Annotated in this window: 47 protein-coding genes and 5 pseudogenes (1 of these 52 running past the window's edge); 13 read left to right on the top strand and 39 right to left on the bottom strand. The window is 61.7% G+C overall.

The features are described 5' to 3' along the window. Positions 1–207: pseudogene (locus BGRAMDRAFT_RS35685) on the top strand (hypothetical protein); the annotation flags it as partial. Positions 208–331: 124 nt separating this feature from the next. On the opposite strand, the gene BGRAMDRAFT_RS27290 reads toward BGRAMDRAFT_RS35685, so the two are convergent. From BGRAMDRAFT_RS27290 to BGRAMDRAFT_RS35690, 12 genes are all read right to left on the bottom strand, one after another. Then, a complete protein-coding gene (locus BGRAMDRAFT_RS27290) occupies positions 332–1,039 on the bottom strand; it encodes a transcriptional regulator NanR (RefSeq protein WP_006052125.1) in 708 nt (235 codons plus the stop codon). 147 nt (positions 1,040–1,186) lie between these two features. After that, positions 1,187–2,599: a 3-oxo-isoapionate kinase OiaK gene (gene oiaK / locus BGRAMDRAFT_RS27295; protein WP_006052126.1), complete on the bottom strand. Its 1,413-nt coding sequence runs from the start codon at positions 2,597–2,599 to the stop codon at positions 1,187–1,189. Beyond that, positions 2,596–3,840 carry a ribulose-bisphosphate carboxylase large subunit family protein gene (locus BGRAMDRAFT_RS27300; protein WP_044021908.1) on the bottom strand — a complete coding sequence of 415 codons (1,245 nt, stop codon included), beginning with the start codon at positions 3,838–3,840 and terminating at the stop codon, positions 2,596–2,598. The genes oiaK and BGRAMDRAFT_RS27300 overlap by 4 nt, the downstream gene beginning before the upstream one ends. Positions 3,841–3,888: 48 nt before the next feature. After that, on the bottom strand, positions 3,889–4,719 hold the full coding sequence (locus tag BGRAMDRAFT_RS27305) for a phosphogluconate dehydrogenase C-terminal domain-containing protein (protein ID WP_006052128.1): 831 nt from the start codon (positions 4,717–4,719) through the stop codon (positions 3,889–3,891). A 41-nt stretch (positions 4,720–4,760) separates the two neighbouring features. After that, a complete protein-coding gene (locus BGRAMDRAFT_RS27310; protein WP_006052129.1) occupies positions 4,761–6,131 on the bottom strand; it encodes an MFS transporter in 1,371 nt (456 codons plus the stop codon). Positions 6,132–6,240: 109 nt separating this feature from the next. Next, the gene (apnL, locus tag BGRAMDRAFT_RS27315; protein WP_006052130.1) at positions 6,241–8,253 is read right to left on the bottom strand and encodes a D-apionate lactonase; all 2,013 of its coding nucleotides are present in this window, start codon (positions 8,251–8,253) and stop codon (positions 6,241–6,243) included. Next, positions 8,250–9,377 (bottom strand): Gfo/Idh/MocA family protein, encoded by a 1,128-nt coding sequence (locus tag BGRAMDRAFT_RS27320; protein ID WP_006052131.1) that lies wholly within the window; start codon positions 9,375–9,377, stop codon positions 8,250–8,252. The genes apnL and BGRAMDRAFT_RS27320 overlap by 4 nt, the downstream gene beginning before the upstream one ends. A 3-nt stretch (positions 9,378–9,380) precedes the next feature. Beyond that, positions 9,381–10,448, bottom strand: coding sequence for an ABC transporter permease (locus BGRAMDRAFT_RS27325; protein ID WP_006052132.1), 1,068 nt, complete (start codon positions 10,446–10,448; stop codon positions 9,381–9,383). Between the two features lie 68 nt (positions 10,449–10,516). Beyond that, positions 10,517–12,079 carry a sugar ABC transporter ATP-binding protein gene (locus BGRAMDRAFT_RS27330; protein ID WP_006052133.1) on the bottom strand — a complete coding sequence of 521 codons (1,563 nt, stop codon included), beginning with the start codon at positions 12,077–12,079 and terminating at the stop codon, positions 10,517–10,519. After that, positions 12,076–12,732: a DUF2291 family protein gene (locus BGRAMDRAFT_RS27335; RefSeq protein ID WP_006052134.1), complete on the bottom strand. Its 657-nt coding sequence runs from the start codon at positions 12,730–12,732 to the stop codon at positions 12,076–12,078. Before BGRAMDRAFT_RS27335 ends, BGRAMDRAFT_RS27330 begins: the two co-directional genes overlap by 4 nt. A gap of 64 nt (positions 12,733–12,796) precedes the next feature. Beyond that, positions 12,797–13,735 carry a D-ribose ABC transporter substrate-binding protein gene (locus tag BGRAMDRAFT_RS27340; RefSeq protein WP_006052135.1) on the bottom strand — a complete coding sequence of 313 codons (939 nt, stop codon included), beginning with the start codon at positions 13,733–13,735 and terminating at the stop codon, positions 12,797–12,799. 578 nt (positions 13,736–14,313) lie between these two features. Beyond that, positions 14,314–14,565, bottom strand: coding sequence for an ABC transporter permease subunit (locus BGRAMDRAFT_RS35690; RefSeq protein ID WP_409372907.1), 252 nt, complete (start codon positions 14,563–14,565; stop codon positions 14,314–14,316). A 4-nt stretch (positions 14,566–14,569) separates the two neighbouring features. Between BGRAMDRAFT_RS35690 and BGRAMDRAFT_RS35100 the strand changes: the two genes are divergently transcribed. Then, positions 14,570–14,893, top strand: coding sequence for a hypothetical protein (locus BGRAMDRAFT_RS35100; RefSeq protein ID WP_175130969.1), 324 nt, complete (start codon positions 14,570–14,572; stop codon positions 14,891–14,893). 61 nt (positions 14,894–14,954) lie between these two features. Here the strand turns inward: BGRAMDRAFT_RS35100 and BGRAMDRAFT_RS27355 are convergent, their stop codons facing one another. From BGRAMDRAFT_RS27355 to BGRAMDRAFT_RS35695, 3 genes are all read right to left on the bottom strand, one after another. Beyond that, positions 14,955–16,184, bottom strand: coding sequence for a YncE family protein (locus BGRAMDRAFT_RS27355; protein WP_006052137.1), 1,230 nt, complete (start codon positions 16,182–16,184; stop codon positions 14,955–14,957). Positions 16,185–16,501: 317 nt separating this feature from the next. After that, a complete protein-coding gene (locus BGRAMDRAFT_RS27360; protein ID WP_044021911.1) occupies positions 16,502–16,939 on the bottom strand; it encodes an SET domain-containing protein in 438 nt (145 codons plus the stop codon). 188 nt (positions 16,940–17,127) lie between these two features. Continuing rightward, positions 17,128–17,331: a hypothetical protein gene (locus tag BGRAMDRAFT_RS35695; RefSeq protein ID WP_006052139.1), complete on the bottom strand. Its 204-nt coding sequence runs from the start codon at positions 17,329–17,331 to the stop codon at positions 17,128–17,130. Here BGRAMDRAFT_RS35695 and BGRAMDRAFT_RS27370 point away from each other — a divergent pair. The 5 genes and pseudogenes from BGRAMDRAFT_RS27370 to BGRAMDRAFT_RS27390 all read left to right on the top strand — a co-directional run bounded on the left by BGRAMDRAFT_RS27370 (position 17,299) and on the right by BGRAMDRAFT_RS27390 (position 22,341). Further along, a pseudogene (locus BGRAMDRAFT_RS27370) lies at positions 17,299–17,789 on the top strand (SDR family oxidoreductase). The gene BGRAMDRAFT_RS35695 and the pseudogene BGRAMDRAFT_RS27370 overlap by 33 nt on opposite strands. A 231-nt stretch (positions 17,790–18,020) precedes the next feature. Beyond that, complete coding sequence (locus BGRAMDRAFT_RS27375) at positions 18,021–18,923, top strand: LysR family transcriptional regulator (RefSeq protein ID WP_006052142.1); 903 nt, start codon at positions 18,021–18,023, stop codon at positions 18,921–18,923. 172 nt (positions 18,924–19,095) lie between these two features. Further along, positions 19,096–20,145, top strand: coding sequence for an Ldh family oxidoreductase (locus BGRAMDRAFT_RS27380; protein WP_006052143.1), 1,050 nt, complete (start codon positions 19,096–19,098; stop codon positions 20,143–20,145). A 138-nt stretch (positions 20,146–20,283) separates the two neighbouring features. After that, positions 20,284–21,564, top strand: a complete 1,281-nt coding sequence (locus tag BGRAMDRAFT_RS27385; protein ID WP_006052144.1) for an MFS transporter — start codon at positions 20,284–20,286, stop codon at positions 21,562–21,564. A 45-nt stretch (positions 21,565–21,609) separates the two neighbouring features. Continuing rightward, the gene (locus tag BGRAMDRAFT_RS27390; RefSeq protein ID WP_044021913.1) at positions 21,610–22,341 is read left to right on the top strand and encodes an ABC transporter substrate-binding protein; all 732 of its coding nucleotides are present in this window, start codon (positions 21,610–21,612) and stop codon (positions 22,339–22,341) included. Positions 22,342–22,463: 122 nt separating this feature from the next. On the opposite strand, the gene BGRAMDRAFT_RS27395 is transcribed toward BGRAMDRAFT_RS27390, so the two are convergent. Continuing rightward, positions 22,464–22,880, bottom strand: coding sequence for a nuclear transport factor 2 family protein (locus BGRAMDRAFT_RS27395; protein ID WP_006052146.1), 417 nt, complete (start codon positions 22,878–22,880; stop codon positions 22,464–22,466). A gap of 1,284 nt (positions 22,881–24,164) precedes the next feature. Beyond that, positions 24,165–26,900, bottom strand: coding sequence for an MGH1-like glycoside hydrolase domain-containing protein (locus tag BGRAMDRAFT_RS27405; RefSeq protein WP_006052148.1), 2,736 nt, complete (start codon positions 26,898–26,900; stop codon positions 24,165–24,167). A 480-nt stretch (positions 26,901–27,380) separates the two neighbouring features. Here BGRAMDRAFT_RS27405 and BGRAMDRAFT_RS27410 point away from each other — a divergent pair, with 480 nt between their 5' ends. After that, positions 27,381–27,941 (top strand): acyltransferase, encoded by a 561-nt coding sequence (locus tag BGRAMDRAFT_RS27410; protein ID WP_006052149.1) that lies wholly within the window; start codon positions 27,381–27,383, stop codon positions 27,939–27,941. A 38-nt stretch (positions 27,942–27,979) separates the two neighbouring features. Here the strand turns inward: BGRAMDRAFT_RS27410 and BGRAMDRAFT_RS27415 are convergent, their stop codons facing one another. Together BGRAMDRAFT_RS27415 and BGRAMDRAFT_RS27420 are read right to left on the bottom strand one after the other, a co-directional pair. Continuing rightward, entirely contained in the window at positions 27,980–28,921 is a 942-nt protein-coding gene (locus tag BGRAMDRAFT_RS27415; protein WP_006052150.1) for a quinone oxidoreductase family protein, read from the bottom strand. Between the two features lie 44 nt (positions 28,922–28,965). Beyond that, the gene (locus BGRAMDRAFT_RS27420) at positions 28,966–29,889 is read right to left on the bottom strand and encodes a LysR family transcriptional regulator (RefSeq protein WP_006052151.1); all 924 of its coding nucleotides are present in this window, start codon (positions 29,887–29,889) and stop codon (positions 28,966–28,968) included. A 254-nt stretch (positions 29,890–30,143) separates the two neighbouring features. On the opposite strand from BGRAMDRAFT_RS27420, the gene BGRAMDRAFT_RS27425 reads away from it, so the two are divergent. Beyond that, on the top strand, positions 30,144–30,803 hold the full coding sequence (locus tag BGRAMDRAFT_RS27425; protein ID WP_006052152.1) for a response regulator: 660 nt from the start codon (positions 30,144–30,146) through the stop codon (positions 30,801–30,803). Then, positions 30,804–32,240, top strand: coding sequence for an ATP-binding protein (locus BGRAMDRAFT_RS27430; protein ID WP_006052153.1), 1,437 nt, complete (start codon positions 30,804–30,806; stop codon positions 32,238–32,240). It abuts the gene before it with no gap. A gap of 67 nt (positions 32,241–32,307) precedes the next feature. Here the strand turns inward: BGRAMDRAFT_RS27430 and BGRAMDRAFT_RS27435 are convergent, their stop codons facing one another. The 7 genes and pseudogenes from BGRAMDRAFT_RS27435 to betC all read right to left on the bottom strand — a co-directional run bounded on the left by BGRAMDRAFT_RS27435 (position 32,308) and on the right by betC (position 39,343). After that, positions 32,308–32,997: a CBS domain-containing protein gene (locus BGRAMDRAFT_RS27435; protein ID WP_006052154.1), complete on the bottom strand. Its 690-nt coding sequence runs from the start codon at positions 32,995–32,997 to the stop codon at positions 32,308–32,310. Positions 32,998–33,144: 147 nt separating this feature from the next. Then, positions 33,145–34,185, bottom strand: a complete 1,041-nt coding sequence (locus BGRAMDRAFT_RS27440; RefSeq protein WP_006052155.1) for a zinc-dependent alcohol dehydrogenase family protein — start codon at positions 34,183–34,185, stop codon at positions 33,145–33,147. Positions 34,186–34,227: 42 nt separating this feature from the next. Then, a pseudogene (locus BGRAMDRAFT_RS34065) lies at positions 34,228–34,610 on the bottom strand (universal stress protein). A 376-nt stretch (positions 34,611–34,986) separates the two neighbouring features. Continuing rightward, positions 34,987–35,283: a DUF2964 family protein gene (locus tag BGRAMDRAFT_RS36025; RefSeq protein ID WP_322789610.1), complete on the bottom strand. Its 297-nt coding sequence runs from the start codon at positions 35,281–35,283 to the stop codon at positions 34,987–34,989. A 78-nt stretch (positions 35,284–35,361) separates the two neighbouring features. Next, complete coding sequence (locus BGRAMDRAFT_RS27460; RefSeq protein ID WP_006052158.1) at positions 35,362–36,510, bottom strand: porin; 1,149 nt, start codon at positions 36,508–36,510, stop codon at positions 35,362–35,364. A gap of 267 nt (positions 36,511–36,777) precedes the next feature. Continuing rightward, on the bottom strand, positions 36,778–37,731 hold the full coding sequence (locus tag BGRAMDRAFT_RS27465; protein WP_006052159.1) for a choline ABC transporter substrate-binding protein: 954 nt from the start codon (positions 37,729–37,731) through the stop codon (positions 36,778–36,780). A 73-nt stretch (positions 37,732–37,804) separates the two neighbouring features. Next, on the bottom strand, positions 37,805–39,343 hold the full coding sequence (gene betC / locus BGRAMDRAFT_RS27470) for a choline-sulfatase (protein WP_006052160.1): 1,539 nt from the start codon (positions 39,341–39,343) through the stop codon (positions 37,805–37,807). Positions 39,344–39,520: 177 nt separating this feature from the next. Here betC and BGRAMDRAFT_RS27475 point away from each other — a divergent pair, with 177 nt between their 5' ends. Continuing rightward, the gene (locus BGRAMDRAFT_RS27475) at positions 39,521–40,435 is read left to right on the top strand and encodes a choline sulfate utilization transcriptional regulator (protein WP_006052161.1); all 915 of its coding nucleotides are present in this window, start codon (positions 39,521–39,523) and stop codon (positions 40,433–40,435) included. A gap of 133 nt (positions 40,436–40,568) precedes the next feature. Further along, a complete protein-coding gene (gene purU / locus BGRAMDRAFT_RS27480) occupies positions 40,569–41,444 on the top strand; it encodes a formyltetrahydrofolate deformylase (RefSeq protein ID WP_006052162.1) in 876 nt (291 codons plus the stop codon). Positions 41,445–41,523: 79 nt separating this feature from the next. Here purU and BGRAMDRAFT_RS27485 read toward each other — a convergent pair whose 3' ends face one another. The 10 genes and pseudogenes from BGRAMDRAFT_RS27485 to BGRAMDRAFT_RS27530 all read right to left on the bottom strand — a co-directional run bounded on the left by BGRAMDRAFT_RS27485 (position 41,524) and on the right by BGRAMDRAFT_RS27530 (position 54,074). After that, positions 41,524–42,381 (bottom strand): glycine betaine ABC transporter substrate-binding protein, encoded by an 858-nt coding sequence (locus tag BGRAMDRAFT_RS27485; RefSeq protein WP_006052163.1) that lies wholly within the window; start codon positions 42,379–42,381, stop codon positions 41,524–41,526. A gap of 166 nt (positions 42,382–42,547) precedes the next feature. After that, a complete protein-coding gene (locus BGRAMDRAFT_RS27490) occupies positions 42,548–43,816 on the bottom strand; it encodes an FAD-binding oxidoreductase (RefSeq protein WP_044021915.1) in 1,269 nt (422 codons plus the stop codon). Positions 43,817–43,848: 32 nt separating this feature from the next. After that, entirely contained in the window at positions 43,849–45,153 is a 1,305-nt protein-coding gene (locus BGRAMDRAFT_RS27495; RefSeq protein WP_006052165.1) for an aromatic ring-hydroxylating oxygenase subunit alpha, read from the bottom strand. 73 nt (positions 45,154–45,226) lie between these two features. After that, complete coding sequence (locus tag BGRAMDRAFT_RS27500) at positions 45,227–46,024, bottom strand: drug:proton antiporter (RefSeq protein WP_006052166.1); 798 nt, start codon at positions 46,022–46,024, stop codon at positions 45,227–45,229. Next, positions 46,021–47,190, bottom strand: a complete 1,170-nt coding sequence (locus BGRAMDRAFT_RS27505; protein ID WP_006052167.1) for an electron transfer flavoprotein subunit alpha/FixB family protein — start codon at positions 47,188–47,190, stop codon at positions 46,021–46,023. Before BGRAMDRAFT_RS27505 ends, BGRAMDRAFT_RS27500 begins: the two co-directional genes overlap by 4 nt. 4 nt (positions 47,191–47,194) lie before the next feature. After that, positions 47,195–49,107, bottom strand: a pseudogene (locus tag BGRAMDRAFT_RS27510) ((Fe-S)-binding protein). A gap of 2 nt (positions 49,108–49,109) precedes the next feature. Beyond that, entirely contained in the window at positions 49,110–51,173 is a 2,064-nt protein-coding gene (locus tag BGRAMDRAFT_RS27515; RefSeq protein WP_006052169.1) for an NADH:flavin oxidoreductase, read from the bottom strand. Positions 51,174–51,221: 48 nt separating this feature from the next. Beyond that, positions 51,222–51,758: a DUF5943 domain-containing protein gene (locus tag BGRAMDRAFT_RS27520; protein WP_006052170.1), complete on the bottom strand. Its 537-nt coding sequence runs from the start codon at positions 51,756–51,758 to the stop codon at positions 51,222–51,224. A 51-nt stretch (positions 51,759–51,809) separates the two neighbouring features. Further along, positions 51,810–52,781 carry a dipeptidase gene (locus tag BGRAMDRAFT_RS27525; protein WP_006052171.1) on the bottom strand — a complete coding sequence of 324 codons (972 nt, stop codon included), beginning with the start codon at positions 52,779–52,781 and terminating at the stop codon, positions 51,810–51,812. Positions 52,782–52,799: 18 nt separating this feature from the next. Then, complete coding sequence (locus tag BGRAMDRAFT_RS27530) at positions 52,800–54,074, bottom strand: serine hydroxymethyltransferase (protein ID WP_006052172.1); 1,275 nt, start codon at positions 54,072–54,074, stop codon at positions 52,800–52,802. A 468-nt stretch (positions 54,075–54,542) separates the two neighbouring features. Between BGRAMDRAFT_RS27530 and BGRAMDRAFT_RS27535 the strand changes: the two genes are divergently transcribed. After that, a complete protein-coding gene (locus tag BGRAMDRAFT_RS27535) occupies positions 54,543–55,538 on the top strand; it encodes a GlxA family transcriptional regulator (RefSeq protein ID WP_006052173.1) in 996 nt (331 codons plus the stop codon). Between the two features lie 54 nt (positions 55,539–55,592). Here the strand turns inward: BGRAMDRAFT_RS27535 and BGRAMDRAFT_RS27540 are convergent, their stop codons facing one another. The 3 genes and pseudogenes from BGRAMDRAFT_RS27540 to BGRAMDRAFT_RS27550 form a co-directional block, all read right to left on the bottom strand. Beyond that, positions 55,593–56,864 (bottom strand): c-type cytochrome, encoded by a 1,272-nt coding sequence (locus tag BGRAMDRAFT_RS27540; RefSeq protein ID WP_006052174.1) that lies wholly within the window; start codon positions 56,862–56,864, stop codon positions 55,593–55,595. Positions 56,865–56,866: 2 nt separating this feature from the next. Beyond that, the gene (locus BGRAMDRAFT_RS27545) at positions 56,867–57,484 is read right to left on the bottom strand and encodes a (2Fe-2S)-binding protein (RefSeq protein ID WP_006052175.1); all 618 of its coding nucleotides are present in this window, start codon (positions 57,482–57,484) and stop codon (positions 56,867–56,869) included. Further along, a pseudogene (locus BGRAMDRAFT_RS27550) lies at positions 57,481–57,671 on the bottom strand (xanthine dehydrogenase family protein molybdopterin-binding subunit) (its annotated part continues 1,876 nt past the right edge of the window); the annotation flags it as partial. The pseudogene BGRAMDRAFT_RS27550 and the gene BGRAMDRAFT_RS27545, both read right to left, overlap by 4 nt.

A 57,671-nucleotide genomic window follows, 5' to 3' on the forward strand; every position in this document is an offset into this window, starting at 1 on the left:
ATCGCGTACTACGTCGTTGTCCCCCATGGTCGGTCAATGGCGCCGATGGTGGCCTTTCCGATCGACCTCTTCGCTCACTGTTCGGACTCGCAATCGACAAAGCACGCCATTGATCTCCACTCTCAAGGTGAATGGGATATCGCGTCGCCACCGCTCTTCCGGCTGTCCCTGTCTGGCGCGTCCGAAGAGTGCAGGTCCAGAAGCTGATGAATCGCCCCAGTCAGCCAACCTGCTGGGCTGCGTTCAACAAAGATAGGCATTGCAGTACGCGTCGTGACAGATTCGCCGCATCCTGGACCGTAGCGCAGACGTGACCTGGTAGAGCCCTCGATTACGTCCGGCTAAGCGTTCGATACAGTTCGTTTGCACGATTCAGATGCGCGCGCATTGCTTCAGCCGCACCGTCGCCATCATGTTTCGCGATTGCATCGACGATTCGCTGGTGTTCCGACAACGTCAACTCTTCTGCGCCCGGCGCGCGCACGAGCGGCCGGTAGTATTCGCCCGCCCAGCGAAACAGCGATTCGACAATCGACGGGAAAATCGGATTGCCACTGATCAGCGCAATCTCGCGATGAAACGCCATATCGCGCTCGATAAACTCCTCGAGATTGACCATGGAAGCGCGGTGCCGCGCCACGCTGAGTTGCAGGCGAGCCACGTCCTCTTCGGTCGCGCGCTCCGCCGCCATGCGCGCGGTGCCCGTCTCGAGAAAGACCCGCGCCTCTTTCAGGTGAGCCAGCATGTCGGGATGACTGCGCAGCAGGTGCATCGCGCCGCCGGCGATCTGCGCAATCAGCCGATCGGCCGTGGGAACAACGACCCTCGCACGCTCGCCGTGCACGATCTCGACGATGCCGGAGCGCTCCAGCGTTTGCAGCGCCTCGCGAATGGCGGGCCGGCCCACGCCGTAGATTTCCATCAACTCCCGCTCAGACGGAAGCTGCGCGCCGGGCGCGATTTCGCCCGAACGGATTCGCTCCATAAGCCGGTCGACAACTTCCTGATACAGCTTTCGGCGCTGAATGATCTCAGCCATGACATGTCCGCGTAAAACCAAGTGGTGTAATGACCTTACCACGGACACGCCGCCGGATGGAAGGGCGCGGGGGCCGTCGCCACCTATGACCTGACAAGACCGGTGGCGTGCGGCGCGACCGCTCGCTGGTTCAACGCGCGCCGCACGTTACGCCCCCGCCAGCCGCCCTTCCCGGACCATGCCGAAGAACGTTGCATCGCCGATCTGGCCGCCTTTCAGCACGATTTGCAGACCATCGCGCCGCGGCTCTGCGGACCATGCGCGGCACAGCGGCGCGCCAGGCACGAGCCCCGCCATGACGCTCAGCGCATCGATGCCGAGCACGCTCGCCACTTCGCCCGAGCTGTCGCCACCGGCGACGACCACGCGCGTCAGCTCGACGCTATCGAGCAGCCGCCGCATCACCTCGGCCAATGCGCGCCCGACTTTGCGCGCCGCATCGTGCCGCGCAAATCCCGCAGCGGACGCAATGGCGTCGAAGCCGGTTACCGCCGGGTCGTCCGGCCCTTCGGCGCTATGCACGATCACGCTGATGCCGCGAGTCAACGCCTGCGTGGCTGCCGTCACGACGCGTTCGATCTCGGCGGCTCCGTCGCGCGAATCGAGCGCCCGAGGCAGATCGAGGCGCTCGGTGTGAAAACCGTGTGCGCGCGCCCAGCCGATTTGCGCGGCCGTCACCGGCGAGCAACTGCCGCTGACGGCCGCGATCGCCTGGACGGGATCGGCGGCCGGTAGCGAGGGCGTCGGCGGCAACAACCCACGCGCGCGCCAGTGCGCCGCCAGCGCGTATTGCAGACCCGACGACGACGCCGTGAAAATCCCTTCGCCACGCTGTTCCCAAACCAGACGGCCCGCCTCGGCCAGGGTCTCTTCGTCGAGCACGTCGATCAGGACGACCGGCATGTCGGGCGCGCACAGCGCTCGCACTCGCGTCGCGACATCGGCGCCGCGCAGTTCAAGCATGTCGATCAGCTCGATGCGCCGCGCCGTTTGCCTCGCGAGATGCAGGCGAAGATCGGCCTCGTTCATCGGCGTGACGGGATGCCGCGACATGGTCGGATGCCGGTCGAGCCGGTAGCCGACACCATCCACGGCGGCGAACAGGTTGCCGAACATCTGATAACGCTTCAGGCGCGGCGCGCCGATCACCATCGGCGACCAGTTGCCGGGCATATGCCTGACGCCGATGTCGATTGCGCGGCCGATCGATCCGACCTCGGGAGACGAATCGAACGTCGAGCAGACCTTGTATTGCAGGATCGGTGCGCCGAGCGCGGCAAGGCTCGCGAGAACATCCGGAAGCTCGTCGTCCATCCATGCGCTGGAGCGTCCACGCGAAGAACCCGCCATGCCCACGCAGCGCACTTCTGGAAAACGCGCCAGCAACTCGGGCGTCGGCTTTTGCAGACACAGCACGGTTGGCACGCCGGCGGCTTGCATGGCTTCCATCGCGTCCGTCGAGCCCGTGAAGTCGTCGCCGTAATAGGCGAGCAGCAGCCCGGCAGGCCACGCTGTCGCGTTCGTCCCGTTCGTCGGCTCCGCCGGCTCCGTCCCGTTCATTTCCAGAACTCCAGCGCGGCGTTCAATGCCGGATGTCTTGCGGCATGCTGCTTGAGCGGCACGCCTTCGACGGCGGCGACCCACGCCTCGCGTAACGCCTCGACGCCCGCTGCCACGCCGCCCGGATGACCGAAGATACCGCCTCCGGCCGTGTGAATCAGATCCGCACAGCCGATCGCGGCGTACGTGTCCGCGGCCTGCAAGCCGGTCTGCCCTGAACTGAACACCGGCATCGCGGACATCGGCGCTTCGCGCATCACCGGCGCGAGCACCGCGCGCGCGGCGGCGATCACGCTGTCGTCGGGCTCGCTGAACTTGTTGCGCAGTCCGTTCACGTGCAGATGGTCGGCACCCGCGAGACGCCAGATCATTTGCCACGGCGCGTAGTCCCAGCCAAGCTCGGGGCAGCGCGACAGATAACCCCAGCCGGCGCGATGCGCGTGAATCGGCAACTGCGCGTGCCGCCGCAATTCATGCATGCCGACCAGACCGATCGAGTTGAGCACGGCCATCACGCACGTGCCGCCCTCGGCCAGCACGAGATCATGACGACGACGCATCTGATCCAGGTCGCCCGTCAGGTTGAACGCGACCATCGCCTTCTTGCCGGTGCGATCCGCTTCCGCATTGACCACACGCATCACGGCCCGCACCCGTTCGTCGAACGGACAGTGCGGACCGTCGGCCTGCAATTCATCGTCCTTGATGAAGTCGATGCCGCCCGCGACGAGTTCGCGCACCTGCTGCGCCGTCTCCACGGGCGACAACCCGACGCTCGGTTTGATGATCGTGCCGATCAACGGACCGTGCGCCACACCGCTCAGCCGCCGCGTGCCTTCGATACCGAACGCGGGCCCCGGATACGCCGAAGCGAACGACGGCGGCAACGTCAGCCCGGTTAGACGCAAACCCGACACCTGCCGCAGCTCGAAAAGATTGCCTGCGATGGTCGACATCAGATTCGGCAGGGACGCACCGAGATTTTCGATCGGCCACGACAGTTCGAGCGTGCAGCGGCTATACCGCTCCGACACGATTCCGCCAGCCAGACTCGGCCTGCCGACCGTTTCCAGCACCGTGAGATGCTCGACGCGCGCGCCCGAGCGAGCCTTCAATTCCGGCGTTTCGTTCGGCAGCGCGACAAAGGTGCCGCTCGATTGCTCGCCGGCAATCACGTCGGCAGCACGTTGTGGATCGTCGCCGGTTTCGAGCCAGTAAGTCGCGTGAATACGTTCGCTCACGATATCAATCCCTGTTTGGAAATCGGAAAGAAGGCGCACATCGCCCTATCACGTGATCCGGCGGATGCTCTCGGCGATTTCCGCGCGATCGAACACGTTCTTCCAGTCGTCGCGCATCAGCCGCGGCTTGCCGAATTCGATCGCCTTGTTGCACGCATCGGAGAACGCGCCGGGAATTTCGTTGAAGATCACCGCGCTCAGGATGTTCATGTGCCCGAGCAGAAAGTCGCGCGCGGCCTCTTTCGGCACGCCCCGCTTCACGGTCTCGTCCATCGCTTCGCGCATCACGTAGAGCAGCGTCGCGCAAATCGTTTCCGACAGGCCGGGTTCGAGCAGCGCCATCTGGTCGACGCTCAAACGATACGAGCGAAGAATCGGCGCGTAGATCACTTTGGCCACGTCTTCACCGAGGTCGAACGCTTCTTCCGGTCCTTGCATCAGCGCGCTGGTGATCGACTGCTTCGCGTACGCGCCACCGAAGAAATCGCGCCGCGCTTTCGGATCGTCATCGTTATTGAAAATGATTGGATGACACGGGTGCGCGACGAAATATGTCAGATCGGGCCGCTCAGGCAGATGGCCTGCGAACGGCGCCGCGGCGTCGAGCGTCATCACCATCGTGCCCGCCGGCAGCTTCGGCGCGATCTCGTGACTGAGCTTGCCGATCAGTGTGTCGGGCACGGCGAGGATCACCACCTGTGCGCCGTCGAGCGCGGCATCGGTCGACACGCAGTCGACGTTCAGTTCTTCCCTGAGACGCTTTTGCCCCGCCTCGCTCACCTCGACATGCGCGACGCGATAGTCGGACTTCAGCAGATTGCTGGTGAGGCGAAAGCCCATCTTTCCGCCGGCGCCGAACAGTGCGATTTTCTCTTTCATGGTGTGAGCTCCTTGCATGGATTCATTGAAATTCGTGGCGATCAGCTCGAATGCGATTGCGGCTCGAGCGTGACGGGCGCGATGCCGTCACCGGGTTTTGGCAGGCGCGCGCTGCTGCAGAACGCGAAGGCCAGTCCCGCGCTCATCAGCATCAGCACACCGACGACGAACATCGGCGCGTGATATGAGCCCGTCGCATCCTTCACGGCGCCCGTGACGTACGGCGCCATGAAGCCGGCGAGATTGCCAATGGTGTTGATCAGCGCGATGCCCGCCGCAGCCGCGGCGCCGGAGAGAAAGCGCGCGGGCAGCGCCCAGAAGTTCGGCAGCGCGGAAAAGATCGCGCAGGCGGTGACGGTAATCACGGCGACGGTCGCCGCAGGCGATTGCATGTACAGCGCGAGGGGAATGCTCGCCGCGCCGATCAGTGCCGGCACGCCGATGTGCCATGCACGCACGCCATGCTTCGTCGCGTTGCGGCTCCACAGATACAGCGCGAGCGCGGCGGGCAGATACGGGATCGCGGTGATCAAGCCCTTCTGGAACACGTTGAAGTGCGTGCCGAACTGGCCTTCAAAGCCGCCGATGATCGTCGGCAGAAAGAAAGCGAGCGCATAGAGTCCGTAGATCAGGCCGAAGTACATCAACGCGAACATCCATACGCGGCCGCTTCTGAGCGCGGCTCGCGCATGCATCGAGTGCTGTGTCGACGCATTGGCGCGGGCGAGTTCTTCCGCTTCGAGTTCGGCGGTGAGCCAGGCTTTCTCGGCCGCGGTTAGCCAGCGCGCCTGCGACGGCCGGTCGGCGAGATAGAACCATGCCACCACGCCGATCACGATCGCGGGCACCGCGACACCGAAGAACATCACGCGCCAGCCGGCAAGTCCGAAGAGGCCATGCGCTTCGATCAGCAACGCGGCAACGGGTGCGCCGATTACGATCGTCAGCGGCTGCGCGAGATAGAACAGCGCGAGGATGTGGCTGCGATAGCGCGACGGCACCCACATGCTGAGGAACAGAATCGCGCCCGGGAAAAAGCCCGCCTCCGTCACGCCGAGCAGGAAACGCAGCGTGTACAGGCCGGGAATACTGCTGACCCACGTGAACAGCAACGCGACGACGCCCCACGACACCATGATGCGAGCGAGCCAACGGCGCGCGCCGAACTTATGCAACGCGAGATTGCTCGGAATCTCCAGCACGATGTAACCGATGAAAAACACGCCAGCCGCAAGACCGAACTGCGCGGCGCTCAGGCCGAGGTCCTTCGTCATGCCGTTCGGACCGGCAAACGAGATCGCCGTGCGGTCGAGAAAATTGATGAAGAACATCAGCGCCACGAACGGCACAAGGCGAATCGATACCTTGCGTATGGCCGATCGCTCGACCTGATTCACGGGTACGGTTTGCATCTCACATCCTCCAATCAGGTCGCCTCGACACATCACTCATGTGATGTACTGGTGTGATGAGTAGACCATGATGCTTAAAGTGCGGACAGTGGGGTATTCACGGAGCGGTTTATCGGTGGCGGGCGGCGGACATGGGCCGTCCGAAAGGCGTCAGCCCGACAGCTATCTGCACGCAGGCAAAGGGCTTGAGGGACACGGTGCCGTGCCCGGGGCTCAGACAGTCCACCGGGATTTGCCCGCCTCGAGCCGCTTCGAACGACGATTCATCGAGCGTCGAAACGCTCATGTCGCCCACCACCTCGCCGCCGGCGAACCTCAGGCGGACCGCGCATGGATCTGGCGTGAGGTTGGCGACGACCAGGCGCATGCGTCCCTTCGCGTCGCGCGCGCCAAAACACGCCACCTCGCGAGGATTCGCCGCGCCGCACTGCAACCGGTCCATACCGGTCATCCGCGCCATCGCCGCCGCGACGTGAAACATCGGATAGCGCGCCGGACTGGACGCGGGGTCGATCAGGCCGCGCGGCCCCGTTAGCGCGCCGAGCGTCAGGCATTCGAGCGCCGCGCCTTCGAGCGCCATTGCATAACCGGCCAGCCACGCCGCGCCAAACAGACCGCGCTGACGCGGGTCGTCGCCGGCCATCGCCACACGCTCGCCTTGCGGATTCGGCATCACGCGCGAACCATACGGGTTCTGCCGCATGCCGATCGATACCGGCCCGATCGCATACGGCCGCGCGCCAATCAACGCGCGACAGGAACGCGTGATGTGGGGAATCGCCTCGAGCGTTTGCATCACGCTGCGGTCGTCGGCTGCGTGAACGATGGGACAGGTTGCGTGCGTGACCCAATCGACCAACTCGAGCGGCGGCCGCTTTCGATTGAGTTCCGTGAAGTAACTCAGCATGCCGCCGCCCAGACGCAGGCCGGGAAACGCGCGGCGTGCGGCGCGGTAGACCTCGTCGAGTGGCGGGCATGGCGGGCTGATGCTCCCCGGCGGGTTCGACTGCCGGTGCACGGACGGACTGACAACGATGCCGGTCAACTCGAGGCCGGCTTCCCGAATCCGCGCCGCGATCCGTTGCAATTCGTGTTCGGGCGCGGCCACGCCAGGCAGCGCGCATTCGAGCACGGCCGGGATCGCGGCGCGCCGCTGCAACTGCGCGAACCGCACGAGTTCCGCCGCACCATGACCGGCGACGGGATCGAAGTGCAGCGTCAGGCGCTGCGGCGCAAGTTCGGCCAGCAATGACAGATTGACAAGCGTCGCTTCGATCTCGTCGGGCGCGATCGCCACGCCGAGATCGGGCATCGGCTCGTCCATGCCGCGCAAGTCGATCAGTATTTCGCTATACCGACTTTCGCCATGCTGCCGCGGCAGTGCCGCTACCTCGTTCAATTGGCGCGGCGCACCGTCGACTTCGATACATACTGACTGCTCGCCCGTCCAGCCCGTTTCGATCGTATACGGCCACGGCAGTTCGAGCGGACGCGAGTAAGTCTTGAATGATGCGTCCGACCAGTTGCGCTGGTCTTCCATCTCGAACACATCGCCCGTGAACGCGCAGCGCACCGTTTCGCCGGATGCAAGCGCATGCTCGATCGTGCGGATACGCGTGAACGGTTGCCACGGATCGATCAGCGCAGGAAACGACGATACTTCGATCGTGCCGTCATCGTGCTCCACGCGCGCCGCCGCACCGGCGACGCCCTCGATCGGATGGAGAACCACGAAGCCGCAGCGCGCCGCGACGAAATCCGTTTGCGCCGTCGCCTGAGCGCTGCATTCGAACGCACCGTCCGCATCGCATTCGATCAGGACCGTGTAGCTCAGCACATGACCGTCCGGATTCGCGCAGCGCGCGGCGTATGAGACGCGAAAGCCTCGCGCATGCGAGTCGACTTCGAGGTCGCGAATGTCCGGCCGGCAAGTGCCCCAATCCCGGTCGCGCACCAGCCAGCTCATCGCGCGAATCACTTCGGTGCCGCCGTAGCGAATATCGCGCAACGCACCGTCGATGAAAAGCGCCGACCACGGGCCGGCCGTCAGCGTCTGCCCCCGTGGCTCGATCTGCGAGGTGCCGTAGTAAATGTTGGCGGGCGAGGCGTCACGGCTATTCATCGCCGCACCGCACCGGAAGAAGTGGACGTGACCGCAGGCGCTTCCGCCTCGAGCGATTTCAACTCGACCGTCCGGCCTTCACGCGCGGAGAGATACGTTGCTTCGACGAGCGCAAGCGTCTTCAGGTTGTCGCGGCCGCTCGTCTGCGGCTCGCCTCCATTGCGAAGGCACGCGATCCAGTGGCGCTGGATATTCACCACGCTGGCCTGGATCGCCTCCCACGGCACGCTTGCCCACGCCAACGGCGGCGGCGCCGCTGTTGCGGTGCGCGTGCCGTCGCGGTTGTGAATCTCCAGCCGGTAGTCCGCCGACAGCCGCAGCGTGCCCTCAGCGCCGTCCACTTCGACCAGCGTCTGCGGAAACAGCTCGCGTGCCTGACGCGACGCGTAGCTGCAATCCACCACGCTCGTCACGCCGCTTTCGTGTGTGAGCAGAATGGTGGCAACGTCTTCACCGGCAATCGCGGAATTCACGCGCGAGGTCGCCGCGGCAAGACGCGTCACGTCGCCAAACAGAAAGCGCGCGATGTCGAGAATATGAATACCGAGGTCTTCCACAATGAAACGTTCGTTTCGCGCGAGATACGGCTGCCCGCTGAATACGTCGAACGCTGAACGAAACGACACGCGGCCCCAGAACGGCGTGCCGATCGCACCGTCACGCAGCGCGCGTCCCACGGCCTGAATCGCCGGCTGCCAGCGAAAGTTCTCATGGACCATCAGCGGCACGCCGGCCCGCTCGCAAGCGGCGACCATTGCGCGCGCATCGGCGAGCGTCAGTGCGAACGGCTTCTGGCAGATCGCCGCGACGCCCGCTTGCGCGGCCAGCTCGACAAGCGAACGATGACTCGGCGCAGTCGTGGCGATGTCGACGAAATCCAGTTGCTCGGCGCTTAGCATCGCCGCTGCATCCCTGTACAGACGCTCGATACCGAACGCCTGCCCTGCCGCCCTCAACCGCTCGCTATCGGCATCGCACAGCGCGACGATCTCCGCGCCGTCGATGTCCCGCCATGCGTGCAGATGATTGCGCGAGAAGAAGCCGCATCCGATCAACGCACCTTTGAAGCGTTTCACCGTTGTGGTCGTTGCGCTGATTACCTGCGTTGCGTCCGTTGCACTCATCGCTCACGCTCCTGTCGCCGCCTGTTTCTGCAACGCGAAGCGCTGCTGAACCCGCCGCTGGATCTGATCGACCACCACCGCCGCGACGATCACGACACCCTTGATAACGGTCTGCCAGAAGGAACTGACGCCCATCATCACGAGCCCGTCGGACAGAATGCCGATCACGAACGCGCCGATAATCGTGCCGCCGATCTTGCCGCGTCCGCCCGACATCGATGTTCCGCCCAGTACGGCCGCGGCGATCGCGTTGAGTTCGAAGGTCTCGCCGCTCAACGGATGCGACGCGACCAGTTCCGACGAAATGATCAGCCCGACAATCGCCGCGCAAAACCCCGAAAACATATAGACGAACATCTTCACGCGATTCACGCGCACGCCGGAGAGCTGCGCCGCGCGCTCGTTGCTGCCGATCGCATAGATCTGCCGCCCCAGCGGCGTGCGGGCCGCGAGATAGGCCGCGAATGCACCGACCACGACGAGCAGCCAGATCGTGAGAGGAATGCCGAGAATGGACGAACTGCCGAGAATCGGAAAGCCTGTGGTGCCGAAATCCGGATTGCCGGTCAGGTTGGGAAACGTCTCGCCGCCCGACGACAACAGCGCCGCGCCCCGCGCGATATACAGCGTGCCCAGCGTGGCGATGAACGGCGCGACGTTGAGCCGCGTGATCAGCAGGCCGTTCACCGCGCCGACCGCGACGCCCGAGAGCAGCGCGACGCCGATCACCTCGGGCACGCTCAGATAGAGCGTGTAGCTGCTGCCAAGTGGAATCCCGTTGAGAATCAGCCCGCCCGCGATCATCCCTGACAGTCCGACGATCGAGCCAACCGACAGATCGATGCCGCCCGCCACGATGACGAAGGTCATGCCGATCGCGAGAAACGCGTTGAGCGCAACGTGACGCGACATGATCAGCAGGTTCTCGATGCTCAGAAAGTTGTGCGCCGCGAACGAAAAGAAAATGACGACGGCAAAGAGCGCGATGAACGTGCGCAGCTTGAGCAGGAGTAAAAGCGGCGCTTCACCGAGGTTTGCGCCGGGCGCGGCGCTTTTGATCGCTACGGTCATGAAAAGGTCTCCAATCGTCCAGTCAGGCCTGCGTCTTTGGGTTACATCCCTGGTTGCATCGATTCTTGTCAGGCAGCGGCGCGTTGTCCGGTTCCGTGCGCGTCGACCCGGTGTCCGATCGCCGATGCGGCAACGAGCGCGTCCTGCGTGGCTTCGTTTGCACCGAATTCCGCCGTGATACGCCCGTTCGACATCACCAGAATGCGATCGGACAGCGCCATCACTTCTTCGAGGTCGGACGTGACGAACAGAATGCCGAGTCCCTTGACGGCGAGATCGCGCATCACCTTGAAGATGTCCGCCTTCGCACCGACGTCGATGCCGCGGCTCGGCTCGTCCATCAGCAACACCTTCGGCGCCGTCATCAACGCCCGCGCGATGACGACCTTCTGCTGATTGCCGCCGGAGAGCGAACTCACAGGCAGATGCGAGTCGGCCACCTTGATCGCCAGATCGCGGATGAAACGCGTGACGGCGTTCTGCTCGCGCTGCCGCTCGATATGAAAGCCCCGCGCGAAATCGGCGAGGCTCGACAGCGTCATGTTGCTGCCGATCGACAGGATCGGCAGCAACGCATCGGCCTTGCGGTCTTCGGGGATCAGCGCGAGGCCCTGCGCCACACGCTTTGCAACCGGCTTGCCGTTCAACGGCTTGCCGTCGAGCACGACGTCGCCCGTTGCATGCGGATGACAGCCGAGAATGCATTCGAACAGTTCCGAGCGCCCCGCTCCCATCAGCCCGTAAATGCCGACGATCTCGCCCGCATGCAGCGACAGCGACACGTGGTCTACGAGCAGGCCGGCTCCCTTGCGCGGCAGCGATACGTCATGCACGCGCAGCACTTCGGTGCCGCGTTCGTGTCCGATGGGGCGTGAAAAATCCTTCGTCTCGCGGCCGACCATCTGCCGCACGATCCACGGCACGTCCACCTCGTTCATCGGCTGATGGCCGGTGATGCGGCCATCGCGCAACACGGTGATGTAGTCGCCGATACGGATCAGTTCTTCGAGCCGGTGGGAGATATAAACAATCGCGACGCCATGCGACTTCAGATCCGCGATCACCTGAAACAGCACATCGACCTCGGCTGCGCTCAGTGCGGAGGTGGGCTCATCGAGAATCAGAATGCGCGCGTCGTGCGCCAGCGCCTTGGCGATTTCAACGAGCTGCTGCTGACCGATGCGCAGATCCTCGACCAGCGTATCCGGGCTGACGTCGAGTTCGAGGCGCTTGAGCAACTCGCTCACCTTGCGGCGCTGCGCGCCGGCATCGATGTCGATGCGCCCACGCGTGATTTCATGCGCGATGAAGACGTTCTCCGCGATCGACAGATTCGGGAACAGGTTGAGTTCCTGAAACACGATGCCGATGCCGTGACGCAGCGCGTCCGAACTGCTCGCGAGCTGAACGGGCTGGCCGTCGAGAAGCAGCCGCCCCGTGCTGGGCTGCTCCGCACCGGCGATGATTTTCATCATCGTCGACTTGCCCGCGCCGTTTTCTCCCACAAGCACGTTGACCGCGCCGCGCCGCACGGTGAAGCTAGCCTCCTTCAATGCGACCGTGCCGGGATACACCTTCGTCACCGCCTCGACCTGAAGGACGACATCGTTCTGCACGAGGGCCGCGCTCATGGCTTGCTCCCGAGCGCGAGAGCCAGCGGCACCACTTCCGGCTGGTCGCTCGCGCCGTCGTAGGAGAACGCGCCTGTCACCGTGATCGGCTGCCCTTTCAGGTCGTTGCGCGGCAACGGCTTCATCACATGTGCCGCCGCGTAGGCATTGAGCGCGGTTCCAAATCGGGCGTATTCGATCTGATTGCGAAAATCCGCGAACGAGACGAAGTCGAGCGAATCGCGCAGAGTCGTTCCCAACACCGTCGGGCCGATGTCGACGATCACGTCTGCCTTGCCGTCGCCGTCCGTATCGACGCCCACCGTGCCCTGACTCGAGTCCGTATCGACCGACACAATGGTGCCCCGCACCCTGGTCGGGAAATTCCAGGGCGCGCTGTCGTCCTTGCCCCGGTAGCCATATTTTTTGCCGGCCGCGTCGGGATCGGCCTTGATGGCGTCAAGCAACACCTTGATATCGGTCGCGCGCTTCTCGACGCTGGGCAGCACTTTCGTGGTCCACATGGAGGCGACCATCGCATTCGGATCGTAGCCCGCCGACGCGTACGCATCGCGCGACCCTTTGGATGCCTGAGGATCGTGCTTGACGAGTTTGCAGCCGGACAGCGCACCGCCCGCGACCAGCAGAATGGCCGCGTATACAGAAGCTCTCATGAATGTCCTCATTCCACGCCGGAGGAAAACCCGGGGACGTGCCGCCCCGGGCGACAGACACGCTTTAGCGCAGGGCGAACATATCCAGCTTGCCGGCGTTCGCCTTGGTAATCAGCGAGCAGTTGATCAACTGCTTTTCGGGCTTGCCGGTCGAACCGGTCTTCATGTATTTATCGGCTTGCTCGACCGCTTCCGTCGCGGCCAGCGCCGCCGGTTGCAGAACGGTCGCGCGGATGTCGTTGCGCATGATCGCATCGCGCACGTCGTTGCTGCCGTCGAAACCGACGACGATGACGTCGCTGCGCTTGGCCGCCTTCAATGCCGCGGAGGCTCCCATCGCCATCGTATCGTTGCCCGCGATCACGCCTTTGACATCCGGGTGACTCTGCAAAATGGTCTCCATGACGCGATACGCTTCCGTCTGACTCCAGTTCGCCGACTGCCTCTCGACCATCTTCATGTTCGGGAACTGGTCGATCACGTCGTGATAGCCCTTCGAACGGATACCGGCGTTGATATCGGCTTCGCGTCCAACGAGTTCGACGTAGTTGCCCTTCTCGCCGAGCGCCTTGACGAACGCGCGGCCGCCAAGCTGCGCGCCCTGGTAGTTGTTCGACACGATTTGCGAAACCGCGATACCGGTCGCGTTGATTTCGCGATCGATCAGGAAAGACGGGATGCCCGCCGCCTTCGCCTTGCGCACCGCCGAGATCGATGCCTCGGAACCGGCGTTGTCGAGAATGATCGCCTTGGCACCGCGGGCGATTGCGGTGTCGACGAGGTTGGACTGCTTGTTCGCGTCGTCGTCATGCACCAGCACGATCGTGTCGTAGCCGAGCGCTTTGGCGCGCGCATTGGCGGTGTCCGCTTCGGCCTTGAAAAATGGATTGTCGTGCGATGGGGTAATGATGGCGATCAGGTTGGCCGCCTGTGCGGTGCCCGTCGCGGTGAAGAGGGTAAGCGTGGCTGCGGCGAGCGCGACCCAGCGTTTTGAGGCCTTCATCGTTTGTCTCCTTGTCAACGTCTGTGCACTGCAAAACCAGTCGCGGGCGATGCGTTATTTTTTTGCGCTCGTCACTTATGCCGTCATGATGTCATCATACCAGTTACGTTTGACCATGGAAGAGCGATCCCGCCAGGGTTTTCGCTACTCAGAGCGGTCCCAGACATGTTGGGATCCTTTCCTTGCGTTGCCACTTTGCAGGTCGATGCAGCGCGTAGGTTCATTGCTGGCATGACTGCGCCCTGAAGGCAAAAAGCGACAAAAGATGCGACCGTCTGATCCGGACCAACATGTAGACCTGCGCCGAAATGCCGTGTGGGAAGGGGATGATCGGAGCGAAGAGACACGTCCAGCAGCGCGGGCATGGCTGCATCCATCCGACAGCCGTTTGCAGCTGAAAAAGATCAACGTCCGACGGTTCGTCAATGCCGAAGAATGCCACTTAAGTCCCATATCGAGCCGGGTCATGGGCGAGCGAAACGACGAAGATTATCTTTGCAGGCGTTGTGCGACGCGCTTTTGGCGACCGGCGGTGCGGCCCATTTTGACTGCGGTGATACGAATTCCGTTCATCGGCCTTAGCGATCCGTCACCGCTCGATGCAGGTGCGACTGTTCCAATCGCTTTGCCGACATTCGTCGCTCGATAGCGGTGAATGTGGGCACGATCACCTGCCGCAGCGTCGTCATGTAGCCGAGTCCGAGCGCGCGTGCCGCTTCGAATTGCCCGCGAGGAATCGCCTCAATGCCGGAGCGGATGACTTCGGAGAGGTACGCGGCCTGATAAACGATCAGCGCGCAGATGAGTGTCACTACACCCGAGACGGTCACGTGCGTGAGCGTCGGCCACGCCAACGGATTGACGCGGCGATCTGCCTCCCTGGACCTATCACGATGCGGGGGGCAGGAGCTTCCGGTCTATGAAATACTGCTGCGCGTTGCAAAATGCGTCACGGGTATCAACGGCCGTATCGAACCCCGCTTTGCGAAGCTTGATCGTGCTGACGAAAGCAATCGCGCCCGCCGGCGCGCCGTATGCAAACGCAAAGTCGGCATGCTTATCGCCTTGCCCGACGAACGGCTGGATTCTGAACTGCTGCGCGCCGTCGCTATTGAAGGAACGCGTGCACTGCCGGAGTTCGATCGCGGGCGCTTTTAGGCAAATGGCCTGCCATCGAGCGCATCCATGCCGCCGCGTCGGTCTGTTGCCGTTACGGGTCTCATCGCGCCGCGAATACCGACACCCCGCCATTGACGAACCCGTTCGCTGCGCAACCCGGACAGCCCGCAGGCGATGTCGCTGAAGAATACGGAACGAAGATGAGACCCGTCGCCGGATCGACCGCAACTGAGTGCGCGTTATTGCCCGTGTTCAGGCGGGTAACAACACGGCGGTTGCCTGCGTCCACGATAGTCAGCACCGGCGTGCATGGCGAGGCGGCCGAGCAGGCGCCGTTGGTCGATGCATTGCCAGAAGACGTCCAGCGGCTCGCTGCGTTGTAGTACCGGTTGGTGGGCGCATCGTATTCGAGCTGATCGCCGCCGCCAGCGTTGAGAGACGCCACAAGCGCGCCGTTCGAACGGTTCAGTATCTGCATCAGTAAGGGAGCGCCAGTCGTCCCTTCCCTGCACCCCACGGCAATATCGCTTCCGGGTCCAAGTGCCAGCCCGGTAGGATCACAATTGCCTTCGGAGTACATCGCGACGCCCGCAAGGGTCGTATAGTTCTGCGTACCACCGTTCGGTATGGCGCGAATCGCCGCACCTGGCAATTTCACCAACTCGCCGTGAGGATTCGCCGTGCTTCCGTCGACGTTCACATAGAAGTTGTCGCCGGCAGCGTCGTACCGGCAGGCTTCGAGGCCCGCGGTGGGTTGGCCTGCGCTATCGGTGAACGTCACTTTGGCGATAACGGTCTGCGTGGCCGTGTTGATGAATGTAGCGAACGGGGGCGTCTCTTCCGGGCTTGAAATCATGAAGATGCCGTGCACGGAATCCACGCAACCTTCGTCTGCGCGCACACCCGTTGCGCTGACCGTGATCTTGCTCGTTACGACGCCCGCCGATGGATCGACCACTTTGACGGAGTTCACGTCACCCGCATAGATGAGATTGCCGACCGGAGTTGCGCCGTCTGGACCGGCCTGCGAATTCGGTCCGGGACCGAGGCCAGTGAACGCGAGCGGCCCGCTTCCCTGGATGAGCTTGACGAAGGCTTTCGACGGTATGTCGATCTGATCCAGCGATGCGTTGTTCCTGTCAGTGAAGTAGTACCGGCTACCCAGGACGACGCCGATATCGAATGAGAAGTTCACGCCCGCCTTGACGTTGGGTACGGATATGTCCGACACATGGTGCGGTCCGCCATTGTTGAGATCATCCCCGCCACAGCCTGCAATCGCGATAGCCGCTGACGCGACCAATGCATTGGCCCACATGTACTTCCGCATCGCATACCTCCCATTGTCGTCGTCGGATTACGTCTGACCAGGCGCGCACCACGAAAATAATGGACGCTGCTACAGCTTAGGCATTCCGTTGCATAGCGGTCCTTATCGTTTTCCCAGGTAGTAGATGGGCATGCTTCAGATTCTCTTAAGGTTCAAAGGCGGGAGTACCCGTGATCGTCGCTAAAGCGACGTCCTCGACTTACACTTTGGAAACAAGCTGCATGTGTTCTGCAAGCTTGGGCTCACTCGCACATACTGTCTCCAGCCAGACGGCCGGCCTTCGTTTCAGGCAATCCCCGCACCGAGGCCAAGTTGCGTCACACGCCAGCGAGCATCGTTCCGCGGCATCGACGGTGACCGCAGCGGCACGCATACTGGGCCCGCACTGCGGCTGAAGCGCGGCCCTCCGTCGTGAGCCCATATGCGATAAACAGCTCCTCGCCGGCTTTGATATTCGACACTGCCTGAATGTAGACCCTTCCGTCGGACTCGACCGCCTCACAGTTGGCGACGCAGGCATGGTTAAGCCAGCGCGCACTGTTGCCGCCAAGCGAACCGTCAATGACCCGCCCATCGGAAAGACCAAAGAGGAACATATGGCCCGCCTCCCCGAATCGACGATGGCGGCTTACGGCATGCTTCCAGGCCATGACCGTACCGGTGTATTCGAGGATGAGTTCGCCAGCGCGCAGCGCTCTCAGCGCAAACACGCCGCGGCCATGCACGCTCGAGCGACGGACAGAAATTCTTCTCATCGTTGATTGATCGTGTGTGAAGGACTATCGACGCATTCTGGAGAGCCACGGCCGCTCGGCCGGCGACGATGCCATCGCGCCTCACGGTCGTAGACAAATCTTTCTCATGAAGCTCTCTAAGTCGGTAAGCGTACATCGGTTGCGTCATGTGCGTACGCGCCTCATCACGCCGACACAACATGTTCGACTCAGGAATTCGCCTTGCTGCTGCAGTCGCGAATAGCTCGCTCGTCGCCGCCGACTCGTGAGGTTGCGCGCCAGGCGTTGTTCACAAGTGACTGGCAGAACGACTCACTGCGAATGTCGCCCGGCAACGCGACCGCCTTGCGTCCCGGCAACAACTGGGTGGCCTCGACATCCTGGTCAACAACGCGGGTCGCCAGCAAAGTCACGATTCGATCCTCGACATCACGACCGAGCAGTTCGACTGGACATTGCGCACCAACCTGTACGCGATGTTCTGGATTACAAAGGCCGCGATTCCGCACATGCCGCCGGGCTCCGCCATCATCAACACCAGTTCGGTGAACGCGTACGAGCCGTCCGCGAACCTGCTCGATTACGCGCTGACAAAAGCGGGAATTGCGAACTTCACGAAAGGCTCGCGAAGCAGATGATCAAGCGAGGCATTCGCGTCAACGCCGTGGCACCCGGTCCGTTCTGCACAGCGCTGCAGGTCACCGGCGGACAGACGCCCGAAAACGTGCAGAAGTTCGGCGAGCAGGTGCCGATGGGTCGCCCTGGGCAGCCCACCGAAATTGCACCGCTTTACATGGAGGTCGCATCCGCGCAGGCGAGCTACGTGACCGGGCAGGTGTTCGGCGCGTCAGGTGGTGCGGGCAATCCCTAGAAGCCGTAGCGGTAACACATTGGCTCGCTTCCTTGCTGACATGACTGCGAGCGCCGGAAGCATCAGCGCAACGACCGTGCGCCACACGCGCTCTTTACTACGGTCCGAGTTGCGTCCCCATCGCGGCGGGCGAAGCGCAAAAATGGCCGATTCGTGTATCGCACACGCGAATTGACATCGGGTCCCACGCCACCGACACTAGCCAACTCCTTTCACGGTGTGACCATTGGGATGGACTTCGAGATATCCGACTTGCGCGCCTTTGTCGCTACAGCCGACCTGGGGAGCTTTCGCGCCGCAGCGGACACGCTGCATCTTTCGGCATCAGCGCTATCGCGTCGAATAGAAAAGCTGGAGGAGGCACTAGGCGTCAGGCTTTTCGAGCGAACCACGCGCAAGATGGATTTGACCATCGTCGGCCGCGGATTTCTGGAGCGCGCGTATCGGATCCTCAACGAGGTCGACAACTCGATGCTGGAATTCGACGATCTCGCCCGCAAGATGACGGGCGAACTCACCATTGCGTGCGTGCCTTCGGCTGTACGCTATTTCCTTCCGGAGGCCATTGCGGCCTATCATCAACGCTACCCGGGCATCCGGCTGCGTCTGATCGACGAGCCGTCGTCGATGGTTTTTCTCGCTGTCGCGCGGGGTGAAGCTGATTTCGGGCTAACTTACGTCGGGACACACGAGCCCGATATCGAGTTCACGCCGCTCCTCGACGACCCGTTCGTTCTCGCCTGCCCGCGCAGTCATCCGCTCGCGAAACGCAAAGCTGTCGCCTGGGCGGAACTCGCCAACCTCGACTATCTGGCGATCGCACAAGGCAGCGGCAATCGCGCGGTGATAGATGAGGCGCTGGCGGGCGTCGCTGAGCGCCCGAAATGGTTCTGCGAAGTGCGCCATGTGCCCGCTCTCGTGAGCCTGATCGAAGCAGGGCTTGGCGTGGGCGTCGTGCCTCGTCTGGCCATGCCTCGCGGGCCACACAAGGTGCTCGCCAGCGTGGCGCTCACCGATCCGCCTATCCGGCGCACACTCGGCGTACTTCAGCGTCGCGGACGCGGCTTGTCTTCCGCCGGACGCTTCTTCCTCCAGTTGCTGACGGAGATGCGCGCATCCGATGCGTTGCAATAGCTTCGCGGCTATCCGGTAGTTTGAATCGATTCGTGCATACGACGCACCAATTGCACGGAAATATGCGTTTGTCACGTGGGTCGCCTTTCCCCGATCATCTGCAAAAAGGAAGCGCTGTCTGTGGCAGCCACCTGATTCGCACTGCTTTTTGATCGAAGGAGACACCCTGTCCATGACGCACACCACCTCAACGCACGGCATCGTCAGCAAGGCGCAACTGACCGAGCTGACCATCGAAGCACTCTGTGCGCTCGGCCTGAATCGCTCCGACGCTACCGACACCGCCACCATCCTCGTGCTCGCCGACCTGTTTGGCTTGCGCACTCACGGCACGAGCCGAATCGAATCATACGGCTCTCGCCTGCGCATCGGTGGCATCAATCCCACGCCGTCGATCACCGCGCAACAGGTCGGTCCCGCGCTTCACCGACTCGATGGCGACAACGGCATCGGTCCGCTCGTCGGCTATCGCGCACTCGATCTGGCGATGACGGCGGCGCGCAAACACGGCATCGCGTGCGTGTTCGTTCGGGGCAGCAATCATTTCGGCCCGGTGTCGCCCTATTCGTACCTCGCCGCCAGGCAGGGGTTCGCCAGTATCATCGGCAGCAATGCGACGACGACCATCGCGCCGTGGGGGGGCACCGATGCGCGCCTTGGAAACAGTCCCGTCGGCTTCGGCGTTCCGGATCCGGATGGCCATCCGTTCATTCTGGACATGGCGATCAGCGTTGCGGCGCGGGCAAAGATTCGAAACGCGCTCAAGCGCGGTGAACCGATTCCCAGCGATTGGGCGACCGACGCCCAAGGCAAGCCGACCACTGACCCAAAAGCAGCGCTCGATGGCTTCCTGCTGCCGATTGGCGGCCACAAGGGCTACGGCCTCGCGCTGGTCGTTGACCTGTTCGCTGGACTGCTTTCCGGCGCGGCCTATCTGACGCACGTGAAGTCCTGGGAAGACGACCCTGAGCAACCGCAGAATCTCGGCCACTTCTTCATCCTGATCGATACGACCAGGCTCGGCAGTACCGAGTGGCTCGCGAAGCATATGGCCGACTATGCGGCAATCCTGCACGGCTCAAGGCCTGCCGATCCGGATGCGCCCGTGATCGTGCCCGGCGAGATCGAACTCGGCCGTCTGGAACGCCAGATGGCCGAAGGCATCGATATCGGCGCAGCACAGCTCGCGATGCTGGAAGCGACCGCGCGTCCGCAGCACTGAAGGCCTATTTATCTGCGTAACCCACAACGCCCATACCGCCTCGACCCGCGGCGCGCCGGCGAACAGAAAAGCGACAGGCCGGGCGGCCCAACGGGCGCCCGGCGGTCAAGCACATAGCAAGCTTGAAGGAGACAACAGGTGACAAACATCCGATGGCGCATCGTCCTGCTGCTGTTCATCGCAGGCTTCATCAACTATCTCGACCGCTCGGCGCTGTCCGTCGCCGCGCCCGCCGTCATGCGGGAACTGCATATGTCGCCCGGCAGCCTCGGGCTGTTGTTTTCGACCTTCTTCATCGGCTACGCGGCATTCAATTTCATAGGCGGATGGGCGGCGGACCGCTGGGGCGGCAAGCGCGTCTTTTCAGGCGCAGTCCTGATGTGGTCGTTGCTATGCGGCGCGACCGGCCTCGCCTCCGGCTTCGGCTCGCTGCTGGCAGTGCGCACCTTGTTCGGCATGGCCGAGGGTCCGCTTGCGACAACGATCAACAAGCTCGTGAACAACTGGTTCCCGCATAAGGAATCGGCGACTGCATTCGGCTTTGCGAATTGCGGTCTGCCCTTGGGTGGCGCGGTTGCGGGGCCGGTAGTCGGTCTGTTGACTGCGACTTACGGCTGGCGCGTCGCCTTCGCGGCAATCGCGTGTTTGGGATTGCTCTGGCTGATCTTCTGGCAGTTCATGGCGACGGACAAGCCGCATCAGCATCCGCGCGTATCCGACGACGAGCGTCGGCTTATCGAATCCGACCGCAGCGTCCCGGAAGATCCTTCGGACGTGCAGCGCCTCGGCTTCTACCTCAAGCAGCCGGCCATTCTAGCGGCGATGATTTCGTACTTTGGCTACAGCTACATCCTTTTCTTCTTTCTGACATGGTTTCCGAGCTTTCTGATGATGGACCGTCATTTGAGCCTGAAGAGTATGAGTCTCGCGACGGTACTGCCGTGGTTGCTAGGGTTCATCGGTTATGGTTTGAGCGGTGTGCTGTCGGACTTTGTTTTTCGCCGCACGGGCAATGCGTTGCGTGCCCGCAAACGGGTACTGATCGTATGCCTCGGGACTGCGGGAGTTTGCGTTACGCTGGCCGGCGCGGTGACCACGACAGCCAGCGCGCTGCTGCTGATGGCCATTGCCGTGTTCGCGCTATATCTCAGCGGTAGCACCTACTGGGCGCTGATTCAGGACACGATCCCCGGTCCGAGGCTCGGCAGCGTCGGCGGATGCGTGCACGCCATCGCAAACTGCGCAGGGATCGTCGGGCCGGCTGCAACCGGATTTCTCGTCGAGCAAAGTCATACCTTCTTCAGCGCGTTTGTCCTCGCCGGCGGCATTGCGCTTGCCAGCGTGCTCGCCGTGGCAATACTGCTGCGGCCGCGTTCGTCGACGAAGCTAAAGTCGAGCAACGCGCGGGTCTGCGGCTGAACACTCATGCTCATCCACGAATTCCAACCTTCTAACACTCTCACCATGAAACCCGACCTATCCGTCATTCGCGCGTTCGCACCTACCGGCAAGCTGCGCGCATCGATCAATCTTGGCAACCCGATTCTCGCGGGCAAGGACACGTCAGGCGCACCGACCGGTGTTTCGGTGGACCTCGCGCGGGCCTTGGCCGCAACCCTCGGGGTGGAGTTCGAACTCATGGTTTGCAATTCGGCGGGCAAGTCTGTCCAGGTGGTAAGCGAGGAACGAGCGGACGTCGGCTTCTTCGCCGTGGACCCACGACGAGGAGAAACCATCGCGTTCACCGAGCCATACGTTTTGATCGAAGGCTACTACCTGGTCCGCGACGCTTCGCCGATTCGCTGCAACGAGGACGTCGATCAGCGCGCCGTCCGCGTGGCCGTCGGCGAGGGAAGCGCTTATGACCTGTTCCTGACTCGCGAGCTCAAGCATGCGCAAATCGTACGCGCGCCGACGTCCCCGACAGTCGTCCAAACCTTCCTGGACCAGGGCCTCGAAGTCGCGGCTGGCGTCAAGCAACAACTCGAGGCAGACGCACGTCAAGCAGGTGGCCTGCGTTTGCTCGATAAGCGATTCATGGTGATCCGTCAGGCAATGGGTTTGCCGAAGAGCCGTGGACCAGCGGCAGCAGATGCATTGGGGGCTTTCGTCGAGGAAGCGAAGGCGTCCGGGCTCGTCGCGCAGTCACTCGCACGCCACGAGATCATCGGCGCGTCAATTGCGCCTGCTGCATAACGGAAGCCACGCAGCAGCCGACCGCCATCACTTGCACATCCGAACCTTCTATCGCGCGGCAGTGAAGTGCACGGCGGTCAACATAACCTGGTAGACGTTGCGTGGGTACCGATCCCGATGGTTCAGATCCCGCGGCTCGCGTCCGTGTCAGAGGCCCGCGCCAGTGCTTGCGTGTCGATATATTCCCGGATATTCGCCAGCTTGCCATTCCGGACGGTAATGGCGAATACCCAGTCGTCCTTGAACGTCCTGTTCGTCGCTTTGATTTTCCCCGTAGCGACGCCGACGACCAGAATCCGGTCTCCCTGCGCCACGAATTCGGGAGGCTTTGGATAGGTCATTTCCACCTCCTCTGAAGCCTTCTGAAGCACTTTCGCCAACCCCGCGTGCCCGCGGTGCGTGCCGGCCAGCGGCCAATCTTCGCCCGGAATGACCCACTCGATATCTTCGGCAACCAACGCCAGCAGACCTTGCTTATCGCCGCTGCCTATCGCTGCAAAGATATCCTTCACGATCTGAATGTTCTCTTCGATGCTCATCGAATCTCTCCATTTCCTTTTATCGGATCGTGTCCGTTTTAATCGGCTACCTTGTGGATTGGCGGCGAGGACGTGGCGCGAGATGAGCGGAGCGCGGGTTACCAGTACAGCGTATCGAACAAATCGAACCGGCCGTGCAGACCGATTCGACGAAACCCGAGATGGTGTTCGCGCGCTCCGCTCGCTGCTGCACAGATAGCCTCATTCATGACATCGATCGACACGCCTCCCACCCATGCCACGTGTATGCCAGCCAGAAAATCTCCGGCGAACGACGCATGACACTCTGACGCGAATCAGGCGACCACCGGTCCAATTTTTGCCCCTTGACACAACTCTGCTGTATGCAATCTCGAAACTCGTACGGTACGTCGATTGAATACAGCAGAGTTTCGCCGTCGTGCTCATGTGCCGGCACGCCCGCGACGATGCCGAACTGGATCGCATGCAATCTGTCGCGCAAAGCCATCATCTTGGTCTGTTCGCAGGTCGACGCCGCCCGGTGCAATTTACCTTTTCTCGTTTCGACGCTGACAGCGCGGGACAACTCGACGCCTATCCCGCCTGAACGCGCTGCATCCGACACCGCTAAGCACCCCGGCCTATCAATCGCCACTGCCGCGAAGCCTTCAGGCCCGCATCGGGGCATTCCGCAGTTTCCTCCATCGGGCTTACTCGACGTCTGCCGATAGGCGCGGAGGCATTCATGTGCCCGATAGCGGTGCGCGCGGAACCGATACTCGTGGATGTCTAACGTCCGCAAAGGTCATGAAAAATCTAGATGTCTCAGACTCGCTGGTCATCCGGCTGTTGACAACGGCTCTTAGCAACGATTGTCATTGCGCCGGCTTTGCTTGCATATCTTCGATGCGGAGTTCGGATCTCCGCTGCTGGAGGCAACCGCACCCGCGGCTCTACTTTTCAGCAATCCCGTCGTCCGGCGTTGCGAATGCGGTGTATCGATGCTCATGCCGCCGACAATCAGAACGATTAAGGGCTCGGAAACAGCATCCGCAGCGCAGCCCGGGCGAACGGACGTCGGTGGCTCAAAAATGGTTGACGATCGACAATAGCGTTGGGCTGGAAGAGTTCAAGCGGACGCATGGAACACGGGCACTTGGGGAAATCTACAAATTTATGCAATTGCTGTCTAAAGAACAATTTTTTGCCCAAACCGTCGTGGGAAAATTGTTCTTGAGAGCGCCCGAGCCTTTGTTTAAGGCCCGCTGGTCAGAACAAATTTCTGCAAACCGGCGACATACCTCGGGCACTTTGCCTCGCTCACTATCCACCGGTCTCTTCTCCGCCCACCTGCCCCCTGACGACTTGCGACATCACGCGTGCACGATCGATTTCCAGCGCGGTCTTCGCGTCGACGCGCCCGAACAGATCGAGCAGCGGCGCGACGAGGCCCGTCCAGCCGGTTTGGTGACTGGCTCCGAGGCCCGCGCCGTTGTCACCGTGAAAGTACTCGTAAAACGAAATCAGGTCGCGCCAGTGAGGATCGCTCTGGAATTTTTCCGTTCCGCCGTAGACCGGTCGTTTGCCTTCCGCATTGCGCAGAAACGTGCCGGTCAGACGACGAACAATCTCCTGCGCCACTTCGAAGAGCGTCATCTGCTGCCCGGAGCCGGTGGGGCATTCGACCTTGAAGTCATCGCCGAAAAAACTGTACAGGTTCACCAGCGCGCGGACGATCAGCAGGTTGACCGGCATCCACACCGGTCCGCGCCAGTTGGAATTGCCGCCGAACATGCCGGTATTCGATTCGGCCGGCAGGTATTGCACCTTGTACTCCTGTCCGCCGACGTTGATCGCATAAGGATGTTCCAGGTGATACAGGGAGAGCGAACGGATGCCGTGCGGCCCGAGGAATTCGTTCTCGTCGAGCATATAGCGCAGCACCCGTTCCAGCTTGCGCCTGTTCAGAATGGACAGCAGCCTGCGCTGGTTATAGCCGATGAAGCCGGTGTCGGTCGGGGCAATCTGCGCGATCAATTCGGGGTAGCGTTTGCGAAACTGCGCGATCAGCGCGGCGAGCCTGGGCATGCGCTCGAGAGAGTGCGCCTCGAACACCGTCGACGCGCACAGCGGCAGCAGCCCGACCAGCGACCTGATCTTCAGCCGCGTCGTCTTGCCGTCGGGCAGGCGCAGCAGATCATAGAAAAAGCCGTCCTGCTCGTCCCACATCTCGTCTTCGTGTTCGCCGCGTCGGTCCATCGCATAGGCGATCCACATGAAATGCTGAACGAACTTGAAGGCGACCTCCTCGTAGAGCGGGTCGTACTCGGTCAGATTGATCGCCATCTCCAGCATGGTCTGGCAGTAAAACGCCATCCATGCGGTGCCGTCCGCCTGTTCTAGCGCCCCGCCCGTCGGCAGTTCCGCGCTGCGGTCGAACACGCCGATGTTGTCGAGACCGAGAAAGCCGCCGGCGAATACATTGCGGCCCGAGGGGTCCTTGCGATTGACCCACCAGTTAAAGTTGAGCATCAGCCCCTGAAACGAGCGCTCCAGGAAACGCGGGTCGGCTCGTCCCAGTTCTTTCTCATACTTGTACAGCCACAGCGTGGCGGCGGCGTGCACCGGCGGATTCACATCGCTGAAATTCCATTCGTAGGCGGGAATTTGCCCGCTCGGGTGCACGTACAGGCTGCGCAGCATCAGCAGCAACTGCTCCTTCGCGAAGTCGAAATCGACCTGCGCCAGCGCGATCGTGTGAAAGGCCAGGTCCCAGGCCGCGTACCACGGGTACTCCCACTTGTCCGGCATCGAGATCACGTCGGCGTTCAACATGTGAAACCACTCGGTATTGCGCACATCACGCCGCGCGGAGTCGAGCAAAGGATGGCTGCCATGCTCGCGAAGCCACAGTTCGAGATCGAAGTAATAGTACTGCTTGCCCCAGAGCATGCCTGCCAACGCCTGACGATGCACCCGGCGCTGGTCTTCGGACAGCGATCTGGGCGTAATGCGCTCGTAGAACTCGTTGGCATCGGCGAGGCGGCTATCGAAGATCTGCTCGAAGCCGCCGAAGGCGTCGTCGAGTCTGGATGGCGCAAGGCGCAAGCGGATGGTCGCGCTGCCGCCACCAGGCACCTCGCAGCTGTAATGGGCCGCTGCCTTGGTTCCGGTTCTCTCCGGATTCACCGCGTCGCGCTGTCCCGAGACAACGTACGCGTGGAACGCATCCTTGACGTAGCGCGACGCGTTGGACTGATCCCACAGGCGCTGCGTATTGCTTTCGTTTTCGGTGAAAAGCGTCTCTGGTGCGCCTTCGCAGTGAAGCCAGTATTCGCCCAGATCGTGGTGCGCGGCCCGGATGACGCCAGCGCCCGCATCCTGCACGGACGGCTTGCGCTCGTCCTCGCCCCATGACCATGTATTGCGGAACCAGAGTGTCGGCAGAACGCGTAACGGTGCGGTCTCGGGTCCGCGGTTGTGCACGGTAATCCGCACGAGGATGTCTTCCGGAGCGGCCTTCGCGTATTCCACGAATACGTCGAAATAGCGGTCATCGTCGAAGATGCCGGTGTCCAGCAGTTCGTATTCCATCTCTTCGCGCGATCTTTGGCGATTCGTCTGGACGAGATCCCGGTACGGATATTCGCGCTGAGGATATTTATAAAGGTACTTCATGTACGAATGCGTGGGCGTGCTGTCGACATAGAAGTAATACTCCTTCACGTCCTCGCCATGATTGCCCTCACTGTTGGTGAGGCCGAACAGGCGCTCCTTCAAGATGGCGTCCTGCCCATTCCATAACGCCAGCGCAAAACACAGCCGCTGCTGATCGTCACACAATCCGCCTAGCCCGTCCTCGCCCCACCTGTAGGCGCGCGAACGCGCATGGTCATGGGTGAAGTAGTTCCACGCATCGCCGTTGTCACTGTAGTCTTCACGCACCGTGCCCCACTGCCGCTCGCTGATGTAGGGCCCCCACTTCTTCCACGGCACGTTCGTCTCGCGCGCATCGTTCAGGCGTGCTTGTTCGGCTACATCCACGATTGCAGGGCCCATGTTTTCCTCCGGTACAGGTGAGCCGCGATGTGCTGATCGTGATGAAACAGAACAGCCAGACCGCTGCTGCTCACGCTACAACCTTCGAACCACCGCCGCCATTGGACCTTAGTCCCATGCGCTCCGAGGAAACCGACGGTAAGCGGCCTTGCGAATGACTATTGGAAAAGCATCGATCCCGCCGACGTGGAACTGGTCCAGGTGCTCGCGCGTAGGTGCGGCTGCGAAGCGCGACGGGCACCTGGTGACACCGCCTGTCGTCGCGAACTCAGCCGCCAACTCAGCCGCCTCCGAAGGCACTGGTATACTCACCTGTTCCGCATATCGATACCGCGACCGGCCGGTTCCCATACCGCAACCTGTCCCGGCGTGAACAAATGAGTCACGCCAGAATCGCATCCCCAAAACGCAACCATCGAAGGCCCGATTTTCCATATCGAGTTCCCTATCGTTGACGCATTACTCGGAGGAGTCAAAGAAATGGACCTCAGAAGTATTTTGAAAAGATCCAGCCTCAAGGGACTCCTTTATTCGCTAGTCAAACCGCGGACCATCCAATGTGCGGGACGACCCATAGTCGACGGATACTTTCCCGATTTCGCCGGCAAAGGACGCGTCACGCTCGGAGAGAATTGTTGCTTCCGCTCGTTTCGTCTTCGGCAGCAATTCACGGTGCTCCAGGATGCCGTACTCGAAGTCGGCGACAACGCACTATTCAACGACGGTGTCGTTTTATGCGCCGCGAAATCGATCAAGATCGGCCACTCCGTGAAGGTCGCGGACATGGTCTATATCTACGACACGCACTTTCATCAGGTATGCCCGGATGAACCGCTAACCGAGGCATCGGTTTCAATCGGCAACAACGTGTGGATCGGTGCGAACTCGATGGTTCTGGCAGGCGCTTCTATCGGCGACCACAGTGTCATTGCGGCCGGATCGATTGTCACCGGCGCAATTCCTCCCAGGAGCCTCGCCGGCGGCATACCGGCACGCGTGATCAAGACCTTCGAAGCGCCTGATGACTGGGTCCGCAGCTAGACTGACGTCGCGCCGCTGCGGCTTTCACAGCGCGGCTTTCACAGGCTCAACACGATGCGTCCCGACGTGCCCGCGTCGACGGCACGGTAAGCCGCGACGGCATCGTCGAGTGCATACGTTCTGGCGATCGCGGGCGCCTGATAACTGCCCTCCTCGAACCCTGCGCGCAAGTCTTCGAGAATCCTGGCGGCCGCGGTGAGGTCCCGCTTGAGCGAATCGACACCCATTAGCCGGCTTTCATTGTGATAAAAATCGGCCAGGTCAAAGCTCACCTGACGACGATCCGTCGCCGAGATTTCGATCAGACGTCCACGCAGCGCGAGCATTTTGACGGCCGTTTCGAACATCGAGCCGCCCACCGTATCGAACACGACGGATGCGCCGCCATCGCTCGCTGCACGCAACTGCGCGACGGTATCGCCGAGGCTGTCGACGGCGGCATCGACATACGGGTTCATGCGCGCGCCTCGCGTCACGCCAATCACCGTTGCCCCAATGCGCCGCGCGATCTGCGCCGCCGCGCCGCCTACGCCGCCCAGCCCGATGATCGCCACCGTGTCCGCGTTCGTGACCTGCGCCGCTTCGACTATCGCGCACCACGCGGTCACGAAGTTGACGCCGATCGCCGCCGCCTGTTCGTGCGACAGGTTGCCCGGCTTGCGACAAAGGCTCGCGACGGGCACCGCGATCTGCTCAGCGTGTGTGCCGTCATAGGTAAAGCCGGCATCGCCCGAGCCCCACACTTCCACGCCGAGCCATTCCTGCGGGCCGTCGATAACGATGCCCGAATAGTCGCGCCCCGGCGTGCGCGGCAGCGTCGTCTGGCTCATTCGGCCGCCGACATTCTTTACGTCGCTCGGATTGATGGATGCCGCCCGCACCTGAACAATTGCGGTGTCTGCACCGGCCGAGGGCGCCGGAACTTCGTCGACGAACAAGACGTCCGGCTGACCGAACTGCGCAAATCTAAGTGCCTTCATGATGACGGGAACGCTCCGATGGATGAGATGCCGTCAATGATGCATCAACGCGGCGGCAACGCCCCAAAAAATCGCTCGACCAGATCCGGTTTGTCGAGCTGAGCGATCCACCACTCCAACGCGCGGCCCATTTTGTCTTCGCGCCACGCGAGATAGCAATTTGTATATTCACGCACGCCCGCGACGCGTCGCGTCACGAGCTTGCCTTCGCTTATCGGGCCTTCCGCCACGCGATCGGGCAACATGCCGACAGCGATACCTTCGCACAGCGCTTCGACCTTGGCTGCGAGTGTGGGCACGACGATCACGCTCTGTCCGTCGTGCCTTGCGACCGATTGAGGCTGCAATTGCCGGGACGTGTCGCTTATCACGACGCCCCTGTATCGCGCGATTGCCGCGCTTTCCAGCGGCTGCGGCAAATCGGCAAGCGGATGGTCGGGCGCAACGACGAACACATGGCGAAGGGTGCCGATCGGCCGGGCTGCAATATTCGATGCATGCGGCGGCTCGCCGAATGCGCCCACCGCGAGATCGGCGCGCTGCGTCACCAGCGCGTCCCATACGCCGCCAAGCACCTCGGTCGAAAGGCGCAACTGCGTCACCATTCCAAGGTCATAAAAAGCACGAACATGCGGCCATAACGATGCGGACGGCAGAATCGCATCCAGACATATTCGCAACTCGCTTTCCCAACCGCTCTGTATGCCCTTCGTTTTCGCTTCGAGATGCCGGGCGGCTGCCAGAAGCTGACGCCCTTCATCGATAAGAAAGCGCCCTGCCTCCGTGAGTTTCGCCCGTCTGCCGCTGCGGTCGAAAAGCTCGACCTGCATGTCGCTTTCCAGTTTTTGCACGAGGTACGTTAGCGACGAAGGAACGCGATGCAACGTTTCCGCAGCTTCAGCGAACGTGCCCGTACGGTCGATCGCGTCCAGCACCTCCAGGACTTCAAACGAAATGCTTATCGGCATAGGTATTCATGTGCTCAAGGTCTTGCAGGTAATGTGCAGCCGAATGTCGATTGCGTTCGTCGCTTGCTGAGGGGGCATAAGGTTCGTATCAATAGCCGGTCTTTGTCAAGGAAGGCCGCTCAAGCGGGCAAGCACAATCCATTCGCATACCGGTAATGCATGCGATGCCAGCGCGGTTAAACTGCGGACTCCAGCGCCGCTTTTCCGCGATGCATTGCAATCACTATCACAACACTCAACGGAATTTGCGTCCCATGCGTGTACTACTGGTTGAAGACGACGACCTGATCGGCTGCGGGGTCGAAGCGGGTCTGCGTCAGGCGGGTTTCACGGTCGACTGGGCGCGCGACGGCCATAAAGCCGGCCTCGCGCTGGACACCACGAGCTACGCGCTCGTCGTACTCGATCTCGGCCTGCCGCGCGTGTCCGGCATGGATCTGCTCAAGCGAATCCGCGACGCCGGCAACGACGTGCCCGTGCTTGTGCTGACGGCACGCGGCACGGTGGTAGACCGCGTCAGCGGTCTGGAGGCCGGCGCGGACGATTACCTGGGCAAGCCCTTCGACCTCACGGAACTGACGGCCCGTTGCCGCGCCCTGCTTCGCCGCGCGCAAGGCCGCAGCGTCGAGCTGATCTGCTATGGCGATCTCACGGTGAACCCCGCGGCGCAAACGGCCCAGCTTGCCGGCACGCGGGTGCCGCTCACGTCGCGCGAATGGGCAATCCTGCTGCAATTGCTGACCAACCAGGGCATTCCGCAGTCGCGTTCGCGGCTCGAAGAAAGCCTGTATGGCTGGCAGCAGGAAATCGAAAGCAATGCAATCGAGGTGCACATCTCGAACCTTCGGAGAAAGCTTGGCGCAAAGCTCATACGAACCGTGCGCAATATCGGCTATGTGGTGGAGAAAGAGTAAATGAGCGCATCCATTCGCAGGCGGCTCATGCTGCTCGTGCTCGGCAGCATCGCGGCGGTCTGGGCGATTGCGCTTGCGTCGAGTTATCGTGAGGCCACGCACGAAGTCGGCGAATGGGAAGAAGCGCGCCTCGCGGAAGTCGCGCAGGTGCTCGCGCTTCTCGATCGGGCCAACCTCGCCACGCTTGCCAACGCGCACATCGACGTGCGCGAGGAAGAAAGAGGCGGCGCGACCAGTGCGAGCGAGAACGACGACGACGACTCGCTGCCGCGCGACGCGCTCTTTCAGGTGCGCACGCGCGACGGCGACGTGATTGCCGGCAGCCCTGCCCTGCGCGCGCTCGGTGCATGGGACCTGCCGCTGCCGGCGGTCACGGGCACGCAAGACGTCGTGCTAGGCGGTCAGACGTATCACTCGTTCACGCTGCGCGGCACGGCGCTGGGCCACACGGTACGCGTATTCGAGCAGGCCAATACGCGCAGCGATCTGGTCAGCGGAGTGGCGAGCCGTATCGCGCGCCCTGCCCTGATTGCGCTGCCGGTCCTCGCGTTGCTCGTGTGGTTCAGCATCGGCTGGAGCCTTGCGCCGCTGCGCGTGCTGTCGGATGCAATCCGCTCGCGACATATCAACCGCCTGGAGCCTGTCGAAATCGGCGACGCGCCGACCGAGGTGCGCCCGCTCGTCGACGCGCTCAATCTGCTGCTCTCGCGTCTGCACCATTCGCTCGAACGTGAACGCGCGTTTACCGCCGACGCCGCTCACGAACTGAAGACGCCGCTGGCCGCCATCAAGGTTCAGGCACAGGTTGCGCTCGCCGAGCCGGACCCGGCGCGGCAGCGACTCGCGATGGAGCGCGTCGTGCAAGGCGTGGATCGCAGCGCGCGGCTCGCCGAGCAATTGCTGCTGCTCGCACGTCTGGACATGCATGAAAAACTGTCGAAGGCACCGCTCGCGCCTGGCGCGCTCGCCAAGGATGCCGTGCTGGCCAACGCCGGCAACCTGCAGCAAAAAAACATGCGCGCGATGCTCGACTGCGACATGCAGGCCGAAATCAATGCGGAGCCTGTGCTGATCGGTATCCTGTTCGACAATTTAGTGGACAACGCAATCAAGTACGGAAGCGAGGGCGGCAACATCGAAATTGCGGTCAGGAGCATGAACGAGCCGCTCGATAATCGCGTTGTCGTGACCGTGCGCGACGACGGCCCCGGTGTGGCGTCGGCGGACGTCGCGCGTCTGACCAACCGGTTCTTTCGCGCCACCGGCAACCAGGCGACCGGCAGCGGTCTTGGCCTCTCGATTGTCGCGCGCATCGCGGAACACTTTGGCGCGACCGTGCGCTTCGGGCCCGGCCTCGAGAGCCGCGGACTCGCCGTGGAAGTATCGTTTCCCGCCTCTGGCGCCGCGCCTGACGAGCGACTGAAGGCCGCGGCCTAGCGGCAGTTCGTATCGCAGGCGACGCGGGTATCGGGCACGCGCAGAAGTACGGAGCTACTTTCCGCTACTAGATGCCAGGCATCATCTGATACGGCTCGGTGTGATCTTCCACACGCTTGACGCCGGGTATGTTCTGCGCCGCCACGCGCACGGCATCCACTGCGTCGGCCGACTGGAAAACGCCCCAAAGATGCACGACGCCGTCTGTCACCACGATATTGCGGCCGGCAAAGCCCCATCTGCGCCCCGCCAGTTCACCCATGAGGACCGCGCGGATTTCGGCGTCCGAGAGCGTGGCGTCCGACACCGGTTCATCGGGCACGCTCGCGAGCGCCTGGACGAGATTGGCACGACTCACGATGCCGACCACCTGTCCCCGTTCCGTCACAGGCACGCGTTTGACGTGCCGTGCTTCGAGAATGCCCGCAACTTCGCCAAGCGGCGTGTCAGGCTGCACAGTCACCACATCGGTCGTCATCACATCGCTCACCTTGGCCGCATGCGTCTTGACGTAATCGCGCGCCTCGTGCCTCGCGGACCAGAAATCGAGCCACGACGCGCGCCTGGTCTCGTCGGTTCCGATCTCGCTGCGGCGAAGCAGATCGCCTTCGCTGATGATGCCGACGATGCTGCCGTCCGTATCCAGCACTGGCGCGCCGCTGATGCCGTTATCGACAAACATCTTGGCGACCTGACGAATGGTCATGTCGGGCGTGGCCGAGACAACGGTGTGGGTCATGACATCGGATGCGCGCATGGTAAGCCTCCTGAAGGTTGGGCGTTGAATCGAGGGGCAACGCGGCAAACCCCTGTGCTATTCAAGGTTAGGCGTGTGCGGCACCGTTCTGTTTGACGTGGATCATGTCGGCGAGGCATGCATGCCGGCAGACGATTCAACGAGCCTTTACGCCACTTCGATGATGACCTTCAACGCATGCGATCGGGCCGCATCGCCGAAAGTCTCGTAGGCTTTCAGTACATCGTCGAGCTTGAAGCGATGCGTGATCAGGCTCGCGGCGCTGAGCCGGCCGGCGTGCACGGTCTTTAACAGCATCGGCGTACTGACCGTATCGACGAGACGCGTCGTGATCGAGATGTTGCGATCCCACAGCGATTCCAGATGCAGATCCGCCTTTACGCCATGCACGCCCACATTGGCGATGACGCCGCCAGGCGCCACCAGCGCCTGGCATAACTCGAAAGTCTCGGGCACACCCACGGCCTCGATCACGCAATCCGCGCTCGTTCCGGCGGTGAGCTTCATGAGCTTTGCCACCGGATCGTCGACGCCGCTATCGATGCACGCCGTCGCCCCGAAGCGCGACGCCACTTCCAGACGGTAAGGGTCGCGGTCGATCATCACTATCTGCGCCGGCGAATAGAACTGCGCGGTAAGCAGCGACGCGAGCCCGATCGGCCCCGCGCCGACAATCGCCACCGTGCTTCCCGGTTCAACCTTGCCGTTGAGAACACCGCATTCAAAGCCGGTCGGCAGGATGTCGGAAAGCATCACTAGCGCCTCTTCGTCCGCGCCTTGGGGAATGCGGTACAAGCTTGTTTCGGCGTGAGGAATGCGCACGTACTCCGCTTGCGTGCCGTCGACCCTGTTGCCAAGAATCCATCCGCCCGTCGCGCAGTGTGAGTACATTCCGCGCCGGCAGTAGTCGCACTTGCCACACGACGAAATGCACGAGATGAGCACAGGGTCACCCGCTTTCAGCGTGCTCACGGCAGCGCCAACCTGATAGACGATTCCCACTCCTTCATGGCCGAGAATGCGCCCCGGCTCGCAGGTGGGGACATCGCCCTTCAGGATATGCAGGTCGGTGCCGCAGATCGTCGTGCGTGTCACCTTGACGATGGCGTCGGTGGGCGACGCGAGTTCCGGCATCGGCCGCTTGTCGAGCGATTTTTTTCCGGCGCCGTGATAAACCAGTGCTTTCACGAGATGACTCCAATGATCAGAGAGACGAGCGGCCGGATTGTGTCAAAGCGGCGCCTCGCGCTTTGCGTCAGTGGGCTCGCGAACCAGCAGAACGGGGCACGTCGCATGGCGGACGAAACGCTCGGCAACGCTGCCGATCACCATGCGCCGCAATCCGCGCCGTCCGTGAGTGCCCATCACAACAAGGTCCGCGCCGCTCCACTGAACGAAGCGCAGCAACGTGCCGGCGATGTCTTCGGCGATGCCCCGGGTTTCCACGATCTCCGTGTCGCCCACGACGTCCATCTCGCGCATCTGTTTCTGTGCGCCATCGAGCAGCGTGGTTCCGACCTGCCGCGCGAGAGCTTCGTCAACTGAATCGCTTCGCTCAGCGCGCGCTTGGCTGCGTCGCTGCCGTCGAGTGCCACCACGATGTGTGCGTACATGTTTGCCTCCGCCCGATCTGCACGTTTCCGTCGACCGTTGCGGCAGCGAAAGCCACCTGGAGCAGCGAGTCGATGAGAGAATCATGAGCGCGTATCCGCATCTGACGATTGACCTGCGTCAACGAGGTCGCAGGGCCGCGCACCGTGCGCATCGTTTGATTTAGTGCAACGCTCGTGGCGGAAAGAACGACTGGCAACGGACGGCGCGAGGAGGCGCCCGCCTATGCGCTCGTCGAAACGGGCACTGGCATGTTGAATGTATTGGTGATGAGGAGACAGCGTCAGAGCGGGGTCTGGCCGCTGGTGGTGGCAATGCTTGGGGGCAATGCTCGGAGCGCCGCTGATGTGAGCAAGCGGCCGCTACGCAGTCAGGCGATCACGAGTTGCCGTCGCGTGCGGAATTGAGTAGCCACACGAAGCACGCAACGCCGCCGACCACACCGGCAATGCCATAACGAAAAAATGACGGCTCGTCGAACAGCAAGCCGCGGATCGACACCCCTATGCCCCCGAGCGCCACAAAAACGGCGATCGCCGAAAATAACATCCTGCCGTCCGAGCTAGTCATGATGTCCTCCAACGCGATGATTAAAGTCGTAACGACATCATCGGTCAGAAGACGTGGGCGCTCTTGATCGAGGTCAAGCGTACGAGCCGCGATGGTGCGACGCATTGCGCTCTGTCTTCGACGGCTGCAAATTAACGGCTAAATCCAGGCGGATTCCCGCTCACAGAAATCCGCCGCGCCGCTTCAGAACGAATGGCGCATGCCGATGCGCACATCAGCCTGCGTGCTGGTCGACGACGGCGTGAAGCTATAGCCGATCACCGCATTCACACCATCCGATGCGCGCAGATAATCGCCCGAGATGTACACATCCGTGCGTTTCGACAACAGGTAGTGAAGCCCGAGCGAGCCCTGATTCCAGTGGTTTCCTTCGAATCGCGTGTGCTGATAGCCGCCGTAGAGCATCAACGCCGGCGTGAACGTATACGAAGCGCCGCCTTCATAAACCTGCATATGCGAGGTCTGACCAAGGCCCTTGATCGTCGTGTAAGTGAAGTTGCCGCTCAGCATCACATTGCCGATCGTATAAGCGGCGCCGACTGCAAACGCGCCCTGCCTGTCGACCGGAAATGAAGTCGAGCTATACAGATCTGTAACCGCGCCGGTTGCAGGATCGACGGAAACGGTCGGCCTGCCGAGGAAAGTATGCGTGCCGATCATCGCGTACGGATCGAATGCATAGATGCCGAACGGGTTGTTCAACTGCGTATAAGCGGCGCCCATGTTGAACGGACCGTGCTCATAGCGTGCGCCCACGCTCCACGCACTTTTCTGATGGACGTCGCCGGCCGTGTTGCCGAACGAGTACATGCCGCCGAAAGAAAAGCCGGATATATCGGCGGAGAGAAATTTGATCGAGTTAGGCAGCCGGTCGCCGTTCATCCGGTCGAAGTCGCCCTGGTGGATCGCGTAACCGCTTGCCCACGCGGATATGTTGTACAGGTACGCGAATTCTTCGGTCATGTCGAGCTGGTTACCAAACGACAAGGTGCCCAAGTTGTTCTTCAGACCGACATACGCCTGGCGTCCGAACTCAGCGCCACCGAATCCGAGTTGTCCATTGCCTACGTGGAAACCCGACTCGAGTACGAATACCGCCTGCAAGCCGCCGCCGAGATCTTCGACGCCCTTGAAGCCGATCCGGTTGCCATACGAAATGCCGTCGTCGAACTTAACCTGGTGGGAACCACCGGCGTTGTTCACGTACGTAATGCCGGCGTCCAGAATGCCGTACAGCGTGACGCTGCTTTGTGCATGGACAGCCGTTGGCGCACATACCGCGCTTGCTGCAATAGCGAGTCCCGAAAGACTGACGGCATTTCTCTTCTTCATCTAATTCTCCCCTGCTCTATGCCTGCGCAACTCGTTGGATAAAGCGATCCCTGCCGCGCGGCTTTCAGGCGTGCGGCATTTCTCGCATGACGGGCAGTTCGAAACCGGTTGAGACCGGTCGATAAGACCTGGCTGCTATTTGTTGAGCATTAAAATTCCGCCAGGCCGGCATCGACGAGTCAAGAATACGGGTCCAGATTTACGGCGAATCGATTGGATGCGACATGAATCTGTCGCCTCGCGACCTGGCGATTGCAATGGCCTTTGTTATTTCACACCGAGCGCTGTTTGCACGGCTTGCAATCCATTGGCGCCATTCGCGGTGCTCACGCCGTCGAGCCACGATTTGAGCAGATCGGGATGACGCTTGAGTGCTTCGGTTGCGGCCACATCGACACTGGTTTTCTTTTCCAGTACTTCGGTAATCACGCCGTTTTCCAAATCGACGTTAAACGTAAGTTGCCTGAAAAGACGGCCGACATTCGGACACTGCTCCGCATAGCCGCTGCGCGCAACGGTGTTCACGGTGGCGCCGCCGTAGTTCGGACCAAAGTACTTGTCGCCTCCGTCCAGATACGACAGTTTGAACTTCGTATTCATCACATGCGGCTCCCACGCAAGAAAGACGATCCACTTCTTCTCGCGCACGGCCCGCTCCACTTGCGTGAGCATGCCTGTCTCACTCGATTCCACGACTTTCCAGCTATCGAGTCCGAACGCCTTGTCATCCACCATTTTCTTGATGTTCTGGTTGGCCGGCGCGCCCGGTTCAATGCCGTATATCTTGCTGTCGAACTTGTCGGCATTCTTCGCGAGATCCGCGAACGAATGGACGCCGGCCGCCGCCACATAGTCGGGCACGGCAAGCGTGAACTTCGCATTGCTCAGGTTCGGATGCACGACCACGATCGACTTTTCTTCTTCGAAAGGTTTGACGACCGGCGCCTGCGCGGGCATCCAGTTGCCGAGGAATACGTCGATTTGCCCTTTTTTCAGGCCCTGGTACGTAATCGGCACCGACAGGTTAGCCACCTTCTGCTTATAGCCGAGCGCCTTCAGCACGACGCCGGTCATCGCATTCGTTGCGTCGATGTCGGTCCATCCCGGCCCCGCCATGTTGACCTGCATGCACGATTGCGGCTCGGCGGCCGACGCAAAGCTCGCCGCCGCGCATAGCAGCGCAACGCCGGACATGGCCTGTTTGAATAGCTTGTTCATCATCGCGGCTTCCTGTGGGTGGGTGAATCGTTAGCGTGGAGCGTCGGGCGTAGCGGTGCAAGACAAGTGGGACAACTCAGTGCGCGACCGCGGGAAAGCGCGCCATCGCCTCCAGCGTATCGAGGTCGATGTGGTTGCGCATATAGCGCTGGCTTGCATCGACGAGCGGTTGCCAGTCCCATGAAGCAACGGTGCCTTGCGTGGTCGCGGCGAAGTGAAAACGGCGACGACGCTGGCTCTGCAGCACTTCCTGATGCAGCTCGGCGAGATTCCAGCGAGCGGCAATTTCTTTGCGGAATGCTTCGACCTGAGCGGCGTACTCCGCGTTGAATGCGAGATTCGCGCGCTCCAGCGGATCGGCCTGCACGTCATAGAGCTGATCCGGATCGACCGGCGTGTGAATGAACTTGAAGCGCCCGCGCCGAAGCATCACGATCGGTGCAATTGCACCTTCAGCGAGGTACTCGCCGATCGCTTCATCATGACCGCCCCGCTCTCCCAGAAGATGCGGCATGAGACTATGTCCGTCGAGCGAATCGGGCCACGCCGCGGGTGGTTCGCCACGCGCGAGTTCGACAAGCGTGGGCAGCAGATCGAGATGCGATACCGAAGCACTCACACGATGCGCGTCGAATTGCTGCGGCGCATGCACGATCAGCGGCACGCGGCAACCACCTTCGAAGAACGTCATCTTGTACCAGAGTCCGCGCTCGCCGAGCATTTCGCCGTGGTCGGAAGTGACGACAATGATCGTATCGTTCGCGAGCCCGGCCTCTTCCAATGCTTCGAGAATCGCGCCGAACTGATCGTCGACATAGGAAATTGCGCCGTAATACGCACGCCGTGCGTTGCGGATCTGCTGCCCCGTCGGCGGCGTGCGATCGGTTTCGCAAACGTGACGCAGGCGCTTCGAATGCGGATCGGCTTCGTCGAATGAGTCGCGGTGCGTGGGCATGTCGATCTCTTCGTCCTGGTACATGTCCCAGTACTTCTGCGGAATCGCATACGGATCGTGTGGATGCGTCAGCGAGGCGACCATGCAGAACGGCCGCGCATCTTTACCCGCGTGACGTTCGCGCGCGATGTCGAAGAGCTTCTGGCGCGTGGTGAACGTCACTTCATCGTCGAAATCGAGCTGGTTGGTGCGCACGCAAGGGCCGGCGTCGATCACGGAACTCATGTTGTGATACCACGTAGGGCGCGCTTCGAAGTCGTCCCAATTCGGTGTCCAGCCAAAGTCGGCGGGATAAATGTCGGTAGTGAGGCGGTCTTCGAAACCGTGCAACTGATCGGCGCCACAGAAATGCATCTTGCCGGAGAGAATCGTGCGATAGCCTTCCGCGCGTAGATAATGCGCGAATGTCAGCGTTTGCGACGGAAATTCTGCTGCGTTGTCGTAAGCGCCAATTGCCGACGGCAGCTTGCCGGAGAGAAACGAGAAACGCGACGGCGCGCATAACGGGCTCGCGCAGTACGCGGAATCGAAAACCACACCCTGCTTTGCCAGACGATCGAGGTTGGGTGTTCGGGTGAGCGGGTGGCCGTACGCGGAGAGCGCGAACGGAGTCATCTGGTCGGCCATCAGAATAAGAATATTCTTTTTGCTGTCAAGCATTGGAGCGCGCCTCGAATAAAATCATGAATGTCAGTGCAAGTACCTGTGCCGGTGCATCTGCAACAACAGCCGCATTTGAGCGGTGCTCTTGGAGCGCGTGCGGCATCAACATCACTATTGCCGTTCAATTCGGCGCTGTGAAGACGGCAATTCGTTATGTGCCTATAAGGGGGCGTTATGTCGAGGCAGGATCGCTTGCCGCCAATGCAGGCATTGACGATGTTCGAATCCGCCGCGCGTCTCGCGAGCTTTACGGCAGCCGCGCGCGAGTTGGGCTCCACGCAGCCGGCAGTGAGCCAGCGCATCGTGCAACTGGAAGAAACGCTGGGCGCGCCGCTTTTCGAGCGCGGTCATCGTGGCGTGCGGCTCACGGAAGACGGCGAGCGCCTTTTTGAAGCCGTGCGTCATGCGCTCGACACGATCCGCGTTGCCACCGCCCAAATCCGCGCGCGCCGCACGCCGCAAACGCTTACGCTATCCACCGACTTCGGCTTCGCAACCTATTGGCTCATGCCTCGGCTTTCGCAATTCAAGGCACTCATGCCCGATGTCGATGTCAAGATCATTACGTCGCAAAGCGTATTCGATCCATCGCACGATCAGGCCGATGTGGCGATTGCATTCGGCGACGAACATGCGGACTGGAATGCACGCAGCGTGGTCAAGCTTTTTCCCGAGCGTGTGACGCCAGTGTGCAGTCCGGCGTTTTTCGCGGCGCATCCGCCGCTCACGTCGCCCTCCGAACTGCTCACGCTGCCGCTGCTTCATCTTGAACCCACGCAGCCGGCGCGCTGGCTGTCATGGGCCGACTGGTTCGCGGCGCATGGTCTTGTCGCGCCCGCCGCGCATCGCGGCATCACGTTCAACAGCTTCACGCTCGTCGCGCATGCGGCGATCATGGGCCAGGGCGTGGCACTCGGCTGGGCGCCGCTCATCGACGAATTGCTTGCAACGGGGCAGCTCGTCGAACTATTCGATGCACCGGTCGTCACCGAGCGCGGCTATATGCTGGTCACGCAACGCGCGGCCACGCCGGCCGTCGACGCTTTCCGCCAATGGCTGCTCGGCGAATGCGGGCTCGACGCGGAATGACGCTCGGACGCTCTGACGCTCCCGTTCCATTGCCACGGCGATTCGCTTCTATCCGCCTCGCGCACGGATTTGCTCTACTGCGACGATGCATGCCGCGTCCGCGGCATGAGCCTATCGTCTATGTGGAGAGCGCATGTCCGCCGATTCCCGTCCAGATCAACTGGTTCTCACCGTTGCGTGTCCGAGCGCCGCGGGCCAGGTTGCCGCCGTTGTCGGCTTTCTCGACCGGCATCATTGTTATATCGACGAACTCACCGTTTTCGACGACGATCTCAGCGAACGCTTCTTCGTGCGCTGCGTCTTTCACGGCGTGAACAGCAACGAGACGCTGAATATCTCGGCGCTCAAACGCGAATTCGAGTCTATTGCCGAGCGCTTTCATATGCAGTGGGCGATGCATGATGTCGGCACGCGACCCAAGGTTCTGATCATGGTGTCGAAGCTCGAGCACTGTCTTGCCGACCTGTTGTTCCGCTGGCGAATGGGCGAACTGAAAATGGACATTGTCGGTATCGGCTCGAATCATCGCGATTTCGAGCCACTCGCGCAGCAACATGGATTGCCGTTTCATCATCTGCCTATTACGGCCGATACCAAGCCGCAACAGGAAGCGCGTCTGCTGGATCTGTTCGAGACTTCCGGGGCCGAACTGATGATTCTCGCGCGCTATATGCAGATTCTTTCGGGCGAGACGAGCCGTGCGCTCGCCGGGCGCGCGATCAACATTCACCACTCGTTTTTGCCTGGGTTCAAGGGCGCGAAACCCTATCACCAGGCGCATGCGCGCGGCGTCAAACTGATCGGTGCAACGGCGCACTTCGTGACCGACGATCTCGACGAAGGTCCGATCATCGAGCAAGTGGTCGAACGCGTCGATCATTCGTATAGTCCGGACAGGCTGCTCGCCACCGGCCGCGACGTCGAATGCATTACGCTTGCTCGCGCAGTGAAAGCGTTTATCGAGCGGCGTGTGTTTATCAATGGCGATAGAACGGTCGTTCTACAATAACATCACAGCACAAAAAAACGCCGCTTCTGGAAAAGAAGCGGCGTCTTGTCGTATCGCCTATATCGGCAAACAGAGCAGATTACTTCACCCAGCTATCCACCCGATCGCTATGCGCGCCGATCCACGCATCGGCTGCGGCGGTCGGCTTCTCGCCGTTTTGCGTCGCGAGCATCACGCTGTCGATCTCGCCCGGCTTCCACTGGAACTTCTTCAGGAACGCAACCACCTGCGGCGCCTTCTTTTCCAGTTCCGGATTCACGACGCTATCGACGTGCTCCGCTTCGCCGAATACCTTCTTCGGATCTTCGAGGAATTTCAGCTTGTACTTCGCGAACATCCAGTGCGGTTTCCAGCCGGTCACGATGATCGGCTTGCTCGCCGCTTCCGAACGCGCGAGTTCCGCAGTCATTGCGCTGCCCGAACTGGGCATCAGCTTGTAGTCGAGTCCATACGCCTTGATGGCCTCGCTGGTTTTTTGCATCACGCCCGCGCCGGCGTCGATACCGACGATACGCGAGCCGAATTCCGCTTTCTTCGCTTCGAGATCGCCGACCGTTTTCACGTCGAGATTATCCGGCACGATCAGACCGATCTTCGCGTCGTTAAAGTTCGGCCCGAGGTCGACCACCTTCTCCTTGAAGTTGTTCCAGTACGCCCCATGCGTAACCGGCAGCCACGCGGACAGCGTCGCGTCGAGATCGCCGCGCGCCACGCCTTGCCACATCACGCCGGCCGCGACCGGCACGAGTTGAACCTGATAGCCGAGACGTTTCTCGATCACGCGTGCAGCGACGTTGGACGTCGCCACGCTGTCGTCCCAGCCTTCCACGTAGCCGATTTTGATGGTCGGCTTCGTATCCGCCGAAACGCTCACGCTGCTTGCTGCCAGCGCCGCGCTCAGGGTGCTCAACACCAATATCTTTCTGATCAGTCTCATCGCCGTTCTCCCGTTCACTTCCACAAACAACCCAATGAGCATTTAGAATCGCCAGCCAGAATTGCCCAGTAACGTTGTTTTGCGACACGCAGTTGTCCGCATGCGACCTGGTTAATCTGCGTGCCCGGCCACTAGCGACAACTGCTTTTCCTGGCGCGCGCGCCAGTCACTTTTCGACGACGAGATCGGTGAGCGGCTTGCTGCAGCACAGCAGCACCATACCCTGATCGATTTCGCGCTGACGAATGCCGCCCGCGTGCTTCATCGCGACCTCGCCGGATACGAGTTTTACCTTGCAGGTTCCGCACATACCCTGGGTACACGATGCGGGCAGGCGCACGCCCGCTTTTTTTGCAGCGTCCAATACATGTTGGCCGCTGCCGCATTCGATCTCGCGATTGCTCTTCGTGAAGCTCACTTTATAGCGCGTTTCGATTTCGGTTCCGACTTCCGGCGCCGCGGGAGCCGGCTTGAAAGCCGGCGCTTCTTGCCGCGCTTCTGCAAAGCTCTCCACAGCAACCGCTTCAGTCGCGGTCTGCAATACATCGCCGACGTGAGCGGTCGTCAATTGCGCGGCGACCTCGCTGACCGTTTCGAACGAAAAGCTCTCTTCATGATAATGACGGCGATCGAAGCCGCCCTCATCCAGAAGATTACGTACCGCCTGCATATACGGCGCGGGGCCGCAGGTAAAGATCTCGCGTTCCAGAAAGTCCGGCGCAATCAGCTTGAGCAGCGGTAAGGTCAAAAAGCCCGTCACGCCAGGCCAATTCGTGCGCGCGCCTAAGCGTTCGCACACAAATGCGGTGCGAAAATGCGCGTGATTCGACGCAATCAGATCGAGTTCGCGCGCGAAGATGATGTCGTCCGGCGTGCGAGCGCTGTGCACAAACACAATGTCGCTGTCCTCGCCGAGTTCGTGATGAGCGCGGCTCATCGACATCAACGGCGTAATGCCGGAACCCGCCGACAGAAACAGGAATTTGCGCGCGGGATGGCGGGCGCACGTGAATTCGCCGGCCGGCCCAAGCACGCGAACCTCGCCGCCCACTTGCAGATTGTCGTGTAGCCAGTTCGACACCTTGCCGCCCGGCACGCGCTTCACCGTAATGGAGATGGTGTGTGGCCGCGTCGGCGGCGACGAAATCGTATAGCAGCGGTTAATCGATTCGCCGTCTATATCGAGTTCGAGCGTGATGAATTGCCCCGGCTCGAACACGAACGCCCGTTCATTCGGCGCGCGGAAGAAAAAGCTCTTCACGTCATGCGTTTCCTGACGGACGTGGCAGCACACCAGCGTGTCGTCGACGTCGCTGTTCCAGCGCGCCGGCAGCGCGTCCCAGAAGCGCGGCTGCGTAACACGGCTTGCACGGCTTGTTGCAGGGTCTGTGGCCGGCTCACCGCCTGGCTGAAACGCCGCCTGATCGCGCATCATTGTTTTCTCCCGCTCCTGGTTGCGCTCGGCGCTCAGCGCACGAAGGACACGACGTTCTCGCCATGCGCAAGCGGCGTGGCATCGTGGGTTTGCGGTGCATTGCTGTAATCCGCGATGCGGCCGTTATACCACTCGCAGAACTTCTCGACGAGACCTTCGGTGAACGGCGAATAAGGACCCGGCTCGTACGCGCTGCTCGATGCGCCGCGCTGCGAGTATTCGACGAGCGCACGGTCCTGATCGTTGGTCGCGCGCCAGACTGCCGTGAGGTTGTTCACGTCATAGTCGATGCCTTCGCGTGCGTCCTTGTGCACGAGCCATTTCGTGCGCACGAGCGTCTTGCCCGCCGAAAGCGGAATCACCGAAAAGCTCACGATATGATCGCTCATGAAGTGATGCCACGAATTAGGTTGCGTCCAGAAAGAAAGCCCGCCGAGATCGGCCTGCTCAAAGCCGCCCAGCAGTTTCTTCGACGCCACTTTTGCGTCGAGCGTCTGCGATTCGCCGTCGCGATCGAGCGGCAGGCGCTGCGTGCGAAAACCTGTCACGAGATCCGCGAGCCGTTCAATTTCCGCCGACGGCAGTTTCATCGCTTCCCATTGCGCGGTGCGCCGTGCAACGGTCTCTTCGAATGCGGCCATGCCTTCTTCGTTGGCCGGCGAGCGTTGATAGCCGAAGCCGTATTCGTAAAGCGAAATGGTGAGTTCGGGATGGTTCGCGACGCAGTGATAGCACTCGCGATTGTTTTCCATCGTCAACTTCCAGTTGCCTTCCTCGATAATGTCGATCGATGCCGCGATCTTGCAGCCGGCCAGTTCATGCGGCAGCAGATACGGTTCCATTGCGGCGCGCATCACCGAAAAGTCCGCGGGCGGATTCTCCGCGAGGCAGATGAAGATAAGTCCCGCGAGGTTCTCGACGTGCACCTTCTTCAGGCTGTGCTTGCAACGGTCGAACTGGTCGCCCATATGCTCGGCGAACATCAAATCGCCGTTCAGGTTGTACGTCCAGCTGTGATACGGACACACGATGTTGCCGAGCGAGCCCTTGTCGGTATTGCACAGGCGCGAGCCGCGATGACGGCATACGTTATGAAACGCCCTCACCTGCATGTCGTCGTCGCGAACGATCAGGATGGAATCATGACCGATCTCCACCGTGATGTAGTCGCCCGGTTCGGGCACGTCCGGCTCGACTGCGACCTGAATCCAGTGCTGGCGAAAAATCGCTTCCATGTCGAGCGCGAAGATGTCCTCGCTCGTATAGAACGGCGCTTCCAGCGTGTGATTCTTTTTGCGGCGTTCGATCATTGCGCGAACGTCTGCGGAAACTTTCATTGTGTGCTCCGTTGCGTGTCACGTCTGGCGCCGCGCCAGGCCCTCCTGGCCGCTGGTTCGCCTGAACCGGAAATCAGTAATCCACGAGTTGATGCTCGCGCAAATACGCGAGAATCACTTGTGCTTTTTCGACGGAACTCCCTTCAATTACGACGCTTCCGCCGCGGCTTTCCGTCGTGGTTGCCGAAAGCATGCGGGCATGGCCGGAACGCTTTTCAGCGGCGGCCAGGCGCACGGGTTTGGCGGTTGCGGGGCGGATCGTCCAGGCGGGTTCTGTGGTGGCATCGCTCGCGGCTGTTCCCGCGCCTGCCGTACTCGCAACCGGACGAATCGTGCCTTCGCGCAGTCGTGCGTATGCATACGTCGGCGTCGCATTCGCCATCGGATGCACCGCGATCAGCGCAGGCAATTGAACTTCGACACGTCGACGCAAACCCTTCGGCATGAATTGGCGAACCTGCGCGCAACCGTCGTTCAACGTCACGTCGACGGCCGCGCCGACGAGCGGAATATTCAGCGCATTGGCGACGCGATACGGCAGCATGCCGCTGTCGAATGCGCCTTCCGCGCGCGTTCCGGTCAGCACCAGATCGTAGCCATGCAAACGCGCGGCGAGCGGCGCGGAAGCATCCGCTTGCGCGTCGTCCCCAACTGCGGGAACCGCAAGCACTTCCACCGAGCGCGCACCGAGCGCCAGATATTCCTGCAACGCGGGATTCGCTGCGTCGCCTGCATGCAGCACATCGAGCGTGGCGTTGTGCTGCTTCACTAGCGACAACGCGAGCGTGAGTGCGGCTGCGTCGTTGCGGCTGTAACGCGCAACGCCGCTTACCGGATGCCGGCCCACCGAAACGAGTACGGCGATTTTCATGCAAGCGCTCCTTCCGCAACGGCCTTCGAATTGAGTAACGCCGCGCCGGTGCCGCGCGCCGAACGCGCTGCAGCCGCGGCATCGTTGAGCGCCGCAATGGTTTCCTGCGCGTCCGCGATCACGGTCAGATTCGCGCGCTTGGCAATCGGCGCGCTCGCGTCGAGATTCACGGCGATCACATGACGGCAATCCTTGATGCCTTGCAAATGCTGCACGGCGCCCGAGATGCCGAACGCGATATACACGCTCGCTTCGACCGTCTTGCCCGTTGCGCCGATCTGCTTGTCGCGCGTGAACTTGCCGTCGTCGACGGCCACGCGGCTTGCACCGATCGCCGCGCCCAGCGTGGCCGCGAGACGCTCGAACGCCGGCACGTCGCTCACGCCGTTGCCCGCGGACACGATGAAGTCCGCCTCTTCCAATGCAAGTTGCGCCGCGTCCATTTCCTCGATGCCGAGATCGCGCACCGTGCCTTTCGCGCTGGCCGACTCGCCATCGAAGCGCCACACCACTCGCTCGCCCGCGCCGACGAACGGCAACTTCGGATCGACCGCATTCGCTGCGAGCAGAACCACTTCGGGCAACGCGCGCGAAGCCAACGCGGTATTCGCATGCACATACGCGGCCACGTGCGAGGCGTCGATTTCGACCACATGCGTCGCGACGCTCGCATTCGCCGCGGCTGCATAGCGGCGGCCGAGATCGCCGTCGCCGGTCGCGTTGTCGGGCAGGAACACATGCACGGGCGCATACGCCGCGACGCACGCCGCAAGCGCATTCAGTTCATCGACCGGCGCGAACTTGCGTCTATCGAACATGGGCAATTCGATTAGCTTGTCGGCGCCGAGCGCCGCAGCGTCGCCGGTGAACTCGCCGAATACCAGCAGCACGACTTCCGTCGATGCATCCGCAACCAATGCAGCGGCGGCGAGTGTCTGGCGCGCATGCTCGTCGAGCGCGCCGCGGTCCGCGTGCGCGGCGACCAGCATCGTGTGCGAAGGCGCCGCTGTCGTGCGGCGCGGCTTCGGCTGTTCGCGATGTGCGCCGCTCGCGGCCGTGAAATCCAGCGCACCGGCCACACCGATAGCGCCCAACGTAATGCGCCGAAGTCCGTCAGCCGTGATCGTAAACGGCCGGCGCGGATCGATTCGTTTGATTGTGTTCATCGCGTTACTCCAGCGCCGCTGCAACCAGTTCGGCGACGTCCAGCACTTCGGGACGCGGACCGACCACGCCTTCGAGCATCGCCGTGCAATTCGGGCAACCCACGGCGACGATGTTTGCGCCGATGCCGCGTGCGTCGTCGATGCGAATGTCGGGAATGCGCCGCTTGCCCGGAATGTCCGTCAACGGTGCACCGCCGCCGCCACCGCAGCAACGTCCGCGCATACCGTTGCGCTCCATTTCGACGACCTTGATGCCGATGCTCTTCAACACGCGGCGCGGCGCTTCCGTTTCGCCGTTATAGCGGCCGAGATAACACGGATCGTGATACGTGATCTTGCTATCCGCGTACGCGGCGGCGGCACGCGGCGACAGCTTGCCGCTCGCGATGAGTTCGTCGATCAGCGCAGTGTGATGCTGGACCTCGTAAAAGCCGCCCAGCGCGCGATATTCGTTGCGCAGGCTGTGCAGCACGTGAGGGTCCGCGGTCACGATCTTGCCGAACGAATACTGCGAAAGCGTGCCGATCAATTTGCTCGCGAGTTGCTGGAAGGTGGCTTCGTCGCCGAGACGCCGGGCTGTATCGCCGGTATCCGTTTCCACTCCGCCCAGCACCGCATAGTCGATGCCCGCGCGGTTCAGCACCTTGACGAGCGCGCGCAGCGTGCGTTGATAGCGCATGTCGAACGCGCCTTCTCCTGCGATCAAGAGCACATCCACGCGACGTCCGGGCTGCGCGACCTGCACCTGAAGATCGACGGCCCAGTCGTAACGCGCGCCGATGTCGTAACCATTCGCGCTGCCGGTCTCACGCAGATTCGCGAGCGTGATCGGACCTTTGCCGGGCACCGTGCCTTCGACGAGCGTCTGATTGCGGCGCATGTCCACGATTGCGTCGACATGCTCGATCAGCATCGGGCACTCCTGCACGCAAGCGCGGCAGGTCGTGCATGACCACAGCGTTTCCGCTTCGATGAGACTGGAAATCAAGGGCTTTTGTGGTGCGCCGCCGTGCTTGCCGACCGGAATGCCGGGCGTCGGGCTGCCCGCGTATTCCGCGTCGGTGCCACCGACCATGCCCGTGACCAGATCCTGAATCAGCTTCTTCGGATTAAGCGGCTGGCCGGCGGCGAACGCGGGACATGCCGCTTCGCACTTGCCGCACTGCACGCACGCATCGAAACTGAGCAACTGGTTCCAGCGAAATTCAACCGGCTTGCCCACGCCATATTCTTTCGCGTCGAGCAGCGGCACTTTCAATGCGGTGGGCGGCACGACATCCTTCGAGTTACGCTCGGCAAAGCGCTCCTGACGCGGATGAAAAGCCAGATGCAAAAGACCCGCGAGCGCATGTTTCATCGGACCGCCGCGCGCCGCACCGAACGTCATCGTGAAGGCGCCCACCGCGATCAGCAGCGCGACGATGATGGCGAGCGCGCCCGACATCGCCGAAGCCGGCAGCGCGACGAACAGCACGAGGCCGAGCGCGAACGAGCCGAGCAGCAGCGGCAAGTGATCCCACGGTCCACGCGAAAGCCGGGCGGGCACCGCCTTCGCACCATGACGGCGGCGCCACACGAACACGGCGCCGACCAGCATCACGAGCGCGGCCAGAAAGATCAGCTTGTCGAGCCACGGCGAGTAGATCGCGAGACCGTAGTTGACGAACACGAGCGCCATTGCGAGGATCGCACCGCCCGCGGTCGCGACATGTGTCTTTGCAATGTACGGATCGCGCGCGACCACATGATGCATGTCGACGAAGTAGCGCTTTGGAATGGACAGCAAATTGGCCCAGCCGTACGCGCCCGCCGCCGTCGCGCGGCCCTCGCGCCAATACGCGGCGCGCTTCGCGAGCGCGAACGCCAGACCCGCCATCGACACCACAACAGCACGGTGATGACAGACACGGGGCTCATCGTCAGAAATCCTTGCAAAGGCGCAGCGCGTCGTAAATCGCGCCGTGAATGTTGTGCATGGAGATGCAGTCGCCGACGCGGAACAGCAGAAAGCGGCCATTGCCGAGTTCTTCGGAAAGCGACGGCTGCGGCTCGGATGCGAAGAGCTTATGCACGTCCACCTGGCCGCGATTCACCGACTCGGGCTTGAGCTTCCAGTACAACTCGTCGTTCGGCGTGCTGCCGTTTTCGATCACCACCTGATCGACCGCGCGCTCTTCCTGCTCCTCGGTGTACTCGTTGCGAAGCACGGCGATCTTCTTGCCGTCTTCTTCGTACACCTTGTCGAGCCAGTAATTCGGCGTGTGAACCACGCCTTGCGCATAGAGACGGCGATAGAAAATCGGGAACGTGGTGCCGCCTACGTCGTCGGCGACTTTCACGTCGGGCGTGACGATCTCCACATTCGAGCCGCGGCTCGAGATGAAATCGGCCACGCCTGCGCCGGCATGTGTGCTGACGCCGTCATACACGAGTACATTCTTGCCCGGCTCGACCTTGCCCGAGAGCACGTCCCACGAACTGACAGCGAGACCTTCGTCGACACCCCATGCCGCGACTTGCGACGTGAACGACGAACCGCCCGTAGCCAGCACGATGATGTCCGGCTTCTCGGCCATGATGGTCTTTTCGTCGGCGGCAACACCGAGACGGCGGTCCACGCCAAGCCGTTTCGTCTCCATGTCGAACCAGCGGACGATGCCCGCCATCTGCTCGCGCTGCGGCGCCTTGGCCGCGAGCATGATCTGGCCGCCCACGTAGTCGTTCTTTTCGAACAGCACGACGTCATGACCACGCGACTTCGCGACGCGAGCGGCTTCGAGTCCGGCAGGACCGGCGCCGACCACGACAACCTTGCGCTTCGGCCCGCTCGTGCGTGTAATTACATGCGGCATCGTCGCTTCACGCGATGTCGCAGCGTTCTGCACACACAGCACGTCGAGCCCGTTGTACTGGCGGTCGATGCAATAGTTCGCGCCGACGCATTGCTTGATCTCGTCTTCGCGGCCATCGCGAATCTTGATGACCATATGCGGGTCGGCAATTTGCGCGCGCGTCATGCCGACGAGATCGACCATGCCGCTTGCGAGCAAACGCTCGGCCTGGCCTGCGTCGCGAATACTTTGCGCGTGCATGACCGGAATCTTGACGACCGACTTGATGCCGGCCGCGAGATGCACGAACGGCTCGGGCGGCAGCGCCATCGGCGGCATGCAGTTCGCGAGCGTGTTGTGCGTGTCCGCGCCCGAACCGATCACGCCGAGATAATCGATGAGGCCGCTTTCGCTCATGGCCTGCGCGATCTCTTTCAACTGCTCGTGATCGAGCCCGTCTTCATGAAACTCGTCGCCGCACATGCGCAAGCCGACGCAGAAATCGGGGCCGACTGCTTCGCGGACGGCTTTCAACACTTCGACGCCGAAACGCAGGCGGTTTTCGAGCGAGCCGCCCCATTCGTCAGTACGGAAATTGGTTCGCGGGCTCCAGAACTGGTCGATCAGATGCTGGTGCGCCGCCGAGATTTCGACACCGTCCATGCCCGCGTCTTTCACACGCTTAGCGGCCGCGGCGAAGTCTGTGATAATGCGGCGAATCTCTTCTACTTCGATGATCTTCGCGTTGCCGCGATGCACCGGCTCGCGCACGCCGGACGGCGACATCAGATGCGGCCAGTGCTCGCCGTGAAATGCCGAGCGACGGCCCATATGCGTGGCCTGGATCATGATCTTCGCGCCGTGCGCATGCATGGCTTCGGCGAGGCGCGACAACGGATCGATGATCTTGTCGGTCGACAGATTCACCGACTTCCACCAGCCTTGCGGACTGTCGATCGACACCGGGCTCGAACCGCCGCACACGGCGAGGCCGACACCACCCTTGGCCTTTTCTTCGTAGTAGCGGATATAACGGTCGCCAGGCAGGCCGCCCGGCTCCGCATACACCTCCGCATGCGCAGTGCTCACGATGCGATTGCGCAAGGTCAGCTTGTTCAGCGTGAGAGGCTTGAAAAGGTTCGGGTAACGCATCGCGATCGACCTCGGAATGATATGGCGGGTAGTGCTGTGCCGTACGCGTTATGCGGCGAGCGGCGAGACTTCGAATACGCAATGCTCGTGGCCTTCCGCTGCGCAGCGCGCTTCGCGCGATTGCGAAGGCGGTCCCTTGCGCGACGAATCGGGCGCGGTGTCGTTGACCCAATCCATTGCGCCCGCGAACCAGCCGGCGAACATGTAGCAGAGCTTGCCGACCTTGCCCGGCTGCGCGAGCACGAACGACGAATGATGCAGTTCGATACGCGCATGCGAAGTTGACGGGTCCGCTTCGGTAATCGAGAAGATGCCCCAGCCGCGCTGCGAAAGCCGCTTCAGGTAATGCTCGAATACGGCCATGCCGGCAATGCCGTGTTGTTTCGCTTCCTTGTCGCACCAGAAGTACGCGGACTTGTAGCCGGCCTTGTAGAGAATCTCCGCATACGTGTCGATGCCGAGCGCTTCTTCAACCGCGGTGTGATTGTTCGTGAAGAAATGGCGCGGCACGTAAAGCATCGGCAGCGCGTCGGTGGTCCAGACGCCGGTGTTCGGATCGACGTCGATAGGCAGTTGGGGTTGCATGTGGGACTCCGCTTTTTATAGGGTGATTTCGTTGATTGATGAGGCGGAAGATCAGACTTTCCACACTTCGCCGAATACCCGCACCCAGTTCTCGCCCATGATCTTCTTGATGCGCGTTTCGCTCCAGCCGGCACGTTCCATCGCGGCGGTCAGATTCGGAAACTCGCCGATCGTACGAATGCCTTCCGGGTTCACGACCTTGCCGAAGTTCGTCAACTGGCGATAACGGCCCTTGTCGTGCGTGATCCAGTCGAAGAACTCAGTGCTGTAGCCTTGCGTGAAGTCCGTGCCGATGCCGACCTGATCTTCACCGATCAGATTCACTACGTATTCGATCGCCTCGATATAGTCTTCGACGGTCGCGTCGGCACCACGCTTCAGAAACGGTGCGAACATCGTCACGCCGACAAAACCGCCTGCATCTGCAATCTCTTTCAGTTGCACATCGCTCTTGTTGCGCGGGTGCTCTTTCAATCCCGACGGGCAGCAATGCGAATAGCACACCGGCTTTTTAGAAGCCGCAATCGCTTCCGAAGAAGTCTTGCCGCCCACATGCGAGAGATCGACCATGATGCCGACGCGGTTCATCTCCTGAATCACTTCTCGGCCATAGCCCGAGAGGCCGCCGTCGCGTTCATAGCAACCGGTGCCGACGAGGTTCTGCGTGTTGTAGCAAAGCTGCACCACGTTCACGCCGAGATCCTTGAATGCCTCGATATAGCCGAGGTTGTCTTCGAATGCGTGCGCGTTCTGGAAGCCAAAAATAATGCCGGTCTTGTTCTCTTTCTTCGCGCGATAGATGTCGTCGGTCGTGCGCACGAGCGTCAGGATCTCGCCGTATTCGCGGATCTGCTGCTTCATTTCGGCGATGTTGTCGACCGTCTTCTGAAAGCTCTCCCACACCGACACCGTGCAGTTCACCGCGGTCACGCCGCCCTTGCGCATATCTTCGAACACCGAGCGCTCGAACTTCGAAATGTTCAAACCGTCGATGATGATGCTGTTTTCGTGCAGATTGCTCATCGTTTGCTCCAGGCGTTCTCAGTAGATGGGGAAGCGCTCGCACAGCGCGAAGATCTCGCGGCGCACGCGTTGTTCGGTGGCGGCATGGCCTTCGGGGTGATCGCGCAGCGAGTCGAGTACTTCGACAATCAAACGGCCCACGTCGCGGAACTCGTTCACGCCGAAGCCGCGCGTGGTGCCGGCCGGCGTGCCGAGGCGAACTCCCGAGGTGATGGTCGGCTTTTCCGTGTCGAACGGAATGCCGTTCTTGTTGCACGTAATGCCGGCGCGCTCGAGCGCGTGCTCGACCTGATTACCCTTGAGACCCTTCGGGCGCAAGTCGACCAGCAACAGATGGTTGTCCGTGCCGCCCGTCACGAGATCGACGCCGCCTGCCTTCAGTACTTCGCCGAGCGCCTGCGCATTCGCGAGCACACTGTCGATATAAGTCTTGAAGCCAGGTTGCAGCGCCTCGCCAAACGCGACCGCCTTGCCGGCGATCACATGCATCAGCGGGCCGCCTTGCAGGCCGGGGAACACGGCGGAGTTGATCTTCTTCGCGATGTCTTCGTCATTCGTCAGCACAAAGCCGCCGCGCGGGCCGCGCAAGGTCTTGTGCGTCGTCGACGTAACCACGTGCGCATGTTCGACCGGATTCGCATGACGTCCCGCCGCGATCACGCCTGCGATGTGCGCCATATCGACCATCAGCTTCGCGCCGACGCTGTCGGCGATCGCACGCAGCCGCTTGAAATCCAGCGCGCGCGGATAAGCGGAGAAGCCGGCGATCAGCAGCGCGGGTTTATGCTGCTGCGCGAGTTCCTCGATCTGCTCGTAGTCGATCAGCAACGTGTCGCGATTCACGCCGTACTGCACCGCGTTGAACCACTTGCCCGAAAGCGCGGGCTTGGCGCCATGTGTGAGGTGGCCGCCTGCATCGAGCGACATGCCGAGCACTGTGTCGCCTGGCTTCACCAGCGCGAGCATCACCGCGCCGTTGGCCTGCGCGCCCGAATGCGGCTGCACGTTGGCGAACTTCGCGTTGAACAGTTGCTTGATGCGATCGAGCGCAAGCGTCTCGATCTCGTCGACATATTCGCAACCGCCGTAGTAACGCTTGCCCGGATAACCTTCCGCATACTTGTTGGTCAGCACCGAGCCTTGCGCTTCGAGCACCGCGCGCGACACGATGTTTTCCGACGCGATCAGCTCGACTTGCGACTGCTGGCGCTCGAGCTCTTTCAAAATTGCGCCGCGCACCGCCGCATCGCGCGTGCTCAGCGGTTCTTCGAAGAAAGGATTCGGGTTCGACATGGAAGGTCCGTGGGGTCATTGACGTTAGGCGCCGGAAGCGTTGGTGGGCCTTCGTTTCTGCCCTGCCGCCGCCGGATTGCGTACGTCTATTCTTGACGCTTGCATCGCGCGTCAATTTATGAATTCAGACGCGTTCTTTGCCTTTTCCGCCATAGGCGACCTTTTTCGACAAGTCGCCTCTGCGGTTCCCTTGGTTCATACCGCCGGCGGATCATCGCGCCGATGCCGAACGGTCGTTCGCTGGCGACGCGATGCTGCACTGTGGCTGAACGCAGTGCGCGTTTGCGGTGCGGTTCGCGATGGCCGCCGCGCGCTTCTGGTGCCGTTTCTTATCTGTTTGATGGGCAAGCATAGGCAACCGAGGGTTTAGCCTGATGGCATGGTAGTTGCGCTAGTCCTCAAAATTACATAAGTCGCAGTTCCCCACAGCGACGCGGCACTATAGATTCGAAGGAATCATTCCTCATCATGTCCACCGATCGCACGGCGTCACTGTCGCATTTCGCCTTCATGCCCGTCCCGAACTTCACGATGATCGCATTCACCAACGCGATCGAAGTGCTGCGCATGGCGAATTACCTGACAGGGCAAACGCTTTACCGCTGGTCGATCGTGAGTCCCGAAGGCGGGCCGGTGACCGCAAGCAATGGGCTGTCGGTCGATACGGGTCCGGTCGAATGCGTCGGCCAACCGGATATCGTGTTCGTGATCGGCGGCATCGACGTGCAGCGCGCGACCACGCCTGCGCATCTGTCGGCATTGCGCCGCTTCGCGCGCATGGGTTGCGTGCTCGGGAGCCTGTGCACCGGAACGTATGCGCTCGCGCGCGCCGGACTATTAGCGGGCTATGCGTGCGCGATTCATTGGGAGAACATGTCGGCGCTCAAGGAAGAGTTTCCCGACACGCGCTTTCTGAAAGAACTCTTCGTGATAGATCGCGATCGCGTGACCTGCACGGGCGGCGTCGCGCCGCTCGATATGATGCTCAACCTGATCGCACCGCGTGTGGGCACTGCACGCGTCACGCAGATCGCCGAGCAGTTCATCGTCGAGCATGTGCGCGATACCAGCGCGCAACAGAAGATGCCGCTCGTCGCGCGGCTCGGCTCGGCCAACAAGTCGCTCTTCGAAGTGATCTCGCTGATGGAGAACAACATCGAAGAGCCGCTATCGCGCGAGGAACTCGCGCGGCTTGCCGGCATGTCGCAACGGCAATTGCAACGCCTCTTCCGCGAGCATCTCGGGATGACCCCGACGCATTACTATCTGACGCTGCGTTTGCGGCGCGCGCGCGAACTGCTGCTGCAAACCGACATGTCGATCATGAACATTACGATGGCGTGCGGCTTCCAGTCGGCCTGCCACTTTTCGAAGAGCTATCGCGATGCATTCGGCACCGCGCCTACGCGCGAGCGTCGCAAGCAGGCGCCGTCGCTTTCTTCGCCGCCGGTGATGGCGGCCTGAGAAGCGTCTCAGCACTCCCCAAGGTTTATACCGCCTTTGATCGCTTCACGCGGATTAATGCCTTAGTCCGCGTGCCGAATCCGCGCTTACGTCAGCCGGTTGCCCGCCCCATGTCGCCCGCAAATAGTTCGCGAGTTGCGCCAGTTCGTCGTCGCTCAGCTTGCTCGCAGAGCCGGGCATGGCCTGCATGCGTTCGAGTCCGGGGAAGCTTTGTTCGGCGATGCCATCAAGCATCGACACGATCAGATTGTGCGGATTGCTTTGACGGACGGTGGAGTTTCCACGCATCGGTACGGCTACGTGAGGCACGCCTTCTCCATCCGCGCCATGACAGCCTGCGCATAGAGACAGATAGAGGCGACGGCCCGGCGCGAATTGAGTAGCTTGGCCCGACTGCGCCGCTTCGGCTTGCACCCGCACCGGCTCACTCGGACGATCACCGAGCAGGTACGTCGAAACCGCGCGCAAATCGTCCGGCGTCATGTACTGACTGCTCAGATGCACGACGGAATGCATCTCGCCAAACGCCGAGCCTTGCGACGCGATGCCCGTTGCGAGATACGTCGTGAGATCAGCCGCGGACCATCCGCGCTCGGCGAGTCCTTGCGGTGTGAGGCTCGGCGCGATGACCCGGCCAAGCGTGCCGCCTGCAAAGGGCGCGGTGAGGTCGAGTTGCCCGAAGCGGCCCCGCGGCGTATGGCATTCAGTACAGTGTCCGAGCGCGTTCACGACATAACGTCCGCGAGTCCAGTCCGCCGAATGACCCTGCGATGCATCGGGCAACGTGTCTTCGAGAAACAGCATTTTCCAGAAGCGCACGGCGAAACGCACATTGAACGGGAACGACAGATCGGCCTCGCGGCTCGCGACGGCCGCCGGCTTTTGCGACATCAGGTATGCGTAGATCGCGTCGCTATCCTCGCGAGACATCTGGCGATACGACGTATACGGCATCGCCGGATACAGTTGGCCATTGGGCGACTTGCCGTCGTGAAGCGCAGTGTAGAACTCGTCGGCGCTCCATTGTCCGATGCCGTGCTGCTTGTCCGGCGTGATGTTCGATCCATAGAACGTACCGAACGGCGAGGCCAGCTTCACGCCTCCTGCGAATGGCGCGCTATCGGGCGACGTGTGGCATGCCGCGCAATCCGCTGCTTTGGCTAGATAACGGCCGCGGGCGATCAAGGCGGCGTCGTGCGTATCTTGTGTAGTCGCGGTGCGCTGGGCGGCAGCATCAGGTGCATTGCCGCAGGCTGTCAACATCGCCGCGGCGAGTGTCACCAACGCCGCGCGAAACAACGAAAAAGTACTCGTGTGGGAAATCATCTTTAGACGTTCCTCACCAGTCCGGCTGTGTTCAGCACGAGGTCCTTCACCGCTTCGTAATAGCGTACGTAGCCCGTGCAGCGACAAATATGCGCGTTGAGCGCCTCGGTGATCGTCTCCTCGACCTTGCTGCGTTCAATGGGCTGACGCTTGAGGCGCTCGATCAGCACCGTCGTCGCGTTGACGAATCCCGGCGTGCAATATCCGCACTGAAAGCTGAAGTGTTCGAGAAACTTCTGCTGGACCGGCGACAGCGCGACGGGCTTGCCGCTCTCGTCACACGTCGCGTGAGCTTCGACCGTACGGATTTTTTTGCCGTCGAAAAAACTCGCGCCGGTAATGCACGATCGCACTTCTTCACTGCTGCCATCGGCGTTATCGAGAATGACGACGCATGCGTGGCACACGCCTTGGCCGCATCCCAGGCGTGAGCCTGTCAGCCCGAGGTACTCATGCAGAAAGTCGATCAGCATGAGCTGCTCCGGTACGCGGATCGGCCCGACGGATCGGCCATTGACCGTCATCGACACCGGTTGCATGGCGTAACGCGTCAGCGGCTTTTCGGCAACGCTTGCGATTGCGGAGGCTACTTCTGTGGAATCGGATTTGGGCAGTGTCATGCGAGCACCTCCTGAATTTTTTGTGGCGTAACGGGAAGGTCGCGGAAACGATGTCCAACCGCATGCGCGATGCCGTTCACGATGGCGCCGACGACCGGAATCATCACCACTTCGGCAATGCCTTTTGGCGGGTCGGTTTCTGTTAGCGGAGGCAGTACTTCACTCGTCTGGCTCCATACGGCAACGT

This window comes from Paraburkholderia graminis C4D1M (genome assembly GCF_000172415.1).
GTDB classification, from domain to species: Bacteria; Pseudomonadota; Gammaproteobacteria; order Burkholderiales; family Burkholderiaceae; genus Paraburkholderia; species Paraburkholderia graminis.

Coding starts and splice junctions, on each gene's coding strand:
- BGRAMDRAFT_RS27495 (WP_006052165.1), bottom strand. CDS start 45,153: ATGAAAGTTTCCGCAGACGTTCGCGCAATGATCGAACGCCGCAAAAAG.
- BGRAMDRAFT_RS27360 (WP_044021911.1), bottom strand. CDS start 16,939: ATGAGAAGAATTTCTGTCCGTCGCTCGAGCGTGCATGGCCGCGGCGTG.
- BGRAMDRAFT_RS27525 (WP_006052171.1), bottom strand. CDS start 52,781: ATGAGCAATCTGCACGAAAACAGCATCATCATCGACGGTTTGAACATT.
- BGRAMDRAFT_RS27435 (WP_006052154.1), bottom strand. CDS start 32,997: ATGCGCGCATCCGATGTCATGACCCACACCGTTGTCTCGGCCACGCCC.
- BGRAMDRAFT_RS27395 (WP_006052146.1), bottom strand. CDS start 22,880: ATGAGCATCGAAGAGAACATTCAGATCGTGAAGGATATCTTTGCAGCG.
- BGRAMDRAFT_RS27375 (WP_006052142.1), top strand. CDS start 18,021: ATGGACTTCGAGATATCCGACTTGCGCGCCTTTGTCGCTACAGCCGAC.
- BGRAMDRAFT_RS27380 (WP_006052143.1), top strand. CDS start 19,096: ATGACGCACACCACCTCAACGCACGGCATCGTCAGCAAGGCGCAACTG.
- BGRAMDRAFT_RS27340 (WP_006052135.1), bottom strand. CDS start 13,735: ATGAAGGCCTCAAAACGCTGGGTCGCGCTCGCCGCAGCCACGCTTACC.
- BGRAMDRAFT_RS27330 (WP_006052133.1), bottom strand. CDS start 12,079: ATGAGCGCGGCCCTCGTGCAGAACGATGTCGTCCTTCAGGTCGAGGCG.
- BGRAMDRAFT_RS27505 (WP_006052167.1), bottom strand. CDS start 47,190: ATGAACACAATCAAACGAATCGATCCGCGCCGGCCGTTTACGATCACG.
- BGRAMDRAFT_RS27325 (WP_006052132.1), bottom strand. CDS start 10,448: ATGACCGTAGCGATCAAAAGCGCCGCGCCCGGCGCAAACCTCGGTGAA.
- BGRAMDRAFT_RS27355 (WP_006052137.1), bottom strand. CDS start 16,184: ATGCGGAAGTACATGTGGGCCAATGCATTGGTCGCGTCAGCGGCTATC.
- BGRAMDRAFT_RS27465 (WP_006052159.1), bottom strand. CDS start 37,731: ATGATGAACAAGCTATTCAAACAGGCCATGTCCGGCGTTGCGCTGCTA.
- BGRAMDRAFT_RS27410 (WP_006052149.1), top strand. CDS start 27,381: ATGGACCTCAGAAGTATTTTGAAAAGATCCAGCCTCAAGGGACTCCTT.
- BGRAMDRAFT_RS27475 (WP_006052161.1), top strand. CDS start 39,521: ATGTCGAGGCAGGATCGCTTGCCGCCAATGCAGGCATTGACGATGTTC.
- BGRAMDRAFT_RS27485 (WP_006052163.1), bottom strand. CDS start 42,381: ATGAGACTGATCAGAAAGATATTGGTGTTGAGCACCCTGAGCGCGGCG.
- BGRAMDRAFT_RS36025 (WP_322789610.1), bottom strand. CDS start 35,283: ATGCGTCGCACCATCGCGGCTCGTACGCTTGACCTCGATCAAGAGCGC.
- BGRAMDRAFT_RS27425 (WP_006052152.1), top strand. CDS start 30,144: ATGCGTGTACTACTGGTTGAAGACGACGACCTGATCGGCTGCGGGGTC.
- BGRAMDRAFT_RS27415 (WP_006052150.1), bottom strand. CDS start 28,921: ATGAAGGCACTTAGATTTGCGCAGTTCGGTCAGCCGGACGTCTTGTTC.
- apnL (WP_006052130.1), bottom strand. CDS start 8,253: ATGAATAGCCGTGACGCCTCGCCCGCCAACATTTACTACGGCACCTCG.
- BGRAMDRAFT_RS27540 (WP_006052174.1), bottom strand. CDS start 56,864: ATGATTTCCCACACGAGTACTTTTTCGTTGTTTCGCGCGGCGTTGGTG.
- BGRAMDRAFT_RS27310 (WP_006052129.1), bottom strand. CDS start 6,131: ATGCAAACCGTACCCGTGAATCAGGTCGAGCGATCGGCCATACGCAAG.
- BGRAMDRAFT_RS27305 (WP_006052128.1), bottom strand. CDS start 4,719: ATGAAAGAGAAAATCGCACTGTTCGGCGCCGGCGGAAAGATGGGCTTT.
- BGRAMDRAFT_RS27545 (WP_006052175.1), bottom strand. CDS start 57,484: ATGACACTGCCCAAATCCGATTCCACAGAAGTAGCCTCCGCAATCGCA.
- oiaK (WP_006052126.1), bottom strand. CDS start 2,599: ATGAACGGGACGGAGCCGGCGGAGCCGACGAACGGGACGAACGCGACA.
- BGRAMDRAFT_RS27290 (WP_006052125.1), bottom strand. CDS start 1,039: ATGGCTGAGATCATTCAGCGCCGAAAGCTGTATCAGGAAGTTGTCGAC.
- BGRAMDRAFT_RS27320 (WP_006052131.1), bottom strand. CDS start 9,377: ATGAGTGCAACGGACGCAACGCAGGTAATCAGCGCAACGACCACAACG.
- BGRAMDRAFT_RS27460 (WP_006052158.1), bottom strand. CDS start 36,510: ATGAAGAAGAGAAATGCCGTCAGTCTTTCGGGACTCGCTATTGCAGCA.
- BGRAMDRAFT_RS27515 (WP_006052169.1), bottom strand. CDS start 51,173: ATGCGTTACCCGAACCTTTTCAAGCCTCTCACGCTGAACAAGCTGACC.
- BGRAMDRAFT_RS27420 (WP_006052151.1), bottom strand. CDS start 29,889: ATGCCGATAAGCATTTCGTTTGAAGTCCTGGAGGTGCTGGACGCGATC.
- BGRAMDRAFT_RS27500 (WP_006052166.1), bottom strand. CDS start 46,024: ATGAAAATCGCCGTACTCGTTTCGGTGGGCCGGCATCCGGTAAGCGGC.
- betC (WP_006052160.1), bottom strand. CDS start 39,343: ATGCTTGACAGCAAAAAGAATATTCTTATTCTGATGGCCGACCAGATG.
- BGRAMDRAFT_RS27405 (WP_006052148.1), bottom strand. CDS start 26,900: ATGGGCCCTGCAATCGTGGATGTAGCCGAACAAGCACGCCTGAACGAT.
- BGRAMDRAFT_RS27335 (WP_006052134.1), bottom strand. CDS start 12,732: ATGAGAGCTTCTGTATACGCGGCCATTCTGCTGGTCGCGGGCGGTGCG.
- BGRAMDRAFT_RS27490 (WP_044021915.1), bottom strand. CDS start 43,816: ATGATGCGCGATCAGGCGGCGTTTCAGCCAGGCGGTGAGCCGGCCACA.
- BGRAMDRAFT_RS27535 (WP_006052173.1), top strand. CDS start 54,543: ATGTCCACCGATCGCACGGCGTCACTGTCGCATTTCGCCTTCATGCCC.
- BGRAMDRAFT_RS27530 (WP_006052172.1), bottom strand. CDS start 54,074: ATGTCGAACCCGAATCCTTTCTTCGAAGAACCGCTGAGCACGCGCGAT.
- BGRAMDRAFT_RS27390 (WP_044021913.1), top strand. CDS start 21,610: ATGAAACCCGACCTATCCGTCATTCGCGCGTTCGCACCTACCGGCAAG.
- BGRAMDRAFT_RS27430 (WP_006052153.1), top strand. CDS start 30,804: ATGAGCGCATCCATTCGCAGGCGGCTCATGCTGCTCGTGCTCGGCAGC.
- BGRAMDRAFT_RS27520 (WP_006052170.1), bottom strand. CDS start 51,758: ATGCAACCCCAACTGCCTATCGACGTCGATCCGAACACCGGCGTCTGG.
- purU (WP_006052162.1), top strand. CDS start 40,569: ATGTCCGCCGATTCCCGTCCAGATCAACTGGTTCTCACCGTTGCGTGT.